Origin of the sequence: Paenibacillus albiflavus, from assembly GCF_004344915.1 — a bacterium.
Lineage (GTDB): Bacteria > Bacillota > Bacilli > Paenibacillales > NBRC-103111 > Paenibacillus_AM > Paenibacillus_AM albiflavus.
The window spans coordinates 1-57,671 of sequence record NZ_SKFG01000081.1 but is presented as its reverse complement, the minus strand read 5'-3'; the positions used below and the strand labels follow the sequence as shown (position 1 = coordinate 57,671).

Below are 57,671 nucleotides of genomic sequence, written 5' to 3'. Positions count from 1 at the left end.
TCTTTATCAGTCATTACCCCTTTAGAAGTAGAGATAATGGCGATTCCAAGGCCGCCTAGCACGCGAGGAATTTCCTGGCTCTTCGCATAAACACGAAGACCTGGCTTCGAGATTCTCTTTAGACCTGTAATTACGCGCTCATTATTTTGGCCGTATTTCAAGAATAAACGGATAATCCCTTGTTTGTTGTCCTCCACAAACTCTGCATCACGAATGAAGCCTTCCTTTTTCAAGATCTCAGCGATTTCTCTCTTGATCTTTGAAGCTGGGATTTCAACAGTTTCATGACGAACAATATTCGCATTACGAATGCGAGTAAGCATGTCTGCAATTGGATCTGACATAACCATTTGTGTAAACCTCCTTCCCGAAAATCAATGAATTACCAGCTTGCTTTTCTAACACCTGGTATTTGGCCTTTATACGCTAATTCGCGGAAACAAATTCTGCAAATTTTAAACTTACGAAGTACGGAGTGCGGGCGACCGCAGCGTTCGCAGCGGGTGTAAGCCTGCACTTGGAACTTCGGTGGACGTTGTTGCTTGATTTTCATCGAAGTTTTTGCCACTGAAAATTACACCTCTTTCATTATTTAACGAACGGCATTCCTAATTGCGTTAGCAATTCGCGTGATTCTTCGTCGGATTTAGCAGTAGTAACGATAACGATATCCATACCGCGTACTTTATCCACTTGATCATACTCAATCTCTGGGAAAATTAGTTGTTCTTTAAGACCTAGCGTGTAGTTACCACGACCATCAAACGCTTTGGATGATACACCGTGGAAGTCACGTACACGTGGAAGAGCAACGTTAAACAATTTGTCGAGGAAATAGTACATACGATCTCCACGCAATGTTACTTTCGCACCAATTGGCATGTTCTCACGAAGTTTGAAACCCGCGATGGATTTCTTCGCTCTAGTGATTACTGGCTTTTGACCAGCGATTTTTTGCAGATCCGTCACAGCACTATCAAGTACTTTGGAATTGGAAACTGCTTCGCCGACACCCATGTTGATAACAACTTTCTCGATTTTCGGCACTTGCATTACAGTCGTATAGTTGAACTTCTGCATAAGAGCAGGAGTGATTTCGTTAAGGTAACGCTCTTTCATTCTTGCTGCCATGTGTTAAGGCCCTCCTTTCTTTTGGAGATTATTTATCGATTACTTCACCGGATTTTTTCGCTACGCGAACTTTTTCACCGTTCTCAAGCACTTTATAACCAACACGGGTAGGCTTGCCGCTTTTTGGATCGATCAGCATCACGTTAGATACATGGATCGCAGCTTCCTGGTTCAAAATTCCGCCTTGCGGATTTTGCTGGGATGGTTTCGCATGTTTCTTAACCATGTTAATTCCTTCAACCAGTACACGGTTTTGACGAGGGTAAGCTGCAAGAACGCGGCCTTTTTTACCTTTGTCTTTTCCAGTGATCACGATAACTGTATCTTCCTTTTTCACATGAAGCTTATTGTTATGAGATTCTAGTCTCTTTTTCAATCTTGGCATTTTCTACACCTCCTGAACGCTTTCCTAAGTGGAAAAGCCCTAATTAGATAACCTCTGGAGCTAGAGATACGATCTTCATGAAGTCTTTATCGCGAAGTTCGCGAGCGACAGGTCCGAAAATACGTGTACCACGTGGGCTCTTATCTTCTTTAACAATTACTGCTGCGTTTTCGTCAAATGCGATGTAGGAACCGTCTTTACGACGAGTTGAGTTCTTCGTACGTACGATAACTGCTTTAACTACATCACCTTTCTTGACAACGCCCCCTGGTGTTGCTTCTTTCACGGAGCAGACAATTAGATCGCCGATGTAACCAGCCTTACGACCAGTACCACCTAAAACTTTAATGCACATAAGTTTCTTCGCACCTGAATTGTCAGCAACACTTAAACGAGTAAAAGGTTGAATCATTGTATTCCCTCCTCCCTACATTTCACAGTTCATACTAGATGATAACTGCTTTTTCAACAACTTCTGTCAGTCTCCAACGCTTATCTTTAGAGAGTGGACGAGTTTCCATGATTCTTACAACGTCGCCAACTTTAGCTTCGTTATTCTCATCATGAGCTTTGAACTTCTTCGTATATTTGATTCTCTTATGGTAGAGATCATGTTTTTTGTAAGTCTCAACAGCTACAACGATGGTTTTATCCATTTTGTCGCTGACGACTTTTCCGATCTGAACTTTACGTTCATTGCGCTGTTCAGCCATTTGCGAATCCTCCTATTCTAACGATTCATTAACTAATGCCAAGTTCTCTTTCACGCAAAATAGTCTTCGCACGTGCGATTTCTTTGCGCAGTTCACGAATTTGAACTGGGTTGTCCAGTTGACCAGTAGCTAGTTGAAAACGGAGGTTAAAGAGTTCTTCTTTGAATCCGTTGATTTTGTGCTCGATTTCAGTAGTGGTAAGGTTACGGAATTCACTAGCCTTCATTTGCTTCACCACCCACTTCTTCCTTCTTCACGAACTTGCACTTGATTGGCAACTTGTGCATTGCCAAGCGCATAGCTTCGCGAGCTACTTCTTCACTTACACCAGCAAGTTCAAACATTACTTTACCTGGTTTTACTACGCTAACCCACTTCTCAACGTTACCTTTACCGCTACCCATACGAACTTCAAGCGGCTTCTGTGTAACTGGCTTGGAAGGGAAAATTTTGATCCATACTTTACCGCCACGTTTCATGTAACGAGTCATCGCAATACGGGCTGCTTCGATTTGACGGTTTGTAACCCAAGCTGGTTCAAGAGCTTGCAAACCATATTCGCCAAAGTGTACTTCAGTACCGCCTTTTGCACGGCCAGCCATGCTGCCACGATGCTCTTTACGGTGTTTTACGCGTTTAGGCACCAACATGATTAGTTGCCTCCTTCCGATTGAACTTTCTTCTTAGCAGTCGGAAGAACCTCTCCACGGTAGATCCATACTTTTACGCCTAGACGGCCATAAGTTGTATGTGCTTCAGCAGTACCGTAATCAATATCTGCACGAAGTGTGTGAAGTGGAACCGTTCCTTCGCTATAGCCTTCTGAACGAGCGATTTCCGCTCCGCCTAGACGACCGCTAGTTGCTACTTTAATACCTTTTGCGCCAGAACGCATAGTTCTTTGCATAGCTTGTTTCATTGCACGACGGAATGAAACACGACGCTCTAATTGTTGTGCGATAGCTTCAGCAACCAAGATTGCATCAAGCTCTGGGTTTTTAATTTCTGCAATGTTAATATGAACTTTTTTGTTTGTCATATTAGCAAGGTATCCACGGATAACTTCTACTTCCGCTCCACCTTTACCGATAACCATACCAGGCTTCGCAGTGTGGATTGTTACATTCACACGAGTAGCCGCGCGTTCGATATCGATGTGGGATACTGCGGAATCTTTTAGTTTGTTTTTCAAGTACTCACGAATCTTAACGTCTTCGATTAGAAGCTTTCCGAAATCTTTGTCAGCATACCACTTAGATTCCCAATCGCGAATAATCCCTATTCTAAGACCAACCGGGTTTACTTTTTGACCCACACTTTATCCCTCCTTATTTCTCAGATACCACTACTGTAATGTGGCTAGTACGTTTATTGATACGACTTGCACGTCCCATAGCGCGAGCGCGGAAACGTTTCAGAGTCGGTCCTTGATTTACGTAAATTTCGCTAATCACTAGCTTGTTAGGGTCTAGTGAATAGTTGTGCTCTGCGTTAGCAATAGCGGAGTTCACAAGCTTCTCAACAATTAGAGAAGCTGATTTTGGCGTGTGACGCAAGATTGCAATCGCATCGCCAACCGCTTTTCCTCTTACCAAGTCAACAACCAGCTGAGCTTTACGAGGAGCGATCCGAACAAAATTTGCATGAGCTTTTGCTTGCATGAATAGTACCTCCTCTCAGACAGTATTGCTAATTAGCGCTTGCCTGTTTTCTTATCGTCATCGTGACCTTTGTACGTACGAGTTGGTGCGAATTCACCTAGTTTGTGTCCTACCATATCCTCAGTAACGTATACAGGCACGTGCTTTCTTCCATCGTAAACGGCGAATGTATGGCCGACGAATTGTGGGAAAATCGTAGAACGACGAGACCAAGTCTTGATTACCGTTTTCTTTGTAGCAGAATCAACTGCTTCCACTTTCTTAAGCAAGTAACCGTCAATGAATGGCCCCTTTTTTAAGCTGCGTCCCATTGATGCTCCTCCCTTCTCTTAATCAGAATTCGTTCCTTATTTCGTGCGACGACGTACGATGTACTTGTCGGAAGCTTTACCTTTTTTACGAGTTTTGAATCCAAGTGTCGGTTTACCCCATGGTGACATAGGAGACTTACGACCGATTGGAGCGCGGCCTTCACCACCACCGTGTGGGTGATCGTTCGGGTTCATTACTACCCCGCGGACTTCAGGTCGTTTGCCAAGCCAGCGATTACGTCCAGCTTTACCGATTTTGATCAATTCGTGATCTCCGTTACCTACAGCACCAACTGTAGCACGGCAAACTTTAAGCACTTTACGAACTTCGCCAGATGAAAGACGAACTGTTACGTAACGCTCTTCTTTACCAAGCAATTGAGCTTCAGTACCTGCGGAACGAACCATTTGTCCACCGTGGCCAGGCTTAAGTTCAATGTTGTGGATAACTGTACCAACTGGAATGTTCTCTAGTGGCAATGAGTTACCGATTTTGATATCAGCACCTACACCAGATTGGATCATATCGCCTACTTTAAGACCTTTAGGCGCTAGGATATATCTTTTCTCACCATCCGCATAATGAATCAATGCGATGTTAGCAGTACGGTTCGGATCGTACTCGATTGTAGCAACGCGACCTGGTATTCCATCTTTGTTGCGCTTGAAATCGATGATACGGTACTTACGCTTGTGACCGCCACCTTGGTGACGAGTAGTAATTTTACCTTGGTTATTACGTCCTGCATTTTTGCTCAATGGAGCTAGCAAGGACTTCTCCGGAGTGGACGTCGTGATTTCTTCAAAAGTTGAAACAGACATTCCACGTCTAGCCGGTGACGTTGGTTTATACTTTTTAATTGGCACCTTGATTCCCTCCTTACTTAACTAGTAAACCTGCTAAGAGGTTCTATACTTGAGACGATTCAAAAATTTCGAGGTCTTTGCTTTCTGCTGTTAATGTCACAATTGCTTTCTTCCATTCGGAAGTGTAGCCATTGAATCTGCCATAACGCTTCGGTTTAGCAGGCATTCTAAGTGTATTAACTGCAGCAACTTTCACGCCGAAAATTTGCTCGATCGCTTGCTTAATCGCGGTTTTGTTTGCTTTCATTTCAACTTCGAAAACATACTTCTTCTCCGCCATCAAATCGCTTGTGCGTTCAGTGATGATCGGGCGCTTGATGAGATCGCGTGGATTTGTCATTGAGCAAGCACCTCCTCTACTTTCTGCACTGCATCTTTCGTAATGATTAGCTTGTCATACAACATAACGTCACGAACGTTAATTCCGTCAGCAGCGACGAATTTCACACCAGGAATGTTACGAGTAGACAATGCTACGTTCTCATTGTAGTCAGCAGCAACAACAAGTGCTTTGCGTTCTACTTTAAGATTGTTAAGAATTGCTGCGAATTCTTTTGTTTTAGCTGCAGCCATTTCCAATTGATCAAGTACGATAATTTCGTTATCAAGAACCTTGGATGATAGAGCTGATTTAATAGCTAAACGACGAACTTTCTTCGGTAGTTTGTAAGCGTAGCTACGAGGTGTAGGTCCGAATACAATACCGCCGCCCTTCCATTGTGGAGAACGGATGCTACCTTGGCGAGCACGTCCAGTTCCTTTTTGTTTCCACGGCTTACGACCGCCGCCACGCACTTCAGAACGACCTTTCGCTTTGTGCGTACCTTGACGTTCTGATGCTTGCTGCATCAATACCGCTTCGTGTAAAACGTGAATGTGTGGTTCGATTCCGAAAACAACTTCTGACAATTCAACCTCGCCAACTTGTTTACCGGAAACGTTATATAAAGCTACCTTTGGCATTTAAAATCCTCCTTTCTTACTTTTTTACTGCGGATTTAACAGTTACATAGCAGTTCTTTGGTCCAGGAATAGATCCTTTAACCATGATAACGTTACGTTCTGTATCCACTTTAATTACTTCTAGGTTTTGAAGAGTTACAGTTTCGTTACCCATATGTCCAGGTAATTTCTTACCTTTCATTACGCGGTTAGCTGCAATCGAACCCATCGAACCTGGTCCTCTGTGGTAACGGGAACCGTGTGCCATTGGACCTGTGGATTGATTGTGGCGTTTGATAACACCTTGGAAACCTTTACCTTTGGAAGTACCTGTTACGTCAACGTATTCGCCTGTTGCGAATAGATCCGCTTTTAACTCCTGGCCAACTTCATATGCACCAAGATCAATACCGCGGAACTCTTTTACGTAGCGCTTAGGTGTTGATCCAGCCTTCTTCGCATGTCCGATTTCTGGCTTAATCGCATTTTTTTCTTTCTTATCTTCAAAACCGACCTGGATGGATTCGTAACCATCGTTGTCCGCGTCTTTCTTTTGAAGAACCACGCAAGGACCTGCTTGAATCACAGTTACTGGAATTACCAGACCTTCTGGTGTAAACACTTGAGTCATACCAAGTTTTTTACCTAAGATACCTTTTGTCATCGTTGACACCTCTTTTCCTTTTAGCCTAAAACTTTATTATCAATTACAACTTGATTTCAATGTCCACGCCGGACGGTAAGTCTAATCTCATTAACGCATCTACAGTTTGTGGAGTAGGGTTCACAATGTCGATTAGACGCTTGTGTGTACGCATCTCAAACTGTTCACGAGAATCCTTGTACTTATGCACCGCACGAAGAATTGTCACCACTTGCTTCTCTGTAGGAAGCGGAATAGGACCAGAAACCCCTGCACCAGAACGCTTAGCAGTTTCTACAATCTTCTCAGCTGATTGATCGATTACACGGTGATCATAAGCCTTTAAACGGATACGGATTTTTTGCTTTGCCATATAATTCCCTCCTTCTATCGCCCAATTTCGTATCGGACATACTCCGCGAAAATCCCCTGACAACCTATCCCATGGCAAAGGGCCCGGGTGTATCAGCAACCTCCCGCATCATCGCAACGTCACAGAACAACTTCACCATTATATACAATAAAAACGCCTAATGCAAGTATAATTTTCGTGTTCATGAAGAAATGACTTCATCGTCTTTAAAGGCGATGCATTTCTTTAGGTATTACTTAGAATTTATGACACGAAAGTTATAAATTCTATAATACTCAAGAAAAAACCGCCTGCAGTGATTAAATCATCAGCAGAGCGGTCAAATTAAGAGTTTAACACGTATTTATTAGCCTACAATTAATTGTTTAAACCACGGATTGATAAATTTACCGTTTGTGTTTCTTCATTAGAATCTACAACCTCTAGAACCCAGTTCTTTGCAAGTCTGCTCGTTAGCAGTTCAACATTCGGCTTCGATAGTTTAAGGCCGCTAAGACGACCCTCAGAAGGTGTGAAATCGACTCCGCGCTTAATATTAAATGTAAACTCTAAGAAAAGCTGTAATCCGTTAAATGTATTAAATGTAATTTGATAACCATCACGAATAGCTTGTTCAAGTTGCTCTCCATGTTCCGCTGCATACGTAACAAAATCCTCATAGCTGTAATGTTCCGCTTCCGCTACTTTAAGTGCCGAAACATCGTCAGTTGCTACGCAGTTAAGCAGTACCTCATCTGTAACGCCAGCTCGTCTAGCACGCTCTAACATGATAGCAGTGTTTTGCGACAATCTTACATTATTGCTCATTCTGAATCTCTCCCCTTAGTTCTGATCATTAAGATGACAAGCTGAATAATGTCCTGGCGCTATTTCTTTAAGCTCCGGCTCTACCTCTCCACATTGCTTCGTTGCAAATGGACATCTGGATCTGAATTTACAGCCCGCCATATTCTCAAGCGGACTAGGCAGATCTCCCTGTAACAATTGATGGTTAGTTGTAATTGCCTTTGGATCAGGAACAGGAATTGCAGATAATAACGCTTGCGTATAAGGATGTGCCGGTCTGCGGTACAATTCATCGCTTGTCGCTACTTCTACTAATTTACCAAGGTACATAACGCCGATTCGGTCTGATATATGCTTTACCATCGATAAATCATGCGCAATAAATAAATAGGTTAGTCCAAATTCCCCTTGCAGATCCTCCAGCATATTAACGACCTGAGCTTGTACGGATACGTCAAGAGCTGAAATCGGCTCATCGCACATCACAAACTCTGGATTGGCAGCGATTGAGCGTGCAATACTAATCCGCTGACGCTGACCACCGCTGAACTCATGCGGATAACGATCAGCATGCTCTGCTTTAAGCCCAACCTTATTCAATAAATCCAGTACAACTTCACGGCGTTCTGCTCGACCTAACTTGGTATGAATCTCCATCGGCTCACTAATGAGCTGAAGAACATTCATCCCTGGATTTAATGAAGAGTATGGATCTTGAAAAATAGCCTGCATCTGCTTACGGTACGGATGAAGCTGCTTCTCATTCATTGCGGCTATATTCTTACCATCATAAAGGATCTCTCCTGATGTCACATCGTATAGGCGTATGATACAGCGACCGAGAGTAGACTTACCGCAGCCTGACTCCCCAACAAGTCCGAATGTCTCACCGCGATGAATTTGAAAACTAACATCATCAACCGCTTTAAGAACTTTGGTGGGACGACCTAAAAGGGAAGTTTCCACCGTAAAATGCTTTTTAAGATTGCGAGCTTCGACTAATATGTCCTGCTTTGAATTTGAAGATTGTTCCTTACTCATTGGCCCGCCTCCTCTCTGGTAAGAGAAGCATCAAGCGCCTGGGCTTCTCCAGCCTTTACTCGCTCATCCAGAAGCCAGCACATGGAACGATGACCTTCACCTACATGATAATAGGGCGGCCTGTGATTACACAAGTCCATTGCTTCCGGACAACGGTCCTTGAATGGACAGCCAGTCGGCGGCTGCAGCATATTAGGCGGAGTCCCTTCAATAGGAACGAGTCTTTCTTTAACCTCCGCATCATACTGAGGCAGAGAATTCATCAATCCGCGAGTATAAGGATGCTGCGGCGATTCGAATATATCGACCACTGCTCCTTCCTCCATAATAAGACCACCATACATAACGATAACTCGTGTACACACTTGCGCAACTACACCCAGATCATGAGTAATGAGCAAAATCGATGTACCTGTCGTATCACGCAATTGCTTCATTAACGTCAAGATTTGCGCTTGAATCGTAACGTCCAAGGCAGTGGTTGGCTCGTCGGCAATAAGCAGTTTAGGGTTACAGGACAACGCCATTGCGATCATTACACGCTGGCGCATACCGCCGCTGAATTCATGTGGGTACTGGTCAATTCGTTTCTCTGGAGAAGGAATACCGACTTGTCTCAACATGTCAATAGCTCTTTGGCGAGCTTCCGACTTGCTTAACTTCTCATGTCTCTGAATTACTTCAATTAGCTGCTTTCCAATACGCAGAACTGGATTAAGTGAAGTCATCGGATCTTGGAAGATCATTGCAATTTGATTTCCCCTGATGCTTCTCAATTGTTCTGGTGACATTTCTAATATACTTTCACCATTCAGACGAACCTCACCATCGATAATTCGACCTGGAGGCTGGATTAAACCCATAATCGATTTGGCAGTGATACTTTTACCGCTGCCCGACTCTCCCACAATACCGACCATTTCACCTTCGCTAATGGTGAAGCTGACGCCCCGTACGGACTGGACTTCGCCACTGCGCGTAAAGAATGACGTTTTTAAGTTATGAACCGTCAATAGCTCTGTCATATGCTTCTCTCCATTATCGTTGATTTATTTTAGGCTCAAAAGCGGCACGGAACACGTCGCCTAAGAAATTAAAGCTTAATACAGTTAACAAAATAAATAGACCTGGGAACAAAGCAAGATATGGCGCTTCCCCGATAAAGCCCTGTGCGTTATTCAGCATACTTCCCCATGAAGAATTCGGCTGCTGCACACCTAATCCCAAGAAGCTTAATGCGGATTCCATCATAATCGCCCCTGCAATATTGATTGTAGCCGCAACAATGATCGTTGGCATAATATTCGGTACGATATGTCTTGTAATGATTTTGAAGACACTTTGTCCTGATACTCGCGCGTACAGTACATATTCTCGTTCTTTGATCGACAAGGTCTCTGCACGAACAATCCGTGAAATATTCATCCAACTGAGAAAACCGATGATAATGACAATTGTAGCGATCCCCGGCTTCAGATATGCATTGAGTACTAGCATAATAAAGAAAGATGGAATCGACATAAAGATATCGACTAACCTCATCATGAAATTGTCAAACCATCCGCCAAAGTAAGCACTCATCGTTCCAACCGCGGTACCAACGACAATGGAAATGGCCATTGCCATAAATCCGACGCTTAAGGATACTCTTGCTCCATATAGAGCACGAGCAAAGTAATCACGACCTAGGTCATCTGTACCAAACCAGTGTGCTGCACTCGGTGGCTGAAGACGATCAGGTTGGACAATTGCATTCGGATCATAAGGAACGAGGAATGCAAAAATCGCTAATAAAATAAATAGGATTAAGATGATAAGCGCTGCAAAGCCTGCTTTTTGTTCTATAAGCTGGTTTTTGAGAAAACGCAATTTTAATTGATTCATTCTGTCTGTCACCTCGCCGTCTTGATTCTCGGATCAACTACGCCATACAGTAAATCAGCTATCAAGTTACCGATTACAAGGAATAGTGACGTTATCATCGTTATACCCATAATAACAGGATAATCAAGACCGAAAATCGCTGTAATACCTAATGAACCCATACCTGGCCATGTAAATACAGTTTCGGTAATGAAAGCACCCGCAATTAGCTCTGAAAGTGACATCCCGAGAATTGTGATGATTGGCAAGAGCACATTCTTTAATACATGTCGTACAAGTACAGTTCCACGCGTTGAACCATAGGCATATTGGATCTGTACATAATCTTCTTCTAATTGACTAATCGTGTTCGAACGAATATAACGCATATATACCGATACTTGCATTAAACATAGAACGGTACATGGCAAAATTCCATGCTTGATAATATCTAGAACGGAATCCTTTCCAATTGTACGCATTCCCATACTTGGCAGCCACTGCAGCTCGATTGCAAATAAGTAAATCAGCATCATAGCAAACCAAAAGCCTGGAATTGAAATCCCAATATAAGATAATAAACTGAATATACGGTCAACCAGACGATTCTTCTTAGCAGCAGAAATTAATCCTAATGGAATTGCAATAATTAAAGATAATAGAAGCGCTGATCCCATTAGCCCTAGAGTAGCTGGTATTCGCTCCATAATTAGCGTTGATACAGGTCTATGATTCACAAGTGAATAACCTAAATCGCCGCTTAGCACATTCTTAAGCCAGTATAGATATTGCATATACACAGGCTCATTAAGTCCTAGACTCACTCGGATTCTTTCGATATCCTCAGGCTTCATGTTCGGTGTAACGAACGAGTTAACAGGATCACCGGGTGCTAGCTTAATTAATGCAAAGGATACAATTGAAATGAACAGCAGCAATGGTATGGCCTGCAGAATCCGGCGCAATACATACTTTGACAATGAAACTCCCCCCGCAGACAGCGCTGGCAACTTTATGCACATACGCTTTGATAAACCAAGAAGATACGTTACTTGCGTCTTAATAAGAGCAGAAGCGTATCTTAAGGGTAACTCTATATAACGAAAATAAGCTGTACCTAAACAGCTTATTTTCGTTTGGTGAAATCAAAAGCATAATGAATTAAAGATATCTGTCATTCAGTTATGCATTACTTCATGTAAACTTTGGACAAGTCTTCAAGCATAACGACTGGTTTAGGATTTGCTTCCTGTAAACCGCCAAACTGCTTGTTTACCGCTACAATCGCTTTACCATAAGCGATTGGATAATAAGTCATTTCATTCGCAACAGTTTGCTGAATTTGCTTGTAAATCTCCGCACGCTTAGTAGTATCCATCTCTACCGCGCCTTTAACCCACAAATCATCAAACTCTTTGTTTTTATAGTGTGCATAGTTATAGCCTTCATCACTCATAAATAATGAACGATAAGCATCTGGCTCAGAACCCATGATGTATCCGCCAAATGTCAAATCGTAATCCTTATTATTCATATCTAGTGATTTATTGCCTAGTGCAGTAACATCCATAGGCATTAATTCAATCTCAATACCTACATCCTTAAGTTTTTGCTGTAGGTACAGCGCTTGACTTGTTTGTGGCTTATTGGTATTCGCATAAGCAAGCTTAAGCTTTAAATTACTTACGCCAGCTGATTTCAACAATTCTTTTGCTTTTTCTACATTGTAGTCGTAAGTTTCAACGTCTGTTGTATGGTATAGCGTATCAGGAGTTAGAATCGACGCTGCAGGCTCTGCAAATTCTAGTGAAGAGTAAGCTGTCTCAATCATTTCTTTTTTATTAATGGCATAGGCAATTGCTTGTCTAACTTCTTTCTTCTGTACAACCTCATTGTTTAGGTTAAATACCATATAAACTAGACGACCTTCAGGGTACACTAGCATTTCATATTTACCTGTATCATTCAACTTCTTGTAATCCTGCGCATCAACCATCTTCATTTGAATTTCGCCATTTTGAAGAGCAAGATTGGATGCATTCGGATCTTTGGCAATACGATAAGTTACAGAATCAAGCTTCGGCTTACCATCGTAATAGTTATCAAAACGGTCAAGCATTACATACTCACCTGGACGATATTCTTTGAATTTAAAGGAACCGGAACCTACAGGTGCTTCATTCTTGCTGCTTTTCTCAATGTCGGCTTCGCCTTCAAAGATGTGCTTTGGAATCGGGGAGACCTGAACCAGTGCTCCTTCGAATGCTGCCGTAACTTCCGGCAAAATGAATTCAACTGTCAAATCATCCACTTTGTTCACTTTCATTGGTTTGTTATCAAATACGAAGTAACTGCGGAAGAAGCTATGCTGCTTCTCATCTAAAATACTGTTAAATGTGAACACAACATCATCAGCTGTTAGCTTCTCACCATCGTGCCATGTCAGACCGCTGCGAAGCTTCATAGTATACTTCAGATTGTCTTCTGAACGAGTTAGACTCTCAGCTAATGCATAAGTTGTCTTACCGTCGTTAATTTTAATAAATGGTGCGTATAACGTTTGGTTGATCGTTAATGTCACACGGTCACCTGCGTATAGCGGGTTCATTGCTTTGGGATCATCTTGAACTGCCATGATCAAGTTTCCGCCTTCTTTAGGTGCACCTGTTTCTGGCGCAGAAGTACCTCCTGGTGTTTCTTGACTGCCTTTGGAGCCACATGCACTTACTACGAGCATGATGCACAGTAAGGCAATCGCTAATATAGATCGTTTATTTTTCACGTTGTCTTTCCCCCTCATTATGTCTTCTAAAGTTGAATAGGACTATTATAGCAAATACTAAAAAAACTTCAATACCTTAATCCGAGTGAATTGATAAGAATTAATGGATTATTTTATTTTTGACCATAAAACAAAGAAGCTCATTGTCCATTAGACAATGAGCTTCCATCATTACTAAATCGCAAAGCGATTAAGCAATATTACTTAATGATTGTAGCAACCGCACCTGCACCAACAGTACGTCCGCCTTCGCGAATCGCGAAACGAGTACCTTCTTCAATCGCGATTGGCGCGATCAATTCTACAGTAACAGTGATGTTATCGCCAGGCATAACCATTTCAGTACCTTCTGGTAGGTTGATGATACCAGTTACGTCAGTTGTACGGAAATAGAATTGTGGACGGTATCCAGGGAAGAAAGGCTTATGACGGCCACCTTCTTCTTTAGTTAGAACGTAAACTTGTGCTGTAAAGTCAGTGTGTGGCTTAACGGAACCAACTTTTGCAAGAACTTGACCACGCTCGATGTCATTACGGTCAACACCACGAAGTAGTGCGCCGATGTTGTCACCAGCTTGTGCGGAATCAAGAAGCTTACGGAACATTTCAACGCCTGTAACTACGCATTTGCGAGTTTCTTCAGCGATACCAACGATTTCAACTTCGTCTTGTACTTTAACAGTACCACGCTCAACACGGCCAGTAGCAACTGTACCACGACCAGTGATGGAGAATACGTCCTCGACAGGCATAAGGAAAGGCTTATCAGTTTGACGCTCAGGTTGTGGAATATAAGTATCAACTTGTTCGAACAACTCGATAATTTTGTCAGCCCACTCGCCATCAGGGTTTTGCAACGCTTCACGAGCAGAACCACGGATGATTGGAGTGTCGTCGCCAGGGAATTCATATTCGCTAAGAAGATCGCGAATTTCCATTTCAACTAGCTCAAGAAGCTCATCGTCTTCAACCATGTCGCATTTGTTCATGAATACAACGATGTAAGGTACGCCTACTTGACGAGACAATAGGATGTGCTCGCGAGTTTGTGGCATAGGGCCGTCAGATGCGGATACTACTAGAATAGCTCCGTCCATTTGTGCAGCACCAGTAATCATGTTTTTAACATAGTCGGCGTGACCTGGGCAGTCAACGTGTGCATAGTGACGGTTAGGTGTTTCATACTCAACGTGGGAAGTTGAGATTGTGATACCACGTTCGCGCTCTTCTGGAGCTTTATCGATTTGATCGAATGCGATCGCTGCGCCACCATATCTTTTGGAAAGAACAGTTGTGATTGCAGCAGTCAAAGTAGTTTTACCATGGTCAACGTGACCGATTGTACCGATGTTAACATGCGGTTTGTTACGTTCAAATTTAGCCTTTGCCATTTTAAACAATACCTCCCTGGGTAAATGAATAGTTATTAATTATATAGGCAGGCCGAGATATCCGAATTCTACTCGAATAAGGATATTCCGACCGGCTTTTACCTTAATTACTCACCTTTGTGCTTAGCGATAATTTCATCAGAAATATTCTTAGGCACTTCTTCGTAGTGAGAAAGTTCCATGGAATAAGTTCCACGGCCTTGTGTACCAGAGCGAAGTACAGTTGAGAATCCGAACATTTCGGACAAAGGTACTTTACCACGAATAAATTGAGCACCAGCACGTGAATCCATACCTTCGATGCGACCACGACGGGAGTTAAGCATACCCATTGCGTCACCCATGTATTCTTCAGGAACTGTTACTTCAACCTTCATGATTGGCTCTAGAAGGGTAGGATTACACTTGTCCTTAGCAGCTTTAAGCGCCATGGAACCAGCGATCTTAAACGCCATCTCGTTGGAGTCAACATCATGGTAAGAACCGTCTACGACAGTTGCTTTAAGGTCCACTAATGGGAATCCAGCAAGTACACCGTTTTTCATGGATTCTTCGATACCAGCTTGGATTGGAGCAACGTATTCTCTAGGAATCGCACCACCGACAATCTTGCTTTCGAAGATAAATCCACTACCAGCTTCAAGCGGTTCGAATTCAACCCAACAATGTCCGTATTGACCACGGCCACCGGATTGGCGAACGAATTTACCTTCGACTTTAGCAGGCGTACGGAATGTTTCGCGGTAAGCAACCTGTGGTTTACCCACGTTGGTTTCTACTTTGAACTCACGACGCATACGGTCAACGATAATTTCTAGGTGAAGCTCACCCATACCTGAAAGGATGGTTTGACCAGTTTCTTCATCAGTTTTCGCTCTTAATGTCGGATCTTCTTCCGTCAATTTGGAAAGAGCGATACCCATTTTGTCTTGGTCAGCTTTCGTTTTTGGCTCAACTGCTAGGTCGATAACCGGATCAGGGAAGTTCATGGACTCCAAAATAACCGGATGCTTCTCATCACATAGTGTATCACCTGTACCAGTATCTTTCAAACCTACTGCTGCCGCGATATCTCCGGAGTAAACTTCGGAAATTTCTTGGCGGCTGTTCGCATGCATTTGAAGGATACGACCGACACGCTCACGCTTGCCTTTAGTTGCATTAATTACGTATGAACCTGATTGCAATACACCGGAATACACACGGAAGAACGTGAGTTTACCAACGTAAGGGTCAGTAGCAATTTTGAATGCAAGAGCAGCAAACGGCTCTTCATCGGATGATTTACGTACTGTTTCAGTACCGTCTTCAAGGGTACCCTTGATGTCTGGAACGTCAACTGGTGCTGGTAGGTAATCTACAACAGCATCTAGTACAAGTTGTACCCCTTTGTTGCGGTATGAAGAACCACAAACAACTGGGAAGATTTTAACTTCACATACGCCTTTGCGTAGTGCAGCCTTTAACTCAGGAATAGAAATTTCTTCACCTTCAAGGTATTTCATTGTTAGCTCTTCGTCTAGCTCAGCAACTTTCTCAACTAGCTCGGAACGAAGTTCAGCAACTTTCTCCTTGAATTCTTCAGGAATTTCTACTACTTCGATGTTAAGACCTTTATCGTCTTTGAACATGTGAGCTTTTTCTTCAATGATATCGATGATACCAGCGAAGTCATTCTCTGCACCAATTGGCAATTGAATTGCAACTGCGTTAGCACCAAGCTTATCATGCATTGATTTAATAACGTTTAAGTAGTCAGCGCCAATGATATCCATTTTGTTAACATAAGCAACACGAGGAACACCATACTTATCAGCTTGTCTCCATACAGTCTCAGACTGTGGTTCTACGCCTTCTTTGGCACTAAATACACCAACTGCCCCATCCAATACACGAAGGGAACGTTCAACTTCAACAGTGAAGTCAACGTGTCCCGGGGTATCAATAATATTGATGCGGTGACCTTTCCACGAAGCGGTAGTCGCAGCGGAAGTAATTGTAATTCCGCGTTCCTGCTCTTGTTCCATCCAGTCCATCGTAGCTGCACCTTCGTGCACTTCACCAATTTTGTGTGTACGACCTGTGAAGAACAAGATACGCTCTGTAGTCGTTGTCTTACCAGCATCAATATGAGCCATGATCCCGATATTACGCGTATCTTTTAAGGAGAACTCTCTTGACATACGTTTGTCTCCTTCCTAATATAACAAGGTTTATCCTACCAACGGTAGTGTGCGAACGCTTTGTTTGCTTCAGCCATTTTGTGAGTATCCTCACGTTTCTTAACAGAAGCACCTGTGCTATTGCTTGCATCGATAATCTCGTTTGCAAGTCTCTCTTCCATCGTTTTTTCACCACGAAGACGAGAGTAGTTTACTAACCAACGAAGACCTAGAGTCGTACGACGCTCAGGCTTAACTTCGATTGGCACTTGATAGTTAGCACCACCAACACGACGAGCTTTAACTTCAAGAACTGGCATAATGTTCTTAATAGCTGTCTCAAACACTTCCATCGGCTCTTTACCAGTACGATCTTTCACGAGGTTAAAAGCGTTATATAGGATGGACTGTGCTGTCCCTCTTTTTCCATCAATCATGATACGGTTGATAAGACGAGTGACCAACTTGCTATTGTAAATTGGATCTGGTAATACATCTCTGCGAGTAACTGGACCTTTACGAGGCATAGTTATCCCCCTTTCTTTGAAAAATCATCCGTTATGTGCTTAGCATATCATGCGATAAGCTCGGATTTATTTTTTTACTTTAGGACGTTTTGTTCCGTATTTGGAACGGGATTGCTTACGGTTATTAACACCAGCAGTATCAAGCGCACCACGAACGATGTGATAACGTACCCCTGGAAGGTCTTTTACTCTACCACCACGAATCAACACCACGCTGTGTTCTTGCAAGTTGTGACCGATACCTGGGATGTAAGCTGTAACCTCGACACGGTTAGTCAAACGTACACGAGCATATTTACGAAGAGCCGAGTTCGGCTTTTTCGGAGTCATTGTACCTACACGAGTACAAACGCCGCGTTTTTGTGGAGCACTGATATCCGTAGCTTCTCTTTTCAAAGCGTTAAAGCCTCTTTGTAGAGCTGGGGATTTCGATTTTACCACTTTGGCTTGGCGTCCTTTACGTACTAATTGGTTAATAGTTGGCATTTCGCCACCTCCTCTCTAATAGTAAAACACTTCAATGCTAATTTGTTGACGACAGTTGAATACTTCATATGGAAGCGATCGTGGATTACAAGTCCACAGATCCAGGCGAGTCATAAAAGAGCAAAGAGAAAGTTTTTGTCTCAGGATTTAACCCCCATCCAACAAAAACGCTTCTAGTTTATTCTATTACGATTGCCACTACAGCTGCGCCTACTTCGATCCCGCATGCTTTACCAAGCAGCTTCATGGATTCTACGTAGTCGACCTCAACCCCTGCTTTGGTGCAAAGGGAAGCCACTTTTATCGTCAATCGCGGATCTGCATCATTTGCAATAATAACTTTGTCCGCTTTCCCGAGCTGAACAGCCCTGGTAGCTTGCTTCGTACCAACAAACAATTGATTGGCCTGCTTGACTTCTTCGTAAGACATGGATAAAATCCTCCACTCAAAGTTTCGCAAATCTACAACTATCGTAGGCACACTCAGATATAATAGCATTTCATTTCAAGTGTGTCAAGAAATGATTTTGAAATTTATTTCTTAAATAAAAACACCGCCCACACACGGCTCGTGTAATGGACGGTGGTATTGATTGAATGAATCTACTCCGCAGCTACCGTTTCCATCTCAGCTGATTCAGAGTTTTGAACTTCATCATGCGGTGTCGTAATTCGGATGTTGCGGTAACGAGGCATACCCGTACCCGCAGGAATTAGCTTACCGATAATAACGTTCTCTTTAAGACCGAGCAATTGGTCAACTTTACCCTTAATTGCTGCATCCGTCAAGACACGAGTTGTCTCTTGGAATGATGCTGCAGATAGGAAGGAGTCAGTTTCAAGTGATGCTTTCGTAATACCGAGAAGGATTGGCTTAGCAACCGCTGGCTCTGTACCTGCGAATAGTGCCACTTTGTTTGCTTCTTCATATTCATGCATGTTAACGAAGGCACCTGGAAGCAGTGTAGTATCCCCTGCGTCAACGATACGGATTTTGCGTAACATTTGGCGAATCATGACTTCGACGTGCTTGTCGTTAATTTCTACCCCTTGGTTACGATAAACGCGCTGAACCTCTTGCAGAATGTAGTTCTGCACACCGCGAATACCCTTGATGCGCAGCATCTCCTTCGGATCGATCGAACCATCGGTTAACTCGTCACCAGCTTCTATATGCTGACCAATCGTTACACGAACACGTGAACCGTATGGTACAGGATATACGCGGGATTCCGCTTCACCTTCAACTTCGATCTCGCGACGATCTTTCGCCTCGCGAATATCTTTAACAACGCCGTCGATCTCTGTGATGATCGCTTGACCTTTTGGATTACGAGCCTCAAATAGCTCCTGAATCCGCGGCAAACCTTGTGTAATATCGTCTCCGGCAACGCCCCCGGTATGGAACGTACGCATTGTAAGCTGTGTTCCTGGCTCACCGATGGATTGTGCAGCAATAATACCAACTGCTTCCCCAATCTCAACATGCTGACCAGTTGCAAGGTTACGACCGTAACATTTTTTACATACGCCATGTACAGAACGGCAAGAAAGAACGGAACGAATTTGCAACTTCTCAACGCCTGCATCAATAATCGCATTCGCTTCAGTAGCTTCGATTAGTTCGTTGCGGCCAATGATGACTTCGCCAGTCTTCGGATTACGTACAGTTTCGAACGCATAGCGACCTTCAATACGGTCAAACAGGTCTTCAATAACCTCTTTACCATCTTGAATCTTCGAAACAGTGAAACCTTTGTCTGTACCACAATCATCTTCACGAACGATTACGTCTTGCGCAACGTCAACCAGACGACGAGTTAGGTAACCTGAGTCCGCTGTACGAAGTGCCGTATCGGCTAGACCTTTACGGGCACCGTGCGTTGAAATAAAGTACTCAAGGACCGTTAAGCCTTCACGGAAGTTAGACTTAATCGGAAGTTCGATAATTTTACCAGCCGGGTTGGCCATTAGACCACGCATACCGCCAAGTTGAGTAATCTGCGATTTGTTACCCCGTGCTTTGGATTCAACCATCATGTTGATGGAGTTGTATTTATCGAGGGATTTCATCAGAATGTCTGTAATTTCATCCTTCGCTTTACTCCAAATGCCAATTACACGATCGTAACGCTCATCATCTGTGATCAGACCACGACGGTATTGCTGCGTAACTGTACGAACATGCTCTTCAGACTTCTTCAAGATTTGATCTTTTTCTTCCGGTACGACAACGTCTGAAACGGCAACCGTGATTCCCGCTTTCGTCGAATACGTAAATCCGAGCTGTTTGATCTTATCCAGAATAACCGAAGTTTCTGTTGTATGGTACTTACGGAAGCATTCCGCAATAATTGTTCCAAGATAATCTTTACCTACTGCCTTACACTCTGGTGTTTCTTCCATCATCTTGCGAAGGTCTGCACCTTTCTCGAATGCAAAATACTGGTCAGGTGTACCGTACAGAAGGTTTGTCTTCGTAGGCTCATTGATAAACGGCAGATCTTCTGGGAAAATCTCATTGAAAATGACTTTTCCGACTGTCGTAATCAACATTGCTTCTTGTTGACGCTCAGTAAAGCTTGTTTTGTTCAGCGCTTTTACTGGAATCGCGATACGGGCGTGAAGTGATGCTTTACCGCTTTGGTAAGAGGAAACAGCTTCATTAACCGTACGTACAATTGCACCGCTGCCCTTAGCTTTCTTGTTATCCATCGTCAAGTAGAAGGAACCAAGAACCATATCCTGAGATGGTGTAACAACTGGCTTACCATCTTTCGGGTTCAGGATGTTACCAGCTGCTAGCATCAGAAGACGTGCTTCTGCTTGTGCTTCAGCTGAAAGCGGAACGTGAACGGCCATTTGGTCACCGTCGAAGTCAGCGTTATAAGCTGTACATACGAGTGGGTGAAGCTTAATCGCACGGCCTTCAACTAGAATTGGTTCAAATGCTTGAATACCAAGTCTGTGAAGCGTCGGTGCACGGTTAAGCAGAACCGGATGTTCACGAATTACTTCTTCTAGAACGTCCCATACATCTAAGGATACACGTTCTACTTTGCGCTTCGCGCTCTTAATGTTGTGCGCAAGCCCTTTATTAACAAGCTCCTTCATTACGAAAGGCTTAAATAGCTCCAATGCCATTTCTTTTGGCAGACCGCATTGATACATCTTCAGGCTCGGTCCAACAACGATAACGGAACGACCAGAGTAGTCAACACGTTTACCTAGCAAGTTCTGACGGAAACGTCCTTGCTTACCTTTAAGCATATGGCTCAAGGATTTAAGCGGACGGTTACCTGGCCCAGTAACTGGACGACCACGACGACCATTATCGATTAGAGCATCGACAGCTTCTTGAAGCATACGCTTCTCGTTCTGTACGATGATATCTGGAGCGCCAAGATCAAGCAAACGTTTCAAACGGTTGTTACGGTTGATAACGCGGCGGTACAAGTCGTTAAGGTCAGATGTCGCAAAACGACCACCATCTAGTTGTACCATTGGACGAAGTTCTGGCGGAATAACAGGCAGAACGTCAAGAATCATCCATTCTGGATTGTTCTTGGAGTTACGGAATGCTTCCATAACTTCAAGACGCTTAATTGCACGGTTACGACGCTGACCTTGAGCAGTCTTAAGCTCTTCTTTGAGTTGTTCTACTTCACGGTCAATTTCGATATCTTGCAAAAGTTTCTTAACGGCTTCAGCACCCATACCAGCTTGGAAAGCATAGCCATACTTTTCACGGTATGAACGATATTCTTTCTCAGAAAGCAATTGTTTCTTCTCAAGCGGTGTGTCACCTGGATCTGTCACGACATAAGAAGCGAAGTAAATAACTTCTTCTAATGAACGTGGCGACATGTCCAAAGCAAGACCCATACGGCTGGGGATTCCTTTGAAATACCAGATGTGTGATACAGGAGCAGCTAGCTCAATATGCCCCATACGTTCGCGGCGTACTTTTTGGCGAGTTACTTCAACGCCGCAGCGATCGCAGACAACGCCTTTGTAACGTACACGCTTGTACTTACCGCAATGACATTCCCAATCTTTCGTTGGTCCGAAAATTTTCTCACAGAACAAGCCTTCTTTCTCAGGTTTAAGTGTTCTGTAGTTAATTGTTTCCGGCTTCTTTACTTCTCCGCGGGACCACGAACGAATTTTGTCAGGCGATGCCAGACCAATTTTCATAAACTCGAAGTTGTTAACGTCCAACAAGGAGCAACCCTCCTTAAAGTTATGGTAGTAACTAGGTAGAAACGCCTGTGCCGCCCCTTTACAGGACGGCATGCGTTTCAGCAAAACTGATTATTCAACTCCGACTTCGGCGCCTTCAAGATTAAGATTTAGCTTATCTGACGCAGCGTCGTCTTCATCATCGGATTCTTTCATTTCGATTTCTTTCTCGTCGCCAGATAGGATTTTGACATCCATACCAAGACTTTGTAGTTCTTTGATCAGAACCTTGAAGGATTCAGGAACCCCTGGTTCTGGAATATTTTCACCTTTGACGATCGATTCGTACGTTTTCACACGGCCAACAACGTCATCGGATTTAACTGTAAGAATTTCTTGCAACGTATAAGCTGCACCGTATGCCTCAAGTGCCCAAACCTCCATCTCACCGAAACGCTGTCCACCGAACTGCGCTTTACCGCCGAGAGGCTGTTGCGTAACAAGTGAGTAAGGTCCAGTTGAACGCGCGTGGATCTTATCGTCGACCATGTGCGCCAGTTTGATCATGTACATGACACCAACTGTAACTTCACGTTCGAACTCTTCACCTGTACGTCCATCGTACAGCAAGGTTTTACCATTACGCTGCATGCCAGCTTCTTCCATCGTATCGAATACATCGTACTCGCTGGCTCCGTCGAATACTGGTGTTGCAACATGCAGACCAAGCTGCTTAGCTGCCATACCAAGGTGAACCTCAAGTACCTGTCCGATGTTCATACGCGATGGAACCCCTAGTGGGTTAAGCACGACCTCAACCGGTGTGCCATCCGGCATGAACGGCATATCTTCCTCAGGGAGAATACGAGCAATGACACCCTTATTACCGTGGCGTCCCGCCATTTTATCACCTTCGGAAATTTTACGTTTTTGTGCGATATAGACACGAACCAATTGGTTAACACCTGGCGGCAATTCATCGCCATTCTCACGTGTAAATACCTTCACATCAACGACGATACCATCAGTACCATGCGGTACGCGCAAGCTTGTATCACGAACCTCACGTGCTTTCTCACCGAAGATTGCATGCAATAAACGTTCCTCTGCAGTCAGCTCTGTTACACCCTTAGGCGTTACTTTACCAACCAAGATATCGCCTGCACCAATCTCAGCTCCGACACGGATAATTCCGCGCTCATCAAGATTCTTAAGCGCATCTTCACCGACATTCGGAATATCACGCGTAATTTCTTCTGGTCCTAGCTTCGTATCACGAGCTTCGGACTCATATTCTTCAATATGGATAGACGTATAAACGTCTTCTTTCACTAGTCTTTCACTAAGCAGGATCGCATCCTCATAGTTGTAACCTTCCCAAGTCATAAAGGCAACGACTACGTTGCGTCCAAGCGCTAATTCACCATGCTCTGTGGACGGGCCGTCTGCGAGAATATCGCCCTTCTTAATGACATCGCCTTTATGGACAATCGGACGTTGGTTGATACATGTACCTTGGTTAGAACGCATAAACTTGTGCAGCTTATGTTTGACAAGGTCACCATTCACAACACGACCGTCTACAACCTCTTGACGGCGAACCCAAATTTCATTGCCGGATACGCGCTCGATCACGCCGTCATGCTTGGAAACGATACATACGCCCGAATCCTTAGCCGACTTATGCTCCATACCTGTACCAACAAGCGGTGCTTTTGGAATCAAGAGTGGAACAGCTTGACGTTGCATGTTAGATCCCATTAGCGCACGGTTGGAGTCATCGTTCTCAAGGAACGGAATAAGCGCCGTCGCAACGGATACGACTTGCTTAGGCGATACGTCCATGTAGTCCACACGTTGGTTAGGGAGAATCAAGTTCTCATCCTTAAACCTTACAATAACGGTTTCTTCGGCAAACGTACCCTCTTCAGTAAGCTCAGCGTTCGCCTGCGCGATAACATAGTTATCCTCTTCATCAGCTGTCAAATACGAGATTTTCTCGGTAACGATACCTGTTTTAGGATCTACCCAGCGGTATGGTGCTTCGATGAAGCCATACTCATTGATTCTCGCAAACGTTGATAAGGAGTTGATCAAACCAATATTCGGTCCCTCAGGCGTCTCAATCGGACACATACGGCCATAGTGAGAGTGATGGACGTCACGCACTTCGAAGCCTGCGCGCTCACGAGTCAAACCACCTGGTCCTAGTGCTGACAGACGACGTTTGTGCGTAAGTTCTGCTAGTGGGTTCGTTTGATCCATAAACTGCGACAACTGCGAGCTACCAAAGAACTCTTTAATAGACGCAATAACAGGTCTAATATTAATTAACGCTTGCGGTGTAATTACATTCGCATCCTGGATGGACATACGTTCGCGCACTACGCGCTCCATACGTGACAAACCAATACGGAATTGATTCTGCAATAACTCCCCGACAGAACGTAAACGACGGTTACCCAAGTGGTCAATATCATCCGTACTACCGATTCCATGCAATAAGTCAACGAAATAGTTAATGGATGCAATGATATCCGCTGGTGTAATATTCTTAACAGACTTATCGATTACAGCATTGGAAATCACTTTGACTACTTTGCCATCTTCGATAGGTGAGAAGACTTTAATCGTTTGAATTGGAATATCTGCATCGATAATCCCGTTAGGCACACGATATTCTTGTCTTCCTACGCCCTTCTCAAGGGAAGGCAAAATTTCATCAAGTAATCTACGGTCAAGCAACTGACCAGCTTCTGCAATAATTTCACCCGTATCCGGGTCAAATAAAGTTTCAGCCAGACGTTGGTTGAATAGACGATTCTTAATATGAAGCTTTTTATTTATTTTATAGCGACCGACATTCGCAAGGTCATAGCGTTTTGGATCAAAGAAGCGTGCCACAAGAAGTGAACGCGCATTATCAATCGTAGGCGGCTCGCCTGGACGAAGACGCTCATAGATCTCAATTAACGCTTTCTCTGTTGAATCGGTATTATCTTTATCTAACGTATTTTGAATAAACTCGTCTTCGCCGAGCAATTCTAAGATTTCAGCATCTGAACCAAAGCCCATTGCTCTAAGTAACACAGTCACTGGAATCTTACGCGTGCGATCAATACGCACATAAATAATGTCCTTTGCATCTGTCTCTAGCTCTAACCATGCACCACGGTTAGGGATGACAGTTGCAGTGAACGTTTTCTTACCGTTCTTATCAACTTTTGTGTTATAATAAACACTCGGAGAGCGAACCAATTGGGAGACAATAACCCGTTCGGCACCATTGATAATGAACGTCCCGGTTTCCGTCATGATTGGGAAGTCACCCATGAACACTTCTTGTTCCTTCACTTCACCGGTTTCTTTGTTGATAAGACGCACTCTCACTCTAAGTGGAGCTGCGTAAGTGACATCACGCTCTTTTGAGTCATCAACTGTGTACTTAGGTTCGCCTAAGTTATAATCGATGAACTCAAGCACTAGATTCCCCGTAAAGTCTTGAATAGGGGAGATATCTTGAAACATTTCCCTTAGACCCTCATCCAAAAACCACTGGTATGATTTTTGTTGAATTTCAATCAGGTTCGGAATCTCAAGTACCTCATTGATTCGTGCATAAGTTCTGCGTTTACGTCGACCAAACTGAACCAGATGTCCCGCCAAGTTCATTCACCCCTCGAGTCTAATCATTTCTAAATCTTTGAAGCTATACCAAATTTACAAGAACATCACTAATCAGAATTACATTAGCTTGTATTGCAAATCCTATATAACTAATAAAACACATACAAACAGCTTCAGCGCCATCCAAAGAATGATATGCGCTTCCCAAGGGATCATAGAATCCATGAATCAATCGTTATAAATTCAATATCATGAAGAAAAGCTTCCGAAAGAAGCCCTCTTGATGTGTTTTGCTGCTATCCCGTGCTGGCTGGTATAAATTAACACTTACCTTGTTAGATTTGCCGCTATAAAATGAGGATATACATTCTTATGCATCCATTTCTTCAAGTTTATGAAAAACACTTGACATTTTCAAGAATGAAGACATATAGGGCAATTCTAATACTGACATTTTTTAATGATACCACACCAGAAAAGTCAAGTCAAATATTTTTGTATACGCAACGGGCTTCTTCCCAATGCTTCAATTTTTATTTTTCCGCTTTAAAGATGCGATACCCTTTATCTTTCGTAACCTCTTCGACTCGCTCAAATAATTCCTCCAGCTTGGCATAAGCGGAAGGTGAGCCTTGCTTCTTCTGAATCACGACCCACAGTGTGCCTCCTGGCACAAGAGCTTCTCTAGCTTCTGTAAAAATACGATGAACCGTCTCTTTACCTGCGCGGATCGGCGGATTCGTAAGTACTACATCGAATTGTTCTTGTTTTACCGCCGCTAACGCATCGCTTTGCAGCACCTTCACATTCATAATTCCATTAGCAGCCGCATTCATTCGAACGAGTTCCAATGCACGCTGATTCATATCGATCATCGTTACAAAACCATTAACAGCTATAGTTGCAGCAGATAATCCAATCGGACCATACCCGCAGCCGACATCAAGCACTCTAGCATTATCCTCGAATTCCATCGATTCAATCAGAAGCTTGCTGCCAAAATCAACACCCTTCTTGGAGAACACTCCCGCATCTGTCGTAAATTTATAGGTCTTACCTCGAAGCGTTGCTTCAATCACATGTCGATCACTACATACTGTAGGCTTCTCCGAATAATAATGTTCTGACATTCGCTAACCCTCCTTTTTCTTTCATAAATAATGGATGCCTCCATCCAATCCACTTATGAAAGAAAGCAAACCCCTTGAGTTGCCTCAAGAGGTTTGCGTATAAAACCAAAATTACTTAACTTCAACGTTAGCGCCAGCTTCTTCAAGCTTAGCTTTGATTGATTCAGCATCCTCTTTGGATACTTTCTCTTTGATTGCTTTTGGTGCGTTGTCAACAAGTTCTTTAGCTTCTTTCAAGCCAAGACCAGTGATTTCGCGAACCACTTTAATTACGTTGATTTTGGACGCACCAGCGTTAGCTAGGATTACGTCGAATTCGGATTGCTCAGCAGCTGCTTCAGCAGCGCCGCCGCCAGCCATAACTGCTACAGGTGCTGCTGCAGTTACGCCAAACTCTTCTTCGATTGCTTTAACCAAGTCGTTTAATTCTAATACTGTCATGCCTTTAATGGCTTCCAAGATTTGCTCTTTGCTCATGGTTATACCTCCATCAATATATAATTCGAATTTTTTATATCACTAACTTATTAAGCTTCTGCGCCTTCTTGTTTCTCAGATACAGCTTTAACCGCAAGGGCGAAGTTGCGAACTGGAGCTTGAAGGACGCTGAGTAGCATGGATAGAAGACCTTCTCTGGAAGGTAGATCTGCCAACGCTTTGATTTGTGCAAAATCAACTACTTTACCTTCAACTACGCCGCCTTTAACTTCAAGTTTTTCGTTTTTCTTCGCAAACTGAGTTAAAATTTTCGCAGGAGATACTACATCATCCTTACTGAATGCAATCGCAGTTGGACCGGACAAGTATTGATCAAGCTCAGATAGTTCAGTCGACGCTGTCGCACGGCGAAGCATTGTGTTCTTAAGAACTGCGAACTCAATACCTGCTTCACGAAGTGATTTACGAAGCTCAGTTACTTGTGCTACGTTCAATCCACGGTAATCCGTTACGATTGCGCATGAGCTATCACGAAACTTAGCAGCTAATTCACCAACTAACTGTTCTTTCTCAGCTAAAACTTTTGCATTTGCCATTGTTACACCTCATTTCAATCGCATATTCGTTTGCAGGTTATGCAAACTTATCTGTGTTCAGCATTTCTTACGCCTAAGCAAAAAGAAATGCCTTCGCAGACAATACGAAGGCATGACGTTCATCCTTCAGGCTCACCTCGTAAGGCAAGCCATTCGGAAATTATATCACAACACCTCGGCAGGAAATTAAGCTTATTACAGCACCTGCTGTCTACGGTCTATATATTCAATATCACAACATTAGCTAGGTTATCATGACTGGCTATAAAAGTCAATCACGTTCCTGAAATTGGAACAACCTATCTATATGATTGCAAATTCACTGTTACGCTTGGTCCCATAGTTGAGGAGATCGCAACGTTCTTCAGGTATACACCTTTAGCCGCTGCTGGTTTCGCTCTAACTAGTGCATCAAGCAATGCTTTGAAGTTGTCTTGCAACTTATCAGCATCGAAAGATACTTTACCAATACCAGCATGAATTTGTCCTTGTTTGTCAAGGCGGTACTCGATTTTACCTGCTTTGATCTCTTGAACAGCTTTAGTAACGTCGAAAGTTACAGTACCTGCTTTAGGGTTCGGCATAAGACCTTTACCACCAAGCAGACGACCTAGCTTACCAACTTCACTCATCATGTCAGGAGTCGCTACGCAGACATCAAAATCAAACCAACCTTGTTGGATTTTATTAATCATGTCTTGATCACCAACAAAATCTGCTCCAGCCGCTTCCGCTTCCTTCGCTTTATCACCTTTGGCAAATACAAGAACACGCTTAGTTTTACCAGTACCGTGTGGTAGTACAACTACGCCACGAACAGCTTGGTCTTGTTTTCTTGGGTCAACACCCAAACGAACAGCTACATCAACAGTCTCGTCAAATTTAGCTGACGCTAATTTCTTAACTAGTTCAATCGCTTCTTGTGACTCGTACAGCGCATCAGCTGTTACTTGCTTGGAAGCTTCGATATATTTCTTACCGTGCTTAGCCATTTGTATTCCTCCTTTGTGGTATTAACGGGGAGTCCCTCCCACTGATTAGGCATCAATATGCCCATTATAAAACAAAATTAGTCAACAATTGTGATACCCATACTGCGAGCAGTACCTTCAACCATAAGCATTGCAGCTTCAACAGATGCAGCGTTTAGGTCAGGCATTTTTTGTTCAGCGATTTCGCGAACTTTATCACGTTTAACTGTTGCAACTTTCTTCTTGTTAGGTTCACCGGATCCTTTAGCGATACCAGCAGCCACGCGAAGAAGTACTGCAGCAGGAGGAGTTTTCGTAACGAATGTAAACGAACGATCCTCATAAACCTCGATCACAACAGGAATGATTAGACCTGCTTGATCTGCAGTTTTTGCATTAAATTCCTTACAGAAAGCCATAATGTTCACGCCTGCTTGACCCAAAGCTGGACCGATTGGCGGCGCTGGATTCGCTTTACCTGCTGGAACTTGCAATTTCACGATTTTGATAACCTTTTTTGCCATGTGAGACACCTCCTTGCGAAATTGTGGTGAAACGGGAATACTTCGAGTCCCTCCCACTGAAAAAGCCTACTCCTCTTGCAGGAACAGGCCCAGCAGAAACCTCATATATTAGAACTGCCCATCCCAAGGAATGGTCGCATTTCTAAACTATAGCTTCTCCACTTGATCAAAATCCAGTTCAAGCGGGGTTTCCCTGCCAAACATGTTGACATGGACCTTCAACTTACTCTTATCAAACAAGATTTCTTCTACTGTGCCGACAAAGTTCGCAAACGGCCCAACTTTAACACGAACCGTTTCCTTAAGGTTAAATTCTACCTTCGGTTTAGGCTCATCCATACCCATATGTTTGAGAATGGCCTCAACTTCTTCAGGATGAAGAGCTGTAGGTTTAGAACCAGAACCAGTGGAGCCGACAAATCCGGTTACGCCAGGCGTATTACGCACGACATACCAGGAATCATCTGTTTGAACCATTTCGACAAGCACATAGCCAGGGTAGACTTTGCGCATTACAGATTTCTTCTTTCCATCCTTGTTCACGATTTCTTCTTCCATCGGAACGAGTACACGGAAAATTTTATCTGTCATGTCCATGGATTCAACACGTTTCTCCAAGTTAGCTTTAACCTTGTTCTCATACCCAGAATAGGTATGAACGACGTACCAACTTTTTTCCATTGAATTCACCTATAGATCCATAATGAAACGAACAAGGTTACTAATCCCAAGGTCGAGCAAGAAGAAATAAATAGCAACAACGGCAATTGTACCTACAGTCACCAAAGTATAGCTGGTTAACTCTTTGCGGCTCGGCCACTTTACTTTCTTAAGTTCAGTATAACTGTCCTTAAAGAAACCAAAGCTAGACGAAAAACCCTTTTTCATATTCGCTAAGATAGACACAAACTACACCCCCACATACTACCTAGTCTCACGATGGCCGGTATGCTCATTGCAATATTTGCAATATTTTTTCAGTTCCATACGGTCTGGATGGTTGCGCTTATTTTTAACGGATGTATAGTTTCTTTGTTTGCAATTCGTACACGCCAGTGTAATGAATACCCGCATGTTGTACACCTCCCGAGACAGATATTTCTGCCCCGTTTAAGTGCATCATAAAGAAGCGTTTTACAGGGCTACCTGCAATACTTTAACATATGTCAAATTCTATGTCAAGCAGAACCTTGTCCACGCATCCTAGTGTTTCATTATAAATCTCATTTTATACCTAGTATAACGTGATAAAGGTTTTTTCTCTTCTATAATATAAGATTTAATATAAATCAAAGCCGCTTAAAGGAATATCCTTCGGATACGAATAACAACAGACCGCCCTTCATTAAAGGACGGCCTGTTAAATGTGAATGATTATTCTACGATCAATTTACCGATCATTTCTCCATGACCAGTACCGCACATAACGGAGCATTTAAACTCGAATGTCCCAGCTTTGTCAGCTACAAATTCTTTCGTTCCAGCTTTATCTAGGTTTACTTTGAAATCAGGGATCTCAATACCATGCATACCTTGCTTATTAACTAGTGTCAACTTCACTGTGTCGCCTTTTTTCACTTTAATTTCTTTAGCATCCCAAGCAAAGTTAGTACCTGTTACTGTTACTTCCGTTACATTACCAGTTGCAGCCGCACTTTCGGTCTTGCTGCCACAAGCGCTTAGAATTGTTGCAAATGCGAATACGGACAAAATTAAAATAGCTACTTTCGTTTTCATCGAGTAAATCCCTCCATAATATAAATTTGTATCTCTGTATAATTTCATTGATACCAGAGTTAAGTAGTAATTAATTGATAAATTACCAAGTTTTGAAGCCTGGAGACGTCACAACATCTCCGCCAATCATATCGATCACAGGAAGTGTGTAGGCAACAAGAATAAGAACTACGGTAATACCAATCCATACACCCCAACGTTCAAGAAGCTTAGGTGTTTCCCCGGAATGCTCGGAAGCTTCTGCAATTGGGTACTCCTCCGTTTCACCACGCGGCGAACGCATAAGGGCGATCACATTGTAAATCATGAGCAAGACGCCAATGAATAGAATCGTACCGCCGATTGCCATCGTTACGTTATATGGAATCCAGCCTGCTGCTTCAGCACTGCCATTATAGTCAGTTCCTTGCGTACGGCGTGGTGCACCAAGTAAACCTACCCAGTGCATCGCACCTGACATGAACAGCATACCGACGCACCAAATAATAACCTGTATAATACCGAGTTTATTCATCTTCTTCGTAAGTGGTCTACCCATCATAACGGGGATCAACCAATACATAATACCGAAGAAAGTTAAAGCAACGCTTGTTGCTACCGTTAAATGGAAGTGTCCCGTAATGAACAACGTATTATGGACAACCGCATTCATTTGGTTACTCGCGTTAATAATCCCGCCTGCTCCAGCTGGAATGAAGATCAGCATTCCCACGAAAGGTCCGAAGAATCTTACATCTCCCCATGGAAGGAACTTCAGCCATCCGAACAAGCCTTTAGCTCCTTTGGAGCGTCCATACATTTCGAATGTTGCGAACATCGAGAAAGCTGTCATCAAGGAAGGAACAATAACCATGAACGTTAATACGACTTGCAGGTACTTCCAGAACGATGGGATACCCGGTTCCATTAATTGATGGTGGAAGCCAACTGGTACGGAGAACAAGATGAATAGAATAAAAGACAATCTCGCTAACGAGTCACTAAAGATTTTGCCGCCGATGATTTTCGGAATAACAACATACCAGCAAATATAAGCAGGCATTAACCAGAAGTATACAAGCGGATGGCCAAAGAACCAGAACAGTGTGCGACTGAGCAATACGTTAACCGTATCCACCCAACCGAACGACCAAGGAATCAGTTGAAGAACAACCTCTGCCGCTACACCTAGCGTGGCTACTTGCCACAGAATCATAGTGGATACCGCCATGAAAGCGAATAGCGGAGACAATTTTCCTTTATTTTGCTTACGCCAGCTGCTGTATTGCGTAAATATAGCGAAACCACTAATCCAACTGCCGATTACAACAAGTGCCAATGCGATGTAAAAGTATGGAGATGCTTTCATTGGTGCATAGAACGTATAAAGTACAGTTGCTTGTTTAGTTAGGATACAAACTGTACCGACTAAGGTACCGATTGTCATCAGCCAGTAACCAATCCATCCCATCTTGCGAACATGTGGCAGAAGCTTGCCGCCAAGCGTTGAAGCAACTCCGGAATATAAGAAGCCAATAATAAAATATGTAGTAAAAATAAGTGCCATCAATACGCCATGCGCCGTAAGCAATTCATAGTAACCAATTAATGACGGTAAAGTAATCAGGCCACCTCTGACCAATCCTTGCAGCACACCTGCGATACCACCTATTAAAAGCGCAGCAAACGCTAATAGTACATGTGCGAGTATGAGCTTCGAGTCTTTCGGATCAAACCTTTTATCTTTCATTGCGAATATCTCCTTCAAAATAAAGTTTGGATTTCGAAGTTAATAAGATCCCTTATTTGACAATAATTCTCGCTTGCATGACTTCATGACCTGTGCCGCAATATTCATTGCAAAGAACGAGATATTCGCCCGGTTTGTCAAATTTATAACTTAAATGATTAATTTCACCTGGAGTTACCATCATGTTCACTGTCGTACCGACAATCGAGAAGCCATGAACAACATCTTTACTTGTAATATTGAACATTACCGTTGAGCCTGCTGGTATTTCCATCTCGCCTGGATCGAACGAGAATAGGTAAGCTGTCATGTTCGCTTCATACAGGTTATCACCCGCTTGAATAAGTCCAGGTTTATCAAACGGTGGCGTTGTATCCACTTTCGTTGGATCGATCCTTCCATGTGCACTATCGCTTGTCGGCGGATTCATTCCCATTGCAAAACCAGAGATCCCCACTATCGCTAAAAAAATGATGAGCATTGCTATTCCAATGGATAGCCAAATTTTCTCTAAACGATGAATTTGCATACTTTACCTTCTTTCCCCATAAATGACGTTGGTCTGAAGCTTGATAACATGGCTGAATCACATTGCTACGTTCGGTGAATGAATAGCAAGAAGACAAGCACCCAAGTAATCAGAATGACACCTCCGACAATCATAACTGATGCAAACGTGCCTTTAAGGGAGGGCTCACTATCTTTTCTGCTCGGCTTTGTTACAACGACGGATTGCCCCTGTTTCTTAATTACCGGTTTATCCATACTGCACCTCCAAAATATCCCTGTTTATGGCACAATTCTATCATTCGCTCTCATGCACCAATTGTGATATTAATCACAGAATGGAGTAAATTTGTTACTAAATTGTTAATTTTCAAATTATTTACGTGATCGTTTTCATAGTATCAAGTAGGGTTTGTGTGTATACAAAAAAGACAAGCAATCGATTGCTCGACTGCTTGTCTGATTGTTTATTATGATAGAAATTAGACAAGATCTCTAACTTCCAAATACCGTTCCAATTTACGTTTCACGCGCTGTAAAGCGTTATCAATTGATTTGACATGACGATCAAGGTCAACTGCAATCTCCTGATAGGAGCGACCATCAAGATAAAGCATTAACACCTTACGTTCCAGATCGCTTAATATTTCACTCATCTTATCTTCAAGTCCAGTGAATTCCTCTTGATTAATGATAAGTTCTTCTGGATCCGAAACCTTAGAACCGCAAATAATATCCAGGAGCGTCCGATCCGAGTCCTCATCATAAATGGGTTTATCTAAGGAGACATAGGAATTAAGTGGAATATGCTTTTGTCTAGTTGCTGTCTTGATCGCTGTGATGATCTGCCTCGTAATACAAATCTCCGCAAAGGCTTTGAATGATGCCAGCTTGTCCCCGCGGAAATCACGGATGGATTTATATAAGCCTATCATTCCTTCTTGCACGATATCTTCTCGATCAGCGCCAATTAGAAAGTAGGAACGCGCCTTGGCTCTGACAAGGTTGCGATACTTATTAATCAAATATTCAAGCGCTTCACTATTGCCTTGTCGGACAGACTCGATTAAATCTTCATCCAGCGCGAGATCATATACGTTCATTCTCAATTCTTTGAGGTCGACACTCACTATAATCCCTCCGGCCCATGAAGCTTGAAAAATTTACAAACTTTAAGATACGTTCAGTATACATGAAGGAAACTTACATCGTCAACGGGGTTAATTACAATATTTACCGTAAAAACAGGATTATTCCCCTCTTCGCATACGTTCAAATTTCTCTCTCATAGCAGGATCCATAAACTTATCGAACGTATTCCGTTCTGGAATCAAGTCATTTGCGATCTTTCCTTGTATCTCTTTGCGACTATTTCTTACTTTAACCAATAGCTCATTAGCAGACATACGTAGTGCGCCTTTGCCGAATATAACATGTTGTTCTATCATATCCGAGGTCGCAACGTACACTTGCTTTCTTCTGCCGATTAAATCAGTTACCAACCGCTCAATTAGCTCATCCGCCGTTTCTTTCTCCTTCGTGTATAGAACACTTAATCTGCTCTGCGAATACTGTTTTCCTATTCCGGGAACCAGATAGGCATCAAATACAAGATAAGTCTTCATCCCAGAGAAAGACTGATATTCCGCTAGCATATGGATGAGCGAATTGCGCGCTTCCTCCAAATTCACATCCTTGAGTTTGCTTAGCTTCGGCCAAGCCCCAATAATGTTATATCCATCAACAATCAAAAATTCCTGCATCCCTCATCAGCTCTGCTTACGCTGTCTAACGACCTCATACATCAGAACACCAGCTGCAACAGAGGCGTTAAGCGAGTTGATTTTGCCCTGCATAGGAAGCTTGACTAGAAAATCGCATTTTTCCTTGATCAATCGTCCGACGCCCTTCGCTTCATTCCCAATGACAAGTGCGATCGGCATAGCAAAATTACTGCGATATACATCATCTGCTGCACTAACATCTGTGCCCGCGACCCATACGCCACGTTCTTTTAACTTATCAATAGTTTGTGCAATGTTCGTAACACGTGCAACTGGCACGTATTCCACTGCACCTGCGGAAATTTTGGATACAGTAGCTGTTAAACCTACGGAGCGGCGTTTGGGAATAATAACCCCATGCACACCTGTGCAATCCGCTGTACGAAGAATGGAGCCTAAGTTATGCGGATCTTCAATTTCATCCAGAATCAAAATGAACGGATCCTCACCGCGTACTCTTGCAGCTTCGAGAATATCGTCGATCTCCACATAATCATAAGCAGCAACTTGGGCTACAACACCTTGATGCTGCAATCCCTCTGCCATCGTATCAAGCTTACGCTTGTCCGCAAATTGAACAATAATACCGTGCTGCTTAGCCTCAGCGATAATAGGCTGTGTAAGTGCCTTCTGCCCATTCTCTGCTATCCAAATTTTATTTATCGTACGTCCTGCCTTCATCGCTTCCAGGATCGAATGCTTCCCACCAATAAACTCCTCTGACATCACGAGTCCCCCTTTATTTATTTATCAACATATCAAGCAGCTCTCTTAGCCGAGCATGCTCACCCTTATAATGCAAATAACCAATCAAGCATTCCATCGCCGTGGAATGACGATATTCGAGCACATCCGCGTTCTTCGGAATCGAACCTGACTTGGCATTGCGTCCACGACGCACAACATCCTGTTCCTCCTCCGTTAGCAGCGGAAGCCATTGTTCGAGCGCCTTCGATTGTGCCTTAGCCGAAACATAACGTGTCGCAGTACGGTGCAAATAATTCGGTCTTTGGTTCGGCTGGCTAATCACGACTTGCCTGATGAACAGCTCGAAGATCGCATCACCAACATAAGCCAGCACCAATGGATGAATCAGTGCTGGATTTTTGTCAGGTGGATAAAATAATAAATTCATATCCATTTGTACATCTGGATTGTTATCTGTCATAGTCTACCCTTCATTCATTCTTCTTTTATTTGCGGCGCCAGCGAATTCCTTGTGGTGTATCCTCAAGAAAAATGCCTTTCTCTGTCAACAAATCGCGAATTTCATCCGCACGTGACCAGTTCTTATCTTTACGAGCTTGCACCCGCTCCGCAATGAGTGATTCAACTTCCTCATCTAATAAATCGCCATTCTCGCTTGGCAATATACCCAGAACAGCATCAAAAGCTTTAAATGTATTTAGCAAGCTTTCAATCGTTTCAGCCGTTACCCGCTCCCGCTTCAAGTATATATTCGCCTCGGATACAAGATCGAAGATCGCTGTAATTGCATCTGGTGTATTGAAATCATCATTCATTTTGGATTCAAAATATTGTTTAATCTCTTCGATGCGTGCAGCAACTTGCTCGTCAACAGGACCATTTAGGGCTACCGATAAACGGTGCTCCAGATTCGTAATCGCATTCCAAATGCGGTCAACAGAGCTGTCTGCTTGGCGAACCGTTTCCTCACTGAAATTCAGCGGATTGCGATAGTGAGCATTCAGCATAAAAAATCTTAGCGTCTGTGGACGAATTTGTTGACGAATATCTCTTAGCATCACAAAATTGCCAAGTGATTTGGACATTTTCTCATTATCCATGTTGATAAAAGCATTATGCATCCAATAATGAGCCATCGGTTTACCTGTAACAGCTTCAGACTGCGCAATTTCGCACTCATGGTGCGGGAACGTCAAATCCTGTCCGCCGCCATGGATATCAATGGTTTCGCCAAGATATTTTTGAACCATTGCCGAGCATTCGATATGCCAGCCAGGACGGCCTGCGCCCCAAGGCGATTCCCATGAGATCTCTCCTGGCTTCGCACCTTTCCATAGAACAAAATCCTGCGGATTCTCTTTGCGATCATCCACTTCTATGCGAATCCCATATTGCAATTCATCCAGATTCTGATGCGAAAGCTTACCATATTCGTCGAATTTCGTCGTTCTGTAATAAACATCGCCGCCGCTTGGATAAGCAAAGCCTTTCTCAACTAGACGTGCTATGAATGCGATAATAGCATCGATGTTCTCCGTTACGCGCGGATGATGAGTAACCGGATGGATGCCAATTGCTCGCACATCTTCCAAATACGCCTCGATAAATCGCTCTGCTAATGCACCAACTTCTTCACCTGTTTCCTCTGCAGCACGAATAATTTTATCATCTACATCTGTAAAATTGACAAGATACGACACATCATAACCTGAATAAGTTAAATATCTACGCACTACATCAAAGAAAATTGCCGGTCTGGCATTCCCGATATGAATATAATTGTATACCGTAGGTCCGCAAACATACATTTTGACCTTGCCTGGCTCAAGCGGAATGAATTCTTCTTTTTGCCTCGACATCGTATTATAAATTTTAAGTGTCATGATGGATGACGCCTCCATTCTTTTGATTTGCATCTGCAAGCTGGTGCTGTAAATCATGGATCTGTTGTTTAAGCTGATTAATCTCTGTCGTTAAATGATGACATATATCGATAATTGGATCTGGCAAATCGCCATGATTCAATCGTTCAATCCTTACACCATCGCGCTTCACAATTCGTCCAGGAATCCCTACGACTGTACTGTTAGGCGGCACTTCCTTCAGCACGACTGCATTTGCTCCAATACGTGAGTTATCCCCTACAAAGAATGATCCGAGCACCTTAGCCCCGGAAGAAATAACAACGTTATTCCCAATCGTCGGATGACGCTTTCCCTTCTCATTGCCTGTTCCGCCAAGGGTTACGCCTTGATAGAGAACAACATCATTCCCAATCTCGCAAGTTTCACCGATAACAATCCCCATACCATGGTCGATAAATAGCCTTTGACCTAACCGAGCGCCTGGATGAATCTCAATCCCTGTAATGAAACGAGAAGCCTGCGAAATAATACGTGCAATTGTATACATTCTCTTCTTAAAAAACCAATGAGCGAAACGATGATGCCAGATCGCGTGAACTCCCGAATAGGTAAAAATAATTTCAAATGTGCTTCGAGCTGCCGGATCATTCTCATACACCGCTTGGATATCTGATTTCATTGTCTTCCACATACACGACTCCCTCTGGCATCTAACTACCAATCAAGCTATGACAACTTCATTTGCGCTCAAGATCTATGTTGTGAAAATTGTTGTGAAAATAAGTGGATCTCGCTTCACCGTCATTCTTACCCACAAAAAAAGCCCCCACAGCCTATGAATAGGCTGCAGAGGCGTGTGTATTGACGCGGTTCCACTCTGCTTGTGACAAATTCTAGTGCAGCTGCATATGCAGCCAATCTTGTTGTCACACTTATACGCTAATAACGGAAGCGATCCGGCTCACACCTACTTATATCCTTACGGGCAGTTCGGCGCAGCAGCTCCCAGGTGCATTTTCGGTTGTTCGGGTCTAAATGATTTGCAGCCATAACCATCTTCTTGATGATTAAGATCATTCTCTCTGGGAAACCCTCAGCAGAATCGACTAAGATTCATAACCTACTTTTCCTGTTCAAAGCTATTCTGATTCATTTACAAAAATAGTATTACCTACAGTATATCCAAAAGAATGCATTTATGACAACAGGTTCTGTAGACGAGCTTGTACTTTTTCTTTACCAAGTAAATAAATCGTCATATTCAAATCACGTCCATGCATTTGACCAGTAAGGGCTACACGAATCGACATGAATAGCTGTTTGCCTTTATAACCTGTATCTTTTTGTACATTCTTAAGCAGTCCTGCAATGATTTCTGGTGTATATTCCTCTGTTTGTGTAATTTGTGCTAAAAACGCGCCAACTACTGTAGGCACATGCTCTTCTTGCAACAATTGCGCTGCTTCTGCCTCGAAATTTAGCTCTTCTTGGAAGAACAATTCAGATAGCTCTACGATTTCAGAAGCATGGTTCATTTGCTCTTGATAAAGCTTCACAAGATCCTTCGTCCAGCTATATTGCGCATCTGTTAATGTCGCAGGCAATAGATTAGCCTTCTGTAGATGTGGAATCGCCATTTGAGTCAGACGATCTGGATCTGTATTTTTAATGTAGCTGTTATTTAAATGGTTTAATTTATTCTTATCAAATACGGCAGGGCTCTTGGATAGACGTTGCTCGTCGAATACCTCGATAAGTTCCTCACGAGAATAGATCTCCTGTTCACCTTTAGGCGACCAGCCAAGTAAAGAAATGAAGTTGAACATCGCTTCTGGCAAAAATCCAAGATCATCATATTGCTCGATAAATTGAATAATGGATTCGTCACGCTTGCTAAGCTTCTTGCCGTTATCACTAACGATAAGCGTCATATGTCCGAAGATCGGTGCTTCCCAGCCGAATGCATCATAGATCATAAGCTGACGCAAAGTGTTCGTCACATGATCTTCACCACGAAGGACATGGGATATCTGCATGAGGTAATCATCAATTACAACGGCAAAATTGTAAGTGGCAATACCGTCTTTTTTGATAATAACCCAGTCGCCAGTTGTTGACGCATCAAACGTAATTTCACCTTTAACGATATCATCAAAAGTATATGAACGACTTTGATCCACGTTAAAACGAATACTTGGCTTGCGACCTTGCGCTTCAAGCTCTGCACGCTGCTCTGCAGTCAAATGACGACATTTGCCTGAGTATTGCAGGTTAAGACCTTCAGCCGCTTGCGCTTCGCGCTCTTGTTCAAGCTCTTCTTCCGTACAATAGCAGTGATAAGCCAAGCCACGATCGATCAGATCCTGCGCATGCTTCGTATAAATATCAAGGCGTTCCGTTTGACGGTATGGACCATATTCACCACCGATATCAATGCTCTCATCCCAGCTAATTCCGAGCCATTTTAAATACTTTAACTGACTTTCTTCACCGCCAGCAATATTACGCTTAAGATCCGTATCTTCAATACGAATGATCAATTTGCCGCCATGGTGACGGGCAAACAAGTAGTTGAATAATGCTGTTCTTGCATTCCCTATATGCAAATGCCCGGTTGGACTTGGGGCATATCGTACGCGAACTGGTCTAGTCATTTGCTTGTACCTCGCTTATTCATAAATAATTTATTATCATAGCATATTACATTTTTACAAGACATACAACGGACTGGGCTGCAATTCCTTCGCCTCTGCCGGTAAATCCGAGACGCTCAGATGTCGTCGCTTTGACATTCACCTGATCGACATCCGCATCCAATGCATCCGCAATAATTTCAGCCATTTGCGGAATATATGGAGCCATCTTGGGCTGCTGCGCAATAATGGTAGAGTCAATATTGCCAAGCTTGTAACCTCGTTCCTTAACCATTGCCCAGATATTTTTGAGCAAAACTAAGCTATCTGCATCCTTAAATTCAGCCGCTGTATCTGGGAAATGTTTGCCAATATCGCCTAACGCTAATGCGCCTAATATAGCATCCGTAATAGCATGCAGCAAAACATCCGCATCCGAATGCCCTAATAAGCCTTTCTCATAAGGGATGTCTACCCCACCAATTATACATTTGCGGCCTTCTACTAACTGATGCACATCGAATCCTTGTCCTACACGAATCATTAACCCTTCTCTCCCCTCACATTATGTATAATCCATTCCGCCATTGGCAAATCTTCTGGTGTTGTAATTTTGATATTGTAATAATCGCTTTGTACAACCTGTACGGTTATACCTAGTCGTTCGACTAACATCGCATCATCCGTCCCTAAGAAATGATCATGCGCTGCACGTTCATGCGCCTCCCTTAAGACAGAAAGCCGAAAAGCCTGCGGCGTTTGGATAGCCCACAAGCTTCTACGATCAGGGGTTGACTGAATTTGCCCCTCAGCATTCACAACTTTAATTGTATCTTTAACAGGTACAGCAAGTACAGCAGCATCTGTCTGCATCGCTTCTCTTACGCAAGCAAGAATATGCTCTTCTGCCGGAAATGGTCTGACCCCATCATGAATCAGGACCCAATCGATATCGGAAGAGAATGCCTCAAGTCCAGCTCTCACGGAATCCTGACGCTCTACCCCTCCGACTACAATCGACCGTACCTTATGTAATTTATATTGCTCGATATAGGATTGACATCTTGCCTCTTGTCCATCAGAGACAACAAGTACGACGGAATCCACTTCTTGCATTCGTTCGAATAGCAGCAATGTGTGTACAAGGATTGGCTTGTCCCCAAGCGATAAGTACTGCTTACTCTCGGCAGTTCCCATCCGCGTTCCTTTCCCTGCGGCAACCACAAGTGCGCCAAGTCTCCCCATGTTTCTCTCTCCCTAGTATTCAGATGTTTTGATGATCGGAAGATTATTTATCAGCCGAGTAAATGGAGAGTTGTATATGGTCCGGAAAGCGGATGTAGGAGTATATACAAGCTCGTAATTTACGATCACGGCAGCACAATTTAATCTTCCTTAATCATACATGGATTACTGGGCTTTTTCCAATAGTTTTGGCTTGGCGAAGATCATTCTACCTGCTGATGTTTGAAGTACGCTTGTAACCATGACTTCGAGCATAGATCCAATGAACTCTCGACCACCTTCAACTACGATCATCGTGCCATCATCTAGATACGCAACACCTTGTCCATACTCCTTGCCGTCTTTGATTACCTGTACGAGAATTTCTTCTCCTGGTAATACGACTGGCTTAATGGCATTTGCGAGATCATTGATATTCAGTACGGCTACGCCTTGCAGCTCGCAGACTTTATTCAGGTTAAAATCATTCGTGATCACTTTCCCGACAAGCAGTTTCGCCAGCTTAACGAGCTTGGAGTCAACCTCCGAAACCTCTTCAAAGTCACCTTCATAAATAAGTACTTTAACATCAAGTTCCTTCTGAATCTTATTCAGAATATCGAGTCCTCTTCGACCACGATTGCGTTTAAGCAAGTCAGAAGAATCTGCGATATGCTGAAGCTCCTCCAGAACAAATTCTGGTATGACAAGTGTCCCTTCAATAAATCCTGTCTTGCAAATATCTGCAATCCGTCCATCGATAATCACCGATGTATCCAGAATTTTGTGCTCCAGATCTTTACCATAGGTCTTGCCACCATCCAAGCTGACTTGAAGCTTATTAGCCAAGTGAGCAAGCTCCTCTTTCTTGCCAAAACCAATTCGAAATCCAATGAATCCAAGAATAGCTGTTACAAATAACGGAAACAAAGGTCCTAGCCAAACCACACGATCAAGTGATGGAAAGAGCAGAATCGAAACAATTAACCCTGACATCAGACCAAATAAGCCTGCAAACATCCCTGATAAAGGGACACTACCCAGGTTTGTCTCCCCACGTTTCATTAATTTCATCCCATAATTTGCGAGTCCAGCTGTAAATCCGAACATTCCAGCTACAATAACTAATGTAGCAAGTAAGGCAATTCCAGGACTTGATTCCAATCCAAGCGCATAAACGATTGCATCGCTCCATTGATATCCTAATAAGCCACCCATAATAGCGCATAAGAATCCTATCCATTTTTTCATGACAGACTTCACCCCCATATCTTTTTATAAGCAGATTAGAACATTTCTTCTTATCTATTTACAATTATGTTCCAAAAAACGGATCACTAATCATAAAATTGAAATAATAATCCGTATCTTATATAATTAATTCATCATGAATTGCGAACTGATTATGAATGAGGTGAATGGAATGACCGCTCCTACGCTCATGGATTTCCAAGACCAAGTATCAGAATTATTACTCCGTCACCGAAGCCTTCTGGATGTGTTATCTAAACTTCAACAGTCTAGTGCTGCAATGAGTCGATCTGTCATTAAAGCAACGACAGAATGTGGTTGCATCGAAGTGAATGCTTCCAAGCAGCCATACTCGCCAGAAATGTCTTTGGAGGACGCTAAGAAACAACTAGGTACGCACATGAATGGCAACCTATGCGAGAACTGTAAAGAAATCGTCGAAGCGGAGATCGGCAAGCATTTATTTTACATCGCTGCACTTTCCAATCTTCTCGACATCGATTTGGAACAGGTTGTCGCCAATGAATCGAAGAAATGCGCTACGCTTGGTTTATTCAACATGGCTTAGCATGAACGTAAGATATAATCAAAAGGAGCCTTCCCCAAGATAGATTATTTTCTATCACGGGATAAGCTCCTTTTCTGTATTACAGAATTTATAACATTTGTATCATAAATTCTGAGTAATACCTTAAGAAACGTATCCGTCCTTAAAGACGGTGAAACCGTTTCTTCTTGTCTATGGCTTATCTATTTTTTCTTGTAGATCCATTAATTGAATCTTTAATGCTTGAATTTGATTAAACAGCTTCCTTATAACAAAACAAAACAAAATCAAAATTATACCACCAAATGTATAAAGATAGGTTTTAGTTACAAGAACCATGAGATCAAAATCTTGAAGGACACTATAATTTGACAAGTAAGACCATATACCTTTAATCAAAATAACAACACCGGCAAGTAACGTTAAGTCTATTAACCATCCATTTTTTCTCACGCTCGACCTCCCTTATTTACGAAAATATAGGAATTATGTATATTAGTTAAATTTTAACATGGTCTATAATTATCTTCAAAATAATAATTAACAGGAAGTTTTCCAGCTAAACACTTTATTGTACAGTGATAAAATCGGCAGCTTCGAGATACCCAAATAAAAAAAGATGGCTTCCATTTAAAATGAAAGCCATCTTCTTATTCTTTTACACACTAGAAATTAAACTTCGATTTCTTCTCTTCTTGATTGTGCTCTTTACGGTTCTTACGACGAATTTTGGTCACTACACCATCAACGTTTTTTTTTAGGCCATAAAGTGCATACACAAGCAGTAACACTAGAATTCCTTTGGAAATGTACTCCGGGAAGCGAAGTGCTAATACCACTGCCAGAATGGCCACGATTGGTGTAAGCCACACTGCTGCTTTCGGAATGCCAGATTTTTTGAAATTCGGATATTTAAGACGTGATACCATTAAGTAAGAAAGCAATACTGTACTTAACATAAGCAAATAAACAGATATGTCTTTGTTAAATAAGGCAAGTGTACTTAGGATACCCCCTGCTGCCGGAATCGGAAGTCCAATGAAATATCCTGGAATTCCAGCAACAACGTTAAACCGTGCCAATCGAATCGCGCCACAAATCGGGAAGATCGCTGTTACGATCCAAGCCGCATAGGGATTGATATCTGTGAAAGCCACATAGTACATAATAAACGCAGGAGCAACACCGAAAGAGATAACATCGGATAAAGAGTCCAGCTCTTTACCGAATTCACTTTGCACATTTAACGCTCTTGCAACCCTGCCGTCCAGACCATCAAGCAACATCGCAACGATAACAAGTACCGCAGCTTCTGTCGGCTTCTCGTTAAAAACGAAAATGATGGCGAGTATACCTAAGAAAAGATTTCCGAGTGTAAATATATTCGGAAGCGATTTAGCAATCATTATTTGTCCACCTCTAGTTTTACTCTACCCAATAACCTATCGCAATATAAAGATTGTATGAGAATTATATATGTCTGTCAATAAAGACCTGGTCCTTAATTCGTTTTAAACCGTCTTTAATCGCACGGGCTCTTACTTCCCCAATGCCATCGACTTCATCCAGTTCTTCAATTGTTGCAGACAAAATATTAGGCAGGCATTCAAATTCCTCGATCAGATTGTGAATTATGACTGATGGCAGACGCGGGATCATACTTAGAACACGGAAGCCGCGAGGAGCTACTGGTTCATCAACGATCGTACTTGTATTCGGATAACCTAGCAAGCGAATGAAATGCCCTGCTTCTGGAATGTCATCGCTATTGCTCCGAATAACAGAATTAAATACTTCTTTAACCTTATCTTCGTTCATGTCTCGAATATAGTCTTTGATAAGTAACCGAGTTTCATTCCCCGTATTACCAACCATTTCTTCAAGCTGCATAGAAATTAAGCGACCTTCAGTTCCTAATTCTGTAATAAATCGTCTGATCTCACTCTTTATACGTAACACCATCTCAACACGTTGCAAAACATGTGATACATCATGTAGCGTAACAAGCTCTTCAAACTCAGCGGCTGTCAGATTCGTGAGTGCTTGATCCAATTCAATTTTGTACCGTTCTAAAGTTTGGATCGCTTGATTCGCCTTCGTCAGAATGACACCAATATCTTTGAGCGAATAGCGCAAGTTGCCTTGATACAAAGTGATAACATTCCTTCTTTGGGAGATGGAGACAACAAGTTTGCAGGTTTGCTTTGCAACACGCTCTGCTGTACGATGGCGAATTCCCGTTTCTGTTGAGGGAATCGACGAAAGTGGATTCAACTGTGTGTTGGCATATAATATTTTTTTGGTATCTTCGCTAAGGACGATTGCTCCATCCATTTTGGCAAGTTCATATAAATAAGAGGGCGAGAAATCGCAGTTAATGCTAAAGCCGCCATCAACAAGTGTTTTCACCTCATCTGAGAATCCAACTACGATTAGAGCGCCTGTCTTAGCGCGTAGTACATTCTCTAATCCATCTCGAAAAGGTGTACCTGGCGCCACAAGCTGCAGCAACTGGGTCATCACATCTCTCTTGTTCTCTTCTTTTATCATTTATTATCCTCCTGCAAGAAGAAACGGCTTTATCATGCTTATGATTCCTTCGTTCCTTAGGGTACATCAATCTCTCTATAATTAACCTAATGCTGCTTTAAGTGCATCTGTTATTGTATTCACACCAATTAATTCAATACCAGGCGGAGGTGTTAATCCCTTTAAGCTTTTGGCCGGTAAAATAATACGTTTAAACCCCAGCTTCTGCGCTTCTTTCACTCGTGCATCTACTCGAGATACGCCGCGCACTTCGCCTGTCAGTCCAATCTCTCCGAATACAACATCATGGGAATTGGTTGCATTCTCCTTCAGCGATGAGGCAATGGCGATTGCAACAGCTAGATCAACCGCAGGTTCATCCAGCTTGACACCACCCGCTACATTTAAATAAACATCCTGAGTCTGCAAGAACATTCCCACTCGCTTCTCCAGTACCGCGACAATTAACGAGAGTCGATTATGGTCAACACCCGTTGCCATACGTCTTGGTGATGGGAAATTCGTTGTAGAAACTAACGCCTGAATTTCGACCAGAATAGGTCTAGTTCCCTCCATTGCGGCTACAACGCTTGAACCTGCAACGCCCATCGGACGTTCCGATAAGAATAATTCCGAAGGATTGCTAACCTCCACAAGTCCTTCTTCTCTCATTTCAAAAATCCCAATTTCATTCGAGGACCCGAATCGATTCTTCACCGCTCGTAATACTCGATACGTATGATGGCGCTCTCCTTCAAAATATAATACGCAATCCACCATATGTTCAAGTAACCGTGGTCCTGCAATTGCTCCTTCTTTAGTCACATGTCCAACCAGAATCGTAGCGACACCCTTCATTTTGGCAATGCGCATAAAATGACCTGTACACTCACGAACCTGCCCTACTGTACCTGGAGCCGAAGTAACTGCTGGATGATAGACCGTCTGAATCGAGTCAATCACCACCAGGTCAGGCTGCACCTCTTCAATTGCTTCTTCAATATATTCAAGATTCGTTTCGCAAAGTACATATAATAGAGGAGAATTAGCCCCGAGACGGTCTGCTCTTAGCTTGGTCTGTTTCACCGATTCTTCACCCGAGATATAGAGCACCTTATGACCTGAATGTGCAAGTGAATGGGATGTTTGCAGCAGGAGTGTAGATTTGCCAATTCCCGGGTCTCCACCGACCAAAATAAGTGAGCCTGGTACAATCCCTCCTCCAAGCACACGATTCAGCTCCGCATTGGCCGTCCGTACCCGATCCTCAGGTGCGCATTCTACATCAATAATAGGCATTGGCTTCTGCTTTGTCGTCCGCATACTAGAAGTAAGACCTGGCGAGCGCGTAGGCGTCTCGATTTCTTCCGTCATTGAATTCCAGCTTTGACACCCTGGACATTTGCCCATCCATTTTGGAGATTCATAACCGCATTCACCGCATACAAATTTACTCTTCACTTTACTCACTGCTTATTATTTCGCCCCTTTACACCTCTCCTTATCATATTTAGTTTATCATTATTAATTGCTCTATTAAAGCCTTATTCCTTTCACGCAAAAAAGACATTGAAGTATGTCTGGCAAATAGATGCCATAACATACGTTCAATGTCCTTAATAATTGTTTCAATTTATTTAGCTTCCACTGTATTTTCATTCTTGTTTACAACAAGTTCACCGTTCAGTTCATCGATCACGACAGAATCGCCTTTCACAATGGCACCTCTAAGTAGTTCTTCCGACAAGCGATCTTCAATATGCTTCTGGATCGCCCGACGCAGCGGCCTTGCACCAAATGTTGGGTCATAGCCTTCTTTAGCTAAGAACTTCTTGGCACTATCGGTCAGTGTAAATTCGATTTCTTGCTCCTTCAAACGCTTGCGAAGCTCTTCTGCCATGAGGGATACAATCTCCGCAATATGACTCTCATCAAGGGAATGGAACACGATAATTTCATCAATCCGGTTCAAGAACTCCGGACGGAATGATTTCTTTAGCTCGCCCATCACTTTATCCTTCATATTGTCATAATCTCTACCTGAATTCTGTACAGCTGTGAACCCAAGCGTTGAATTCTTCTTGATCATTTCCGCGCCGACATTGGAGGTCATAATAATTAAAGTATTGCGGAAATCAACGGTACGTCCCTTGGAATCAGTCAGGCGTCCATCTTCAAGAACTTGCAATAGTACGTTAAATACTTCTGGATGCGCCTTTTCGATCTCATCCAATAATACAACCGAATACGGCTTACGACGAACTTTCTCTGTTAACTGTCCGCCTTCCTCATATCCTACATATCCTGGAGGCGCTCCAACTAAACGGGAAGTTGAATGCTTCTCCATGTACTCCGACATATCGATCCGAACAACGGCGTTCTCATCACCGAATAAAGATTCAGCGAGTGCGCGAGCAAGCTCTGTTTTACCAACACCCGTTGGTCCTAGGAAAATGAAGGAACCCATTGGACGCTTCGGATCTTTCAACCCTGCGCGAGCTCGGCGAATTGCACGGGATACGGCTTTGACAGCTTCTTCTTGACCGATTACACGTTCATGAAGAATGCTTTCCATTTTGAGTAGACGCTCTGTTTCCTCTTCTGCCATCTTTGTAACTGGAATTCCTGTCCACGATGCCACAATATGTGCAATATCGTCTGGCGTAACTTCGGTATCCATACGACCTTGCTTTTCTTTCCATTCATTCTTCGTCGTATCGAGTTCTTCACGCATCTTCTGCTCCGTATCACGAAGACCTGCTGCTTTCTCGAACTCTTGACTCTGAACCGCTGCATCCTTCTCTTTGCGGATATCCTCCAGCTTGTTCTCAAGCTGTTTAAGACTAGGCGGTACAGTGTATGAGCGAAGTCTCACTTTGGAGCTCGCCTCATCGATCAAGTCAATCGCTTTATCCGGCAAGAAACGATCTGAGATGTAGCGATCGGATAGCTTAACCGCTTCAATAATGGCCTCATCGGTAATCTTAACGCGGTGATGCGCTTCATAGCGATCACGTAAACCGTAAAGAATTTGAATGGCTTCTTCAGGTGATGGCTGATCCACTGTAATCGGTTGGAAACGGCGCTCAAGCGCTGCATCCTTCTCGATGTACTTGCGGTACTCATCGAGCGTTGTAGCACCAATACATTGCAGCTCACCACGCGCTAACGCAGGCTTCAGGATATTGGAAGCGTCAATCGCTCCTTCTGCACCACCTGCACCAATTAACGTGTGCAGCTCATCAATGAACAAAACAATGTTATTCGCTTGGCGAATCTCATCCATGATTTTCTTGAGACGATCTTCAAATTCGCCTCTATACTTGGTACCCGCTACGACTGAACCCATATCGAGTGTCATCACGCGTTTATCTTTAAGCGTTTCTGGAATTTCGTTATTAATAATTCGCTGCGCCAACCCTTCAGCGATCGCCGTTTTACCGACACCAGGCTCACCGATTAGAACAGGATTGTTCTTTGTGCGGCGGCTAAGCACCTGAATAACGCGCTCAATCTCCTTAGCGCGACCAATCACAGGGTCCAAATTCCCTTCCCTAGCCGAAGCCGTTAAATCACGTGCCAAGGAATCTAACGTAGGCGTACTTACGTTCGCACTCGGACTATGGGAGCTGGAAACGACTTCGCTTGATCCTAGCAATTGCAATACTTGTTGACGCGCTTTATTTAATGACACACCCAAATTACTTAGAACACGGGCAGCCACACCTTCACCTTCACGGATAAGACCAAGTAAAATATGCTCTGTTCCAACGTACGTATGACCAAGCTTACGCGCTTCATCCATTGATAATTCAATCACTTTCTTAGCGCGAGGTGTATAGGCAATATTTGTTGGCTGCTCCTGGCCTCTGCCGATTAATGCTTCCACTTCATCTTGGATTTTTTCTAGTCCCAGGTTCAGTGCAATCAAGGCTTTGGCTGCAATCCCTTCACCTTCGCGAATGAGACCGAGCAAAATATGCTCTGTACCGATATTGTTATGTCCTAATCGAACTGCTTCCTCTTGCGCTAAAGACAATACTTTCTGAGCTCGTTCTGTAAATCTCCCAAACATCATGATCTGCACCTCCAAGATTTTAATAAATATATTAATTTATGTTAATAATAATTCGCTAGTTTAAATAATTCTGTCTCCCTGCATACGTTCGCGAATGATCTGTGCCCTGCGCATGTCTCGCTCATCTGCAGACAATTTCGTTCCCGCATGCTTCTGTAAGAAACCTGGCTGTGTCATCACCAGCAGTTCATTAAGCACATTAATTGGCACATTCTTGATAATGCCTAAATCTACACCCAGCCTTACATCTGAAATGCGCTGAGCACCTTCTTTGGAATCGATCACAGCCGCGTAAGAGAGTATACCAAGCGATCTAGATACACGATCAATAATCCGTGTTTTCATCTCTACCATTAGCTTACGCCGCTCAGCACGTTCATGCTCAACAATTTGACGTACAACACTGTGCAAATTATCAATTATTTCTTCCTCGGATTGTCCTAACGTGATTTGATTCGAGACCTGAAATACATTACCAACCGCTTCACTGCCCTCACCATATAACCCCCGTACAGTCAAGCCAACCTGTGTGACAGCTGTAAGGATTCGATTGATTTGCTGCGTGATGACAAGTGCAGGCAAATGCATCATAACGGAGGCCCGAATTCCTGTACCCACATTCGTCGGACAGCTTGTTAAATATCCTTTTTTCTCATCATAACCATAATCTAGCTGCTCTTCAAATATATCATCTAATCGATTTGCAATTTCCCAAGCTTCCCTTACTTGAAAGCCTGGACATAAGCTTTGAATTCGCAGATGATCTTCTTCATTAATCATAATGGCAACCGATTCTTGATCATTAAGCATAACGGCCCCATTGCGCGAATCATTCGCCAAGTTCGGAGAAATAAGATGTTTCTCAACGAGCACCCGCTTCTCCGTTTCATTCAAATCGGATAGTGGAATCATCGTAAGCGGTGTAATGGCATCGAGGTCCCCGCTATCAACAACTTTGGCCACACGATTAAGGACATCCTGCGATTGTACATTCGTTGCAAGCATAGGGAAAGGTACATCACTTAGATTTCGAGCAAGTCGCACCCTCGAAGAGATAACAACATCCATATCTGGACCTTCTCCCCGCATCCACTCACTTAAAGCATCGTTAGTAAAACGAGTATGAGTCATGATCTTTCCTCCTTAGCTGCTTGCCTGATCTTTAGTAGGAATTTTCTTCTCTAATTCGCGAATTTGGTCACGAATTTCCGCAGCCATTTCGAACTCTTCTGATTCTATTCGAATCTGCATCTCTTTCTTAAGCAATTCTATCTCACGCTTGTGCTTAATTATTCCACCTGAGCGTTTAGGTACCTTACCTACATGAACTGTATTACCATGCACGCGTCTAAATAGAGGATCAAGCTTTTCTGCAAAATTCTTATAGCAATGAACACAGCCAAATCTGCCTATCTTGCTGAATTGTGAATACGTGAGTCCACAATGCTCACAGTATATGGTTTGGATAGGCTTAGTTGCAAATCCACCTACACCTGCTGAGGTTGAAGGATCAAAGTCAAGGAGCCCAGAAAGCAAATTGTGGATGGAAAAGCCATTTGTAGTTCCAGGAATGAGATCCCCTTTCTCGCGGGCGCAAGATTCACACAAATGAAATTCCGTTTTTTCTCCATTCACAATCTTGGTGAAATGGAGTGTTGCTGGTTTCTTATTGCATTCTTGACATACCATCATAATCCCTCCCGCTTCTATATTATTCTGACAAATTTTCATGTACGAAGTTACTTGCTAAGCAATGTAATCAGCATGGATTTCAGAATCCTCGCTCGAAGCTGATCACGTAACGGAAGCTTCAGGTTCAGAGTATCCCGTGAAATCGCTGCTTTAATGAGATTCGCTTCACGAACCGTAATATGTCCACCTTCATGAAGCCGATAGACCAAGCCTTCAGAAGAAGTCTGATCAATCTGATCCTGAATCGTATGGAAAATAAAATCCAAAATCGATCCGCAGGACTGCAAGTGGATTTTCTGAATGCGAATATATCCGCCTCCACCGCGCTTGCTCTCCACTAGATAACCCTTCTCAAGGGTAAATCTCGTGGATATCACATAATTGATTTGAGAAGGGACACATTCGAAGCGGTCAGCTAGCTCGTTGCGCTGAATCTCTACCGCGCCTTCAGGACTCTGCTGTAACATATTCTTCAAATGCTGTTCTATCATCTCAGATACGTTACGCATTCCAACCCCTCCTGACTTTGACTTTCTTTGACCTTAAGTAAATTATACTGCTTGCAATTTAGATTTGCAAGCGGAATGAAGGCTAACGCCATAAACACCGATAATCTTATTTTGTACAATAATACTTGTAATATTCCTTGCGTTACATCCTTATGTAGAAAGACTTCTTGTTATCAATGAAACAATCCGTATAACGGAATAAACAAGATCGCTGATGCAATTCCTGCTAACCCCATGGCTAGTCCACTTAAACTTCCTTGAAATTCTGAATGACGAATGACGGCCGCTGTACCTATCCCATGTGCTGCTGTTCCCATTGCTATACCAATCGGAACATCGCCTTGAATCCTGCATACACGGAGCAATCCCGTTCCTATCATACTTCCTATAAGACCCGTCAATACTGCGAATATGGCACTTAACTCAGGTATCCCTCCAAGCTGACGAGAGATTTCAATCGCGATGGGAGCCGTCGTTGATTTGGGCATCATGCTCAGCATCAATTCCAGATTTCCACCCATTAACCACACAATTGATCCTGCACTAATTATCCCGGCAGCGGAACCAACGGATACGCCTGAAATGATGGCAAATGCATGCTTACGGATCAACTCTCTATTCTTATACAAAGGTACACCTAGGGCAACCGTAGCAGGGCCAAGGCAGAATGCAATCACATCCCCACCAAGCTTATAGTACTCGTAAGGAATATTGCCAATCACAAGCAAAGTCATAATGCTGCCTGCACAAATAAATAAAGGATGCACCCAGCGCAATCTCTTATTTACACGTAAAGCAACGAAATAAGCAGCTATAGTAATTGCGATTCCTATAAATGAATATAGAAGGTTAAGCATCAAGCTCACCTTCTTTCACGATTCTCTTCTCTTTACTTAGGAATGCAGTTACCCAGCCCGTCACTAAGAGCACAACTGAAGTACAGGCAATTAACGAAATGATAATGATCAATCCATACTGTTTAAGCAGAGGATAGAAAACAATCGAACCAACCACAAATGGCACAAAAAACAGCATCATATGCTTCGTCATCCATCGTGCCGACGCTTCAACCCATTGCACCTTCACGATCTTGGTGTACAACGCAAGGATGAAAAGGAGCAAACCGATTAGATTAGCTGGTAGTGGTACTTGCAGCCAATCTTTAAGAAGCATACCGAGTAAAGAAAATACAAGTAAAATGGCAAAACCAAGCATATGTGCCTCCCAAATAATAAACTACAATATATCTACATCATGAATCTTAATGAAATTGTTCTGCCTCCGTAGAATTCATATAGGCAGTAGTAGAAGATGTCCCTCCAGATATGACCCCAGATACTTCATCAAAATATCCCGTCCCTACCTCACGCTGATGCTTCACTGCCTCGTAGCCTTCCGACTCCAACATGAATTCTGCTTGTTGAAGCTGAGAGTAGGCAGACATCCCGCGCTCTTTATACCCTCTAGCCAGCTCAAACATGCTGTAGTTCAATGCATGGAATCCTGCTAAAGTAACGAATTGAAATTTATAGCCTAACTTAGCAAGCTCCTTCTGAAAATTCGCTATTGCATTTTCATCTAACTTTTTGTTCCAGTTAAAAGATGGTGAGCAGTTGTACGCTAACATTTTACCAGGAAATTTCGCATGGATAGCTTCTGCAAAACGCTTCGCTTCGGCCAAATTAGGCTCTGATGTCTCACACCAGATGAGATCTGCATAAGGAGCGTAAGCAAGGCCTCTGGCTATTGCTTGATCAAGACCATCTCTCGTTCGATAGAATCCTTCCTGCGTGCGCTCACCCGTTAGAAATGGACGATCATACTCATCTACATCACTCGTGATCAGATTCGCTGCATTGGCATCTGTTCTTGCAATAAGTACAGTATCAACTCCCAGTACATCTGCTGCCAATCGAGCTGCTAACAGATTCCGTACGGCCTGCTGTGTAGGAAGAAGCACCTTGCCGCCTAAGTGACCGCATTTTTTCTCAGAAGATAATTGGTCTTCAAAATGTACAGCCGCCGCACCTGCCTCAATCATCGCCTTCATCAGCTCGAATACGTTCAAAGTGCCTCCGAACCCAGCCTCTGCATCTGCAACAATCGGAGCATAGAAATAAGTATCGTCCTTCCCCTCTGAATGTTGAATTTGATCGGCACGCTGCAAGGCTTGATTAATTCGCTTTACCACCTGAGGAACACTGTTTACAGGATACAAACTCTGATCAGGATACATATGACCTGCCAGATTAGCATCCGCTGCTACCTGCCAACCACTCAGATATATAGCTTGAAGCCCCGCCTTAACCTGCTGCACCGCCTGATTCCCCGTCAATGCACCTAGCGCTGGTATATATTCCTCTGTATTTAGCAAATGCCAGAATCGCTCTGCACCTAATTTAGCGAACGTATATTCTATTTGAACGGAACCTCGTAATTTTACAACCTCGTCTGCCGTATATGTTCTTGTTACACCACGCCATCTCGGCGTACTCCAGCTATTTCGCAACTCTTGAACTTCTCGTTCTTTATTCATTCCCATTTTCATCTTCCTCTCCAATTGTACTTATAAATGGATCCATTAATCCAGTCTTTCATAAGCGGAAATTGTTAAAAATTCTGCAAAATCATCCGATTCAATTAAAGCTGTAAATAGACTCCGCGCTTCATCAAATTTACCTTGCTCGAATGCTTCTATTCCTTTTAACTGCAAAATCGTATCCATCTCTTCTTCTATCATCTTAAGTACCAAAAGCGTCGTTATTTTCGTACCGTCCTCAAGCACGCCTTTTGGATGCCTGATCCATTGCCACACTTGTGTCCGGGATATCTCGGCAGTTGCTGCATCTTCCATAAGATTGTAGATCGGCACAGCTCCTGAACCTCTTAGCCAAGCTTCAATGTATTGAAGTGCAACGCTTATGTTAAGCCGCAGCCCTGACTCTGTAATCGTCCCTGCAGGGACAGCCAGTAAATCTGTTGCACATACATTTACATCTTCACGTTTAATGGTGTTAATCTGGTTCGATGTAGGCATTCTAGCGTCAAAAGCTTCCATTGCGATTGCCACCAACCCGGGATGTGCTACCCATGTACCATCATGACCAGCGTCTGCTTCTCGGACTTTATCTGCTTTTACCTTGTTCATGGCAGCTTCGTTTGCTATAGGATCGTTCTTGATCGGAATCTGTGCTGCCATACCTCCCATCGCATGTGCGTTACGCCTATGACAAGTACGAATCACATATGACGTATATGCTTGCATAAACGGTACAGTCATCGTCACTTGAGCACGGTCAGGCAAGATAACAGAGGGATGATTCTTGAGTTTTTTAACATAGCTAAAAATATAATCCCAACGCCCACAATTCAGGCCAGCACTATGATCACGAAGCTCGAACAAAATTTCATCCGCTTCAAAAGCAGCTAATATCGTCTCAATCAACACCGTCGCCTTGATGGTACCTTGTGGTATACCAAGCTCTTCTTGCGCAAAAATGAATACCTCATTCCATAGCCGTGCCTCTAAATGGTTTTCAAGTTTAGGAAGATAAAAGTAGGGACCTGAGTTCCGTTCCATTAGTTCGTGAGCATTATGATAAACAAATAATCCAAAATCAAACAAACTTCCTGATACAGGCTCCCCATCTACTAGCGCATGCTTCTCATCCAAATGCCAGCCTCTGGGCCGAACAAACAACGTAGCTATCTTTTGCCCTAAGTTATACACTTTACCTTCTGGACTTACATATTGCAGCTCTCGCCTAATCGCATCACGCATGTAAATCTGCCCCGAGATCGTATTATCCCAAGTCGGTGAATTCGCATCTTCATAATCAGCCATAAATACACGCGCACCTGAGTTGAACGCATTGATCACCATTTTGGCATCCCCAGCAGGACCCGTAATTTCTACTCTTCGATCTTGTATATCCTCCGGTACAGGTGCTATGCTCCATTCACTCTCCCGTATGCTCCTCGTCTCAGGCAAGAAATCAGGTAAATTACCTGCATCAATCTGATCCTGCCTTAATTTACGTGCTTTGAGCAACATCTTACGCTTGTGATTAAATCGTTCGTGTAATTTACCTACAAATGCTAATGCGTCTGGTGTCAGAATTTCATCATAAGCTTCAGATGGCAAAGCAGTGATCGTCACACATCCTGAGCGCTGATCCCTAGTAAGCTCCATTCAGAGTAACCCCCTTAATTAACTTCCACCACTTCCAAATGACCGCTGCCATTGCAACGACTGCACTCTACCACACCATGTCCGCGACACTTCAAGCACTTATGCCCTCCAGCATCTTCACCAGTTCCCGAACAAGCAGAACACATCGAGTCCCCATTCCCTAAGCAATCATAACAATCCATCTTCGTTCCCCCTTCGCCTTAACTGTTATACTACAGATATTAAATTCAAGTTTAAACTATTATATAACAGATAATTCTGAAAAGTGAATTATTTTTTGTGGATTTTCAAAAAAATGTTGGAATGAGCTCGCGTTGGTACGGATGAGTGTGCTAAAAGTGTGTATGCTGCTTAATGTGTAGGGGAGAGTAATGAGAGGGGTTTTGATCGCTCGGTTGCTTAAGAGACATATGTAACCTATGAGACTTATGATACATAAAAGTTTGCGGTATTTTGTCGAGTTTTGTTGAATGTGTTGCACAAAGTAGGTTATTCTGCAGATATTCGAAGGCCGGATCATGGAGTTGCTCCAGATGTTTGCGGGTTCTGGCATGAAACTGCAGCAATATTCGAGAGTTGTATCATGAAACTGCTGCAATATTGTAGAGTTCTGGCATGTAGTCGTAATAGCGGACTCTGAGGTGCTTATTCGGATAAAATGGGGGGAATTCGTAGAAATAGCGGATTCTCAGGTACCTATTTTGAAGCTGCATGCCGCAAAACGCTCATTTCGCCAGTTCCTCCAAAATTTAAGTACCTCAAAATCCGCTAATTGTGGGAATGCTCGGGTTTTCAAGTAAATAAGCACTCCAAAATCCGTTATTTTTTTGGGTGCACAATATTGAGGTACACAAAAAAACAAGCCACCATTCATAAAGAACAGTGGCTTGTAGTTGCTTGGCAACGTCCTACTCTCCCAGGATCCTTCGATCCAAGTACCATCGGCGCTGGAAGGCTTAACGGTCGTGTTCGGGATGGGTACGCGTGGTTCCCTTCCGCCATCGTCACCAAACATGCATTTGTGAACAAATGCGGTTCTTACAAGGTATTGTACCTTGAAAACTAGAAGCGAATTGAAAGTAAATCTTAGTATATCATCCAAATTGGTTAAGCCCTCGACCTATTAGTACTTGTCAGCTCCACACATTGCTGCG

65 protein-coding genes, 1 rRNA gene and 1 other annotated feature (1 of these 67 running past the window's edge) are annotated in these 57,671 nt (G+C 43.1%); of the genes, 1 reads left to right on the top strand and 65 read right to left on the bottom strand.

All coding sequences use genetic code 11. The features are described 5' to 3' along the window. The 51 genes from rpsH to E0485_RS24535 form a co-directional block, all read right to left on the bottom strand. A protein-coding gene (rpsH, locus tag E0485_RS24785) for a 30S ribosomal protein S8 (RefSeq protein WP_132420752.1) crosses the window boundary here: on the bottom strand, positions 1-350 show its 5' portion. It extends 49 nt beyond the left edge of the window; the window shows 350 of its 399 coding nt (coding positions 1-350); it begins with the start codon at positions 348-350; its stop codon lies off the left edge, out of view. Between the two features lie 32 nt (positions 351-382). Continuing rightward, positions 383-568 carry a type Z 30S ribosomal protein S14 gene (locus tag E0485_RS24780; protein WP_132420750.1) on the bottom strand — a complete coding sequence of 62 codons (186 nt, stop codon included), beginning with the start codon at positions 566-568 and terminating at the stop codon, positions 383-385. Between the two features lie 20 nt (positions 569-588). Then, entirely contained in the window at positions 589-1,131 is a 543-nt protein-coding gene (gene rplE / locus E0485_RS24775; protein ID WP_132420748.1) for a 50S ribosomal protein L5, read from the bottom strand. Positions 1,132-1,159: 28 nt separating this feature from the next. Next, entirely contained in the window at positions 1,160-1,516 is a 357-nt protein-coding gene (gene rplX / locus E0485_RS24770; RefSeq protein ID WP_132420746.1) for a 50S ribosomal protein L24, read from the bottom strand. A gap of 43 nt (positions 1,517-1,559) precedes the next feature. Beyond that, positions 1,560-1,928 carry a 50S ribosomal protein L14 gene (gene rplN / locus E0485_RS24765; RefSeq protein ID WP_132420744.1) on the bottom strand — a complete coding sequence of 123 codons (369 nt, stop codon included), beginning with the start codon at positions 1,926-1,928 and terminating at the stop codon, positions 1,560-1,562. A 34-nt stretch (positions 1,929-1,962) separates the two neighbouring features. Next, on the bottom strand, positions 1,963-2,229 hold the full coding sequence (gene rpsQ, locus E0485_RS24760; RefSeq protein ID WP_132420742.1) for a 30S ribosomal protein S17: 267 nt from the start codon (positions 2,227-2,229) through the stop codon (positions 1,963-1,965). Between the two features lie 28 nt (positions 2,230-2,257). Continuing rightward, complete coding sequence (gene rpmC / locus E0485_RS24755) at positions 2,258-2,455, bottom strand: 50S ribosomal protein L29 (RefSeq protein WP_132420740.1); 198 nt, start codon at positions 2,453-2,455, stop codon at positions 2,258-2,260. Continuing rightward, complete coding sequence (gene rplP / locus E0485_RS24750) at positions 2,445-2,879, bottom strand: 50S ribosomal protein L16 (protein WP_132420738.1); 435 nt, start codon at positions 2,877-2,879, stop codon at positions 2,445-2,447. The genes rpmC and rplP overlap by 11 nt, the downstream gene beginning before the upstream one ends. Positions 2,880-2,881: 2 nt before the next feature. Then, entirely contained in the window at positions 2,882-3,544 is a 663-nt protein-coding gene (gene rpsC / locus E0485_RS24745) for a 30S ribosomal protein S3 (RefSeq protein ID WP_132420736.1), read from the bottom strand. A 13-nt stretch (positions 3,545-3,557) separates the two neighbouring features. Beyond that, positions 3,558-3,890 carry a 50S ribosomal protein L22 gene (gene rplV / locus E0485_RS24740; RefSeq protein ID WP_132420734.1) on the bottom strand — a complete coding sequence of 111 codons (333 nt, stop codon included), beginning with the start codon at positions 3,888-3,890 and terminating at the stop codon, positions 3,558-3,560. Positions 3,891-3,922: 32 nt separating this feature from the next. Then, positions 3,923-4,201 carry a 30S ribosomal protein S19 gene (gene rpsS, locus E0485_RS24735; RefSeq protein ID WP_132420732.1) on the bottom strand — a complete coding sequence of 93 codons (279 nt, stop codon included), beginning with the start codon at positions 4,199-4,201 and terminating at the stop codon, positions 3,923-3,925. Positions 4,202-4,237: 36 nt separating this feature from the next. Continuing rightward, positions 4,238-5,068 (bottom strand): 50S ribosomal protein L2, encoded by an 831-nt coding sequence (gene rplB, locus E0485_RS24730; protein WP_132420730.1) that lies wholly within the window; start codon positions 5,066-5,068, stop codon positions 4,238-4,240. Between the two features lie 43 nt (positions 5,069-5,111). Next, the gene (rplW, locus tag E0485_RS24725) at positions 5,112-5,408 is read right to left on the bottom strand and encodes a 50S ribosomal protein L23 (protein ID WP_132420728.1); all 297 of its coding nucleotides are present in this window, start codon (positions 5,406-5,408) and stop codon (positions 5,112-5,114) included. Further along, positions 5,405-6,031 (bottom strand): 50S ribosomal protein L4, encoded by a 627-nt coding sequence (rplD, locus tag E0485_RS24720; RefSeq protein ID WP_132420726.1) that lies wholly within the window; start codon positions 6,029-6,031, stop codon positions 5,405-5,407. The genes rplW and rplD overlap by 4 nt, the downstream gene beginning before the upstream one ends. A gap of 16 nt (positions 6,032-6,047) precedes the next feature. Further along, complete coding sequence (rplC, locus tag E0485_RS24715) at positions 6,048-6,674, bottom strand: 50S ribosomal protein L3 (RefSeq protein WP_132420724.1); 627 nt, start codon at positions 6,672-6,674, stop codon at positions 6,048-6,050. A gap of 43 nt (positions 6,675-6,717) precedes the next feature. After that, positions 6,718-7,026, bottom strand: a complete 309-nt coding sequence (rpsJ, locus tag E0485_RS24710) for a 30S ribosomal protein S10 (RefSeq protein ID WP_132420722.1) — start codon at positions 7,024-7,026, stop codon at positions 6,718-6,720. Positions 7,027-7,383: 357 nt separating this feature from the next. Further along, positions 7,384-7,833 (bottom strand): hypothetical protein, encoded by a 450-nt coding sequence (locus E0485_RS24705; protein WP_132420720.1) that lies wholly within the window; start codon positions 7,831-7,833, stop codon positions 7,384-7,386. A 15-nt stretch (positions 7,834-7,848) separates the two neighbouring features. Further along, positions 7,849-8,853, bottom strand: coding sequence for an ABC transporter ATP-binding protein (locus E0485_RS24700; protein ID WP_132420718.1), 1,005 nt, complete (start codon positions 8,851-8,853; stop codon positions 7,849-7,851). Beyond that, positions 8,850-9,878, bottom strand: a complete 1,029-nt coding sequence (locus tag E0485_RS24695; RefSeq protein WP_132420716.1) for an ABC transporter ATP-binding protein — start codon at positions 9,876-9,878, stop codon at positions 8,850-8,852. The genes E0485_RS24700 and E0485_RS24695 overlap by 4 nt, the downstream gene beginning before the upstream one ends. A gap of 13 nt (positions 9,879-9,891) precedes the next feature. After that, positions 9,892-10,737, bottom strand: a complete 846-nt coding sequence (locus E0485_RS24690) for an ABC transporter permease (RefSeq protein WP_132420714.1) — start codon at positions 10,735-10,737, stop codon at positions 9,892-9,894. 8 nt (positions 10,738-10,745) lie between these two features. Beyond that, positions 10,746-11,696, bottom strand: coding sequence for an ABC transporter permease (locus tag E0485_RS24685; RefSeq protein WP_132420712.1), 951 nt, complete (start codon positions 11,694-11,696; stop codon positions 10,746-10,748). A 209-nt stretch (positions 11,697-11,905) separates the two neighbouring features. Beyond that, a complete protein-coding gene (locus E0485_RS24680) occupies positions 11,906-13,453 on the bottom strand; it encodes an ABC transporter substrate-binding protein (protein ID WP_407944879.1) in 1,548 nt (515 codons plus the stop codon). A 245-nt stretch (positions 13,454-13,698) separates the two neighbouring features. Then, a complete protein-coding gene (gene tuf / locus E0485_RS24675; protein WP_132420708.1) occupies positions 13,699-14,889 on the bottom strand; it encodes an elongation factor Tu in 1,191 nt (396 codons plus the stop codon). 107 nt (positions 14,890-14,996) lie between these two features. After that, positions 14,997-17,072 (bottom strand): elongation factor G, encoded by a 2,076-nt coding sequence (gene fusA, locus E0485_RS24670; protein WP_132420706.1) that lies wholly within the window; start codon positions 17,070-17,072, stop codon positions 14,997-14,999. A gap of 35 nt (positions 17,073-17,107) precedes the next feature. After that, positions 17,108-17,578, bottom strand: a complete 471-nt coding sequence (gene rpsG / locus E0485_RS24665) for a 30S ribosomal protein S7 (RefSeq protein WP_132420704.1) — start codon at positions 17,576-17,578, stop codon at positions 17,108-17,110. 66 nt (positions 17,579-17,644) lie between these two features. Further along, a complete protein-coding gene (gene rpsL, locus E0485_RS24660) occupies positions 17,645-18,064 on the bottom strand; it encodes a 30S ribosomal protein S12 (protein ID WP_132420702.1) in 420 nt (139 codons plus the stop codon). Between the two features lie 178 nt (positions 18,065-18,242). Continuing rightward, on the bottom strand, positions 18,243-18,494 hold the full coding sequence (locus E0485_RS24655) for a ribosomal L7Ae/L30e/S12e/Gadd45 family protein (protein WP_132420700.1): 252 nt from the start codon (positions 18,492-18,494) through the stop codon (positions 18,243-18,245). A gap of 173 nt (positions 18,495-18,667) precedes the next feature. Then, positions 18,668-22,288 (bottom strand): DNA-directed RNA polymerase subunit beta', encoded by a 3,621-nt coding sequence (gene rpoC / locus E0485_RS24650; protein ID WP_132420698.1) that lies wholly within the window; start codon positions 22,286-22,288, stop codon positions 18,668-18,670. Between the two features lie 90 nt (positions 22,289-22,378). Continuing rightward, complete coding sequence (rpoB, locus tag E0485_RS24645; RefSeq protein WP_132420696.1) at positions 22,379-25,912, bottom strand: DNA-directed RNA polymerase subunit beta; 3,534 nt, start codon at positions 25,910-25,912, stop codon at positions 22,379-22,381. Between the two features lie 494 nt (positions 25,913-26,406). Then, positions 26,407-27,003, bottom strand: coding sequence for a class I SAM-dependent methyltransferase (locus E0485_RS24640; RefSeq protein ID WP_132420694.1), 597 nt, complete (start codon positions 27,001-27,003; stop codon positions 26,407-26,409). Positions 27,004-27,114: 111 nt separating this feature from the next. Further along, entirely contained in the window at positions 27,115-27,480 is a 366-nt protein-coding gene (gene rplL, locus E0485_RS24635; RefSeq protein ID WP_132420692.1) for a 50S ribosomal protein L7/L12, read from the bottom strand. 50 nt (positions 27,481-27,530) lie between these two features. Beyond that, on the bottom strand, positions 27,531-28,037 hold the full coding sequence (rplJ, locus tag E0485_RS24630) for a 50S ribosomal protein L10 (RefSeq protein WP_132420690.1): 507 nt from the start codon (positions 28,035-28,037) through the stop codon (positions 27,531-27,533). A gap of 73 nt (positions 28,038-28,110) precedes the next feature. Continuing rightward, positions 28,111-28,272: a sequence feature (ribosomal protein L10 leader region), on the bottom strand. A 64-nt stretch (positions 28,273-28,336) separates the two neighbouring features. Then, positions 28,337-29,029: a 50S ribosomal protein L1 gene (gene rplA, locus E0485_RS24625; RefSeq protein ID WP_132420688.1), complete on the bottom strand. Its 693-nt coding sequence runs from the start codon at positions 29,027-29,029 to the stop codon at positions 28,337-28,339. A 77-nt stretch (positions 29,030-29,106) separates the two neighbouring features. After that, on the bottom strand, positions 29,107-29,532 hold the full coding sequence (gene rplK / locus E0485_RS24620) for a 50S ribosomal protein L11 (RefSeq protein ID WP_132420686.1): 426 nt from the start codon (positions 29,530-29,532) through the stop codon (positions 29,107-29,109). Between the two features lie 147 nt (positions 29,533-29,679). Then, positions 29,680-30,213, bottom strand: coding sequence for a transcription termination/antitermination protein NusG (gene nusG, locus E0485_RS24615; protein ID WP_132420684.1), 534 nt, complete (start codon positions 30,211-30,213; stop codon positions 29,680-29,682). A gap of 9 nt (positions 30,214-30,222) precedes the next feature. Then, positions 30,223-30,420 (bottom strand): preprotein translocase subunit SecE, encoded by a 198-nt coding sequence (gene secE / locus E0485_RS24610; RefSeq protein ID WP_132420816.1) that lies wholly within the window; start codon positions 30,418-30,420, stop codon positions 30,223-30,225. A gap of 36 nt (positions 30,421-30,456) precedes the next feature. Next, complete coding sequence (rpmG, locus tag E0485_RS24605) at positions 30,457-30,606, bottom strand: 50S ribosomal protein L33 (protein WP_132420682.1); 150 nt, start codon at positions 30,604-30,606, stop codon at positions 30,457-30,459. Between the two features lie 300 nt (positions 30,607-30,906). Beyond that, the gene (locus E0485_RS24600) at positions 30,907-31,269 is read right to left on the bottom strand and encodes a cupredoxin domain-containing protein (RefSeq protein ID WP_132420680.1); all 363 of its coding nucleotides are present in this window, start codon (positions 31,267-31,269) and stop codon (positions 30,907-30,909) included. A gap of 82 nt (positions 31,270-31,351) precedes the next feature. Then, positions 31,352-32,998: a b(o/a)3-type cytochrome-c oxidase subunit 1 gene (locus E0485_RS24595; RefSeq protein WP_132420678.1), complete on the bottom strand. Its 1,647-nt coding sequence runs from the start codon at positions 32,996-32,998 to the stop codon at positions 31,352-31,354. Between the two features lie 52 nt (positions 32,999-33,050). Continuing rightward, a complete protein-coding gene (locus tag E0485_RS24590) occupies positions 33,051-33,527 on the bottom strand; it encodes a cytochrome c oxidase subunit II (RefSeq protein ID WP_132420676.1) in 477 nt (158 codons plus the stop codon). Positions 33,528-33,592: 65 nt separating this feature from the next. After that, entirely contained in the window at positions 33,593-33,763 is a 171-nt protein-coding gene (locus E0485_RS24585) for a cytochrome c oxidase subunit 2A (protein ID WP_132420674.1), read from the bottom strand. Between the two features lie 224 nt (positions 33,764-33,987). Next, positions 33,988-34,635, bottom strand: coding sequence for an RNA polymerase sporulation sigma factor SigH (gene sigH / locus E0485_RS24580; RefSeq protein WP_132420672.1), 648 nt, complete (start codon positions 34,633-34,635; stop codon positions 33,988-33,990). A gap of 120 nt (positions 34,636-34,755) precedes the next feature. Next, positions 34,756-35,268 (bottom strand): NYN domain-containing protein, encoded by a 513-nt coding sequence (locus tag E0485_RS24575; RefSeq protein WP_132420670.1) that lies wholly within the window; start codon positions 35,266-35,268, stop codon positions 34,756-34,758. Positions 35,269-35,274: 6 nt separating this feature from the next. Next, positions 35,275-36,015: a 23S rRNA (guanosine(2251)-2'-O)-methyltransferase RlmB gene (rlmB, locus tag E0485_RS24570; RefSeq protein ID WP_132420668.1), complete on the bottom strand. Its 741-nt coding sequence runs from the start codon at positions 36,013-36,015 to the stop codon at positions 35,275-35,277. Between the two features lie 13 nt (positions 36,016-36,028). After that, positions 36,029-36,457, bottom strand: a complete 429-nt coding sequence (locus E0485_RS24565; RefSeq protein WP_207911053.1) for a Mini-ribonuclease 3 — start codon at positions 36,455-36,457, stop codon at positions 36,029-36,031. A 25-nt stretch (positions 36,458-36,482) separates the two neighbouring features. After that, positions 36,483-37,880 (bottom strand): cysteine--tRNA ligase, encoded by a 1,398-nt coding sequence (cysS, locus tag E0485_RS24560; RefSeq protein WP_132420666.1) that lies wholly within the window; start codon positions 37,878-37,880, stop codon positions 36,483-36,485. Further along, complete coding sequence (gene epsC, locus E0485_RS24555; RefSeq protein WP_132420664.1) at positions 37,870-38,553, bottom strand: serine O-acetyltransferase EpsC; 684 nt, start codon at positions 38,551-38,553, stop codon at positions 37,870-37,872. The genes cysS and epsC overlap by 11 nt, the downstream gene beginning before the upstream one ends. A gap of 505 nt (positions 38,554-39,058) precedes the next feature. Further along, positions 39,059-40,516, bottom strand: coding sequence for a glutamate--tRNA ligase (gene gltX / locus E0485_RS24550; protein ID WP_132420662.1), 1,458 nt, complete (start codon positions 40,514-40,516; stop codon positions 39,059-39,061). Positions 40,517-40,562: 46 nt separating this feature from the next. Beyond that, complete coding sequence (ispF, locus tag E0485_RS24545) at positions 40,563-41,039, bottom strand: 2-C-methyl-D-erythritol 2,4-cyclodiphosphate synthase (protein ID WP_132420660.1); 477 nt, start codon at positions 41,037-41,039, stop codon at positions 40,563-40,565. Next, entirely contained in the window at positions 41,039-41,740 is a 702-nt protein-coding gene (gene ispD / locus E0485_RS24540) for a 2-C-methyl-D-erythritol 4-phosphate cytidylyltransferase (protein ID WP_132420658.1), read from the bottom strand. The genes ispF and ispD overlap by 1 nt, the downstream gene beginning before the upstream one ends. Positions 41,741-41,905: 165 nt before the next feature. Then, a complete protein-coding gene (locus tag E0485_RS24535; protein ID WP_132420656.1) occupies positions 41,906-42,970 on the bottom strand; it encodes a PIN/TRAM domain-containing protein in 1,065 nt (354 codons plus the stop codon). 172 nt (positions 42,971-43,142) lie between these two features. Here E0485_RS24535 and E0485_RS24530 point away from each other — a divergent pair, with 172 nt between their 5' ends. Continuing rightward, positions 43,143-43,538: a nucleoside triphosphate pyrophosphohydrolase family protein gene (locus tag E0485_RS24530; protein WP_132420654.1), complete on the top strand. Its 396-nt coding sequence runs from the start codon at positions 43,143-43,145 to the stop codon at positions 43,536-43,538. Between the two features lie 171 nt (positions 43,539-43,709). Here E0485_RS24530 and E0485_RS24525 read toward each other — a convergent pair whose 3' ends face one another. The 14 genes from E0485_RS24525 to rrf form a co-directional block, all read right to left on the bottom strand. After that, positions 43,710-43,970 carry a hypothetical protein gene (locus tag E0485_RS24525; RefSeq protein WP_132420652.1) on the bottom strand — a complete coding sequence of 87 codons (261 nt, stop codon included), beginning with the start codon at positions 43,968-43,970 and terminating at the stop codon, positions 43,710-43,712. 212 nt (positions 43,971-44,182) lie between these two features. Further along, positions 44,183-44,923: a CDP-diacylglycerol--serine O-phosphatidyltransferase gene (pssA, locus tag E0485_RS24520; protein ID WP_132420650.1), complete on the bottom strand. Its 741-nt coding sequence runs from the start codon at positions 44,921-44,923 to the stop codon at positions 44,183-44,185. 64 nt (positions 44,924-44,987) lie between these two features. Further along, positions 44,988-46,067 carry a DNA integrity scanning diadenylate cyclase DisA gene (disA, locus tag E0485_RS24515; RefSeq protein ID WP_132420648.1) on the bottom strand — a complete coding sequence of 360 codons (1,080 nt, stop codon included), beginning with the start codon at positions 46,065-46,067 and terminating at the stop codon, positions 44,988-44,990. A gap of 81 nt (positions 46,068-46,148) precedes the next feature. Further along, positions 46,149-47,516, bottom strand: a complete 1,368-nt coding sequence (radA, locus tag E0485_RS24510) for a DNA repair protein RadA (protein ID WP_132420646.1) — start codon at positions 47,514-47,516, stop codon at positions 46,149-46,151. A 163-nt stretch (positions 47,517-47,679) separates the two neighbouring features. Then, the gene (locus E0485_RS24505) at positions 47,680-50,124 is read right to left on the bottom strand and encodes an ATP-dependent Clp protease ATP-binding subunit (protein ID WP_132420644.1); all 2,445 of its coding nucleotides are present in this window, start codon (positions 50,122-50,124) and stop codon (positions 47,680-47,682) included. 60 nt (positions 50,125-50,184) lie between these two features. Beyond that, positions 50,185-51,255, bottom strand: a complete 1,071-nt coding sequence (locus tag E0485_RS24500) for a protein arginine kinase (protein ID WP_132420642.1) — start codon at positions 51,253-51,255, stop codon at positions 50,185-50,187. Positions 51,256-51,267: 12 nt separating this feature from the next. Continuing rightward, on the bottom strand, positions 51,268-51,813 hold the full coding sequence (locus tag E0485_RS24495; RefSeq protein WP_132420812.1) for a UvrB/UvrC motif-containing protein: 546 nt from the start codon (positions 51,811-51,813) through the stop codon (positions 51,268-51,270). A gap of 50 nt (positions 51,814-51,863) precedes the next feature. Further along, positions 51,864-52,325 (bottom strand): CtsR family transcriptional regulator, encoded by a 462-nt coding sequence (locus E0485_RS24490; protein WP_132420640.1) that lies wholly within the window; start codon positions 52,323-52,325, stop codon positions 51,864-51,866. A gap of 173 nt (positions 52,326-52,498) precedes the next feature. Then, the gene (locus tag E0485_RS24485) at positions 52,499-53,182 is read right to left on the bottom strand and encodes an LrgB family protein (RefSeq protein ID WP_132420638.1); all 684 of its coding nucleotides are present in this window, start codon (positions 53,180-53,182) and stop codon (positions 52,499-52,501) included. Further along, entirely contained in the window at positions 53,175-53,540 is a 366-nt protein-coding gene (locus tag E0485_RS24480; protein WP_132420636.1) for a CidA/LrgA family protein, read from the bottom strand. Before E0485_RS24480 ends, E0485_RS24485 begins: the two co-directional genes overlap by 8 nt. 46 nt (positions 53,541-53,586) lie before the next feature. Beyond that, on the bottom strand, positions 53,587-54,861 hold the full coding sequence (aceA, locus tag E0485_RS24475) for an isocitrate lyase (protein WP_407944878.1): 1,275 nt from the start codon (positions 54,859-54,861) through the stop codon (positions 53,587-53,589). 45 nt (positions 54,862-54,906) lie between these two features. Then, positions 54,907-56,517 carry a malate synthase A gene (aceB, locus tag E0485_RS24470; protein ID WP_132420632.1) on the bottom strand — a complete coding sequence of 537 codons (1,611 nt, stop codon included), beginning with the start codon at positions 56,515-56,517 and terminating at the stop codon, positions 54,907-54,909. Between the two features lie 14 nt (positions 56,518-56,531). After that, entirely contained in the window at positions 56,532-56,699 is a 168-nt protein-coding gene (locus E0485_RS25310; protein ID WP_165921293.1) for a DnaJ-like cysteine-rich domain-containing protein, read from the bottom strand. Positions 56,700-57,412: 713 nt separating this feature from the next. Next, positions 57,413-57,529: ribosomal RNA gene (rrf, locus tag E0485_RS24465) — 5S ribosomal RNA — on the bottom strand. Between the last annotated feature and the right edge of the window lie 142 nt (positions 57,530-57,671).

What these genes read in the sequence shown, in the direction of transcription:
- E0485_RS24575 (WP_132420670.1), bottom strand. Translation starts at nt 35,268, where the DNA reads ATGCAGGAATTTTTGATTGTTGATGGATATAACATTATTGGGGCTTGG.
- E0485_RS24600 (WP_132420680.1), bottom strand. Translation starts at nt 31,269, where the DNA reads ATGAAAACGAAAGTAGCTATTTTAATTTTGTCCGTATTCGCATTTGCA.
- E0485_RS24485 (WP_132420638.1), bottom strand. Translation starts at nt 53,182, where the DNA reads ATGCTTAACCTTCTATATTCATTTATAGGAATCGCAATTACTATAGCT.
- E0485_RS24530 (WP_132420654.1), top strand. Translation starts at nt 43,143, where the DNA reads ATGACCGCTCCTACGCTCATGGATTTCCAAGACCAAGTATCAGAATTA.
- rpsG (WP_132420704.1), bottom strand. Translation starts at nt 17,578, where the DNA reads ATGCCTCGTAAAGGTCCAGTTACTCGCAGAGATGTATTACCAGATCCA.
- rplD (WP_132420726.1), bottom strand. Translation starts at nt 6,031, where the DNA reads ATGCCAAAGGTAGCTTTATATAACGTTTCCGGTAAACAAGTTGGCGAG.
- rplK (WP_132420686.1), bottom strand. Translation starts at nt 29,532, where the DNA reads ATGGCAAAAAAGGTTATCAAAATCGTGAAATTGCAAGTTCCAGCAGGT.
- E0485_RS24505 (WP_132420644.1), bottom strand. Translation starts at nt 50,124, where the DNA reads ATGATGTTTGGGAGATTTACAGAACGAGCTCAGAAAGTATTGTCTTTA.
- pssA (WP_132420650.1), bottom strand. Translation starts at nt 44,923, where the DNA reads ATGATTGCTAAATCGCTTCCGAATATATTTACACTCGGAAATCTTTTC.
- E0485_RS24500 (WP_132420642.1), bottom strand. Translation starts at nt 51,255, where the DNA reads ATGACTCATACTCGTTTTACTAACGATGCTTTAAGTGAGTGGATGCGG.
- disA (WP_132420648.1), bottom strand. Translation starts at nt 46,067, where the DNA reads ATGATAAAAGAAGAGAACAAGAGAGATGTGATGACCCAGTTGCTGCAG.
- E0485_RS24495 (WP_132420812.1), bottom strand. Translation starts at nt 51,813, where the DNA reads ATGGTATGTCAAGAATGCAATAAGAAACCAGCAACACTCCATTTCACC.
- cysS (WP_132420666.1), bottom strand. Translation starts at nt 37,880, where the DNA reads ATGACACTTAAAATTTATAATACGATGTCGAGGCAAAAAGAAGAATTC.
- rplE (WP_132420748.1), bottom strand. Translation starts at nt 1,131, where the DNA reads ATGGCAGCAAGAATGAAAGAGCGTTACCTTAACGAAATCACTCCTGCT.
- E0485_RS24700 (WP_132420718.1), bottom strand. Translation starts at nt 8,853, where the DNA reads ATGAGTAAGGAACAATCTTCAAATTCAAAGCAGGACATATTAGTCGAA.
- ispF (WP_132420660.1), bottom strand. Translation starts at nt 41,039, where the DNA reads ATGATTCGTGTAGGACAAGGATTCGATGTGCATCAGTTAGTAGAAGGC.
- rplJ (WP_132420690.1), bottom strand. Translation starts at nt 28,037, where the DNA reads ATGGCAAATGCAAAAGTTTTAGCTGAGAAAGAACAGTTAGTTGGTGAA.
- E0485_RS24585 (WP_132420674.1), bottom strand. Translation starts at nt 33,763, where the DNA reads ATGGATAAACCGGTAATTAAGAAACAGGGGCAATCCGTCGTTGTAACA.
- fusA (WP_132420706.1), bottom strand. Translation starts at nt 17,072, where the DNA reads ATGTCAAGAGAGTTCTCCTTAAAAGATACGCGTAATATCGGGATCATG.
- E0485_RS25310 (WP_165921293.1), bottom strand. Translation starts at nt 56,699, where the DNA reads ATGGATTGTTATGATTGCTTAGGGAATGGGGACTCGATGTGTTCTGCT.
- rpsJ (WP_132420722.1), bottom strand. Translation starts at nt 7,026, where the DNA reads ATGGCAAAGCAAAAAATCCGTATCCGTTTAAAGGCTTATGATCACCGT.
- aceA (WP_407944878.1), bottom strand. Translation starts at nt 54,861, where the DNA reads ATGAATAAAGAACGAGAAGTTCAAGAGTTGCGAAATAGCTGGAGTACG.
- rplP (WP_132420738.1), bottom strand. Translation starts at nt 2,879, where the DNA reads ATGTTGGTGCCTAAACGCGTAAAACACCGTAAAGAGCATCGTGGCAGC.
- E0485_RS24690 (WP_132420714.1), bottom strand. Translation starts at nt 10,737, where the DNA reads ATGAATCAATTAAAATTGCGTTTTCTCAAAAACCAGCTTATAGAACAA.
- rpmC (WP_132420740.1), bottom strand. Translation starts at nt 2,455, where the DNA reads ATGAAGGCTAGTGAATTCCGTAACCTTACCACTACTGAAATCGAGCAC.
- rpsQ (WP_132420742.1), bottom strand. Translation starts at nt 2,229, where the DNA reads ATGGCTGAACAGCGCAATGAACGTAAAGTTCAGATCGGAAAAGTCGTC.
- secE (WP_132420816.1), bottom strand. Translation starts at nt 30,420, where the DNA reads ATGAAAAAGGGTTTTTCGTCTAGCTTTGGTTTCTTTAAGGACAGTTAT.
- tuf (WP_132420708.1), bottom strand. Translation starts at nt 14,889, where the DNA reads ATGGCAAAGGCTAAATTTGAACGTAACAAACCGCATGTTAACATCGGT.
- E0485_RS24640 (WP_132420694.1), bottom strand. Translation starts at nt 27,003, where the DNA reads ATGTCAGAACATTATTATTCGGAGAAGCCTACAGTATGTAGTGATCGA.
- E0485_RS24480 (WP_132420636.1), bottom strand. Translation starts at nt 53,540, where the DNA reads ATGCTTGGTTTTGCCATTTTACTTGTATTTTCTTTACTCGGTATGCTT.
- E0485_RS24655 (WP_132420700.1), bottom strand. Translation starts at nt 18,494, where the DNA reads ATGTCTTACGAAGAAGTCAAGCAGGCCAATCAATTGTTTGTTGGTACG.
- rplW (WP_132420728.1), bottom strand. Translation starts at nt 5,408, where the DNA reads ATGACAAATCCACGCGATCTCATCAAGCGCCCGATCATCACTGAACGC.
- rpsS (WP_132420732.1), bottom strand. Translation starts at nt 4,201, where the DNA reads ATGGGACGCAGCTTAAAAAAGGGGCCATTCATTGACGGTTACTTGCTT.
- rplL (WP_132420692.1), bottom strand. Translation starts at nt 27,480, where the DNA reads ATGAGCAAAGAGCAAATCTTGGAAGCCATTAAAGGCATGACAGTATTA.
- gltX (WP_132420662.1), bottom strand. Translation starts at nt 40,516, where the DNA reads ATGACTAGACCAGTTCGCGTACGATATGCCCCAAGTCCAACCGGGCAT.
- E0485_RS24705 (WP_132420720.1), bottom strand. Translation starts at nt 7,833, where the DNA reads ATGAGCAATAATGTAAGATTGTCGCAAAACACTGCTATCATGTTAGAG.
- E0485_RS24565 (WP_207911053.1), bottom strand. Translation starts at nt 36,457, where the DNA reads ATGACAGATAACAATCCAGATGTACAAATGGATATGAATTTATTATTT.
- E0485_RS24535 (WP_132420656.1), bottom strand. Translation starts at nt 42,970, where the DNA reads ATGAAAAAATGGATAGGATTCTTATGCGCTATTATGGGTGGCTTATTA.
- rpmG (WP_132420682.1), bottom strand. Translation starts at nt 30,606, where the DNA reads ATGCGGGTATTCATTACACTGGCGTGTACGAATTGCAAACAAAGAAAC.
- rlmB (WP_132420668.1), bottom strand. Translation starts at nt 36,015, where the DNA reads ATGTCAGAGGAGTTTATTGGTGGGAAGCATTCGATCCTGGAAGCGATG.
- rplN (WP_132420744.1), bottom strand. Translation starts at nt 1,928, where the DNA reads ATGATTCAACCTTTTACTCGTTTAAGTGTTGCTGACAATTCAGGTGCG.
- rplA (WP_132420688.1), bottom strand. Translation starts at nt 29,029, where the DNA reads ATGGCTAAGCACGGTAAGAAATATATCGAAGCTTCCAAGCAAGTAACA.
- E0485_RS24595 (WP_132420678.1), bottom strand. Translation starts at nt 32,998, where the DNA reads ATGAAAGATAAAAGGTTTGATCCGAAAGACTCGAAGCTCATACTCGCA.
- E0485_RS24680 (WP_407944879.1), bottom strand. Translation starts at nt 13,453, where the DNA reads ATGCTCGTAGTAAGTGCATGTGGCTCCAAAGGCAGTCAAGAAACACCA.
- E0485_RS24490 (WP_132420640.1), bottom strand. Translation starts at nt 52,325, where the DNA reads ATGCGTAACGTATCTGAGATGATAGAACAGCATTTGAAGAATATGTTA.
- rpsL (WP_132420702.1), bottom strand. Translation starts at nt 18,064, where the DNA reads ATGCCAACTATTAACCAATTAGTACGTAAAGGACGCCAAGCCAAAGTG.
- rplV (WP_132420734.1), bottom strand. Translation starts at nt 3,890, where the DNA reads ATGCAAGCAAAAGCTCATGCAAATTTTGTTCGGATCGCTCCTCGTAAA.
- ispD (WP_132420658.1), bottom strand. Translation starts at nt 41,740, where the DNA reads ATGGGGAGACTTGGCGCACTTGTGGTTGCCGCAGGGAAAGGAACGCGG.
- E0485_RS24590 (WP_132420676.1), bottom strand. Translation starts at nt 33,527, where the DNA reads ATGCAAATTCATCGTTTAGAGAAAATTTGGCTATCCATTGGAATAGCA.
- epsC (WP_132420664.1), bottom strand. Translation starts at nt 38,553, where the DNA reads ATGTGGAAGACAATGAAATCAGATATCCAAGCGGTGTATGAGAATGAT.
- rplX (WP_132420746.1), bottom strand. Translation starts at nt 1,516, where the DNA reads ATGCCAAGATTGAAAAAGAGACTAGAATCTCATAACAATAAGCTTCAT.
- nusG (WP_132420684.1), bottom strand. Translation starts at nt 30,213, where the DNA reads ATGGAAAAAAGTTGGTACGTCGTTCATACCTATTCTGGGTATGAGAAC.
- aceB (WP_132420632.1), bottom strand. Translation starts at nt 56,517, where the DNA reads ATGGAGCTTACTAGGGATCAGCGCTCAGGATGTGTGACGATCACTGCT.
- E0485_RS24695 (WP_132420716.1), bottom strand. Translation starts at nt 9,878, where the DNA reads ATGACAGAGCTATTGACGGTTCATAACTTAAAAACGTCATTCTTTACG.
- rplC (WP_132420724.1), bottom strand. Translation starts at nt 6,674, where the DNA reads ATGACAAAAGGTATCTTAGGTAAAAAACTTGGTATGACTCAAGTGTTT.